At 34.2% G+C, this 57671-nt stretch carries 32 protein-coding genes, 14 pseudogenes and 1 riboswitch (1 of these 47 running past the window's edge); of the genes and pseudogenes, 12 read left to right on the top strand and 34 right to left on the bottom strand.

Going from position 1 to position 57671, the window contains the following annotated elements; all coding sequences use genetic code 11:
- The 3 pseudogenes from ACZZ95_RS08385 to mutY form a co-directional block, all read right to left on the bottom strand.
- Positions 1-785 (bottom strand): annotated as a pseudogene (locus ACZZ95_RS08385) (gliding motility-associated protein GldE) (it extends 512 nt beyond the left edge of the window).
- A 26-nt stretch (positions 786-811) separates the two neighbouring features.
- Positions 812-1256, bottom strand: a pseudogene (locus ACZZ95_RS08380) (single-stranded DNA-binding protein).
- Between the two features lie 36 nt (positions 1257-1292).
- Positions 1293-2340, bottom strand: a pseudogene (gene mutY, locus ACZZ95_RS08375) (A/G-specific adenine glycosylase).
- A 140-nt stretch (positions 2341-2480) separates the two neighbouring features.
- On the opposite strand from mutY, the gene ACZZ95_RS08370 reads away from it, so the two are divergent.
- On the top strand, positions 2481-2771 hold the full coding sequence (locus ACZZ95_RS08370; protein ID WP_007805026.1) for an HU family DNA-binding protein: 291 nt from the start codon (positions 2481-2483) through the stop codon (positions 2769-2771).
- Between the two features lie 394 nt (positions 2772-3165).
- Positions 3166-4710: pseudogene (locus tag ACZZ95_RS08365) on the top strand (Rne/Rng family ribonuclease).
- 262 nt (positions 4711-4972) lie between these two features.
- Here ACZZ95_RS08365 and pbpC read toward each other — a convergent pair.
- From pbpC to ACZZ95_RS08340, 5 genes and pseudogenes are all read right to left on the bottom strand, one after another.
- A pseudogene (pbpC, locus tag ACZZ95_RS08360) lies at positions 4973-7350 on the bottom strand (penicillin-binding protein 1C).
- Between the two features lie 144 nt (positions 7351-7494).
- Positions 7495-8085 (bottom strand): transposase, encoded by a 591-nt coding sequence (locus ACZZ95_RS08355; RefSeq protein ID WP_463468699.1) that lies wholly within the window; start codon positions 8083-8085, stop codon positions 7495-7497.
- Positions 8086-8212: 127 nt separating this feature from the next.
- A pseudogene (locus tag ACZZ95_RS08350) lies at positions 8213-13899 on the bottom strand (alpha-2-macroglobulin family protein).
- A gap of 289 nt (positions 13900-14188) precedes the next feature.
- Positions 14189-14821 (bottom strand): hypothetical protein, encoded by a 633-nt coding sequence (locus ACZZ95_RS08345; RefSeq protein WP_463468698.1) that lies wholly within the window; start codon positions 14819-14821, stop codon positions 14189-14191.
- A 24-nt stretch (positions 14822-14845) separates the two neighbouring features.
- Entirely contained in the window at positions 14846-15289 is a 444-nt protein-coding gene (locus ACZZ95_RS08340; protein ID WP_463468697.1) for a nucleoside deaminase, read from the bottom strand.
- Between the two features lie 61 nt (positions 15290-15350).
- Here ACZZ95_RS08340 and ACZZ95_RS08335 point away from each other — a divergent pair, with 61 nt between their 5' ends.
- From ACZZ95_RS08335 to ACZZ95_RS08315, 5 genes and pseudogenes are all read left to right on the top strand, one after another.
- Positions 15351-16211, top strand: coding sequence for a hypothetical protein (locus ACZZ95_RS08335; RefSeq protein WP_463468696.1), 861 nt, complete (start codon positions 15351-15353; stop codon positions 16209-16211).
- Positions 16212-16278: 67 nt separating this feature from the next.
- Complete coding sequence (locus ACZZ95_RS08330; protein WP_463468695.1) at positions 16279-16482, top strand: hypothetical protein; 204 nt, start codon at positions 16279-16281, stop codon at positions 16480-16482.
- A gap of 65 nt (positions 16483-16547) precedes the next feature.
- A complete protein-coding gene (locus tag ACZZ95_RS08325; protein ID WP_463468694.1) occupies positions 16548-16781 on the top strand; it encodes a hypothetical protein in 234 nt (77 codons plus the stop codon).
- Between the two features lie 107 nt (positions 16782-16888).
- A pseudogene (locus ACZZ95_RS08320) lies at positions 16889-18678 on the top strand (1-deoxy-D-xylulose-5-phosphate synthase).
- A gap of 30 nt (positions 18679-18708) precedes the next feature.
- A pseudogene (locus ACZZ95_RS08315) lies at positions 18709-19709 on the top strand (DUF3078 domain-containing protein).
- 74 nt (positions 19710-19783) lie between these two features.
- Here ACZZ95_RS08315 and ACZZ95_RS08310 read toward each other — a convergent pair.
- Both ACZZ95_RS08310 and ACZZ95_RS08305 read right to left on the bottom strand, forming a co-directional pair.
- A complete protein-coding gene (locus ACZZ95_RS08310; RefSeq protein ID WP_463468693.1) occupies positions 19784-21133 on the bottom strand; it encodes a deoxyguanosinetriphosphate triphosphohydrolase in 1350 nt (449 codons plus the stop codon).
- Between the two features lie 526 nt (positions 21134-21659).
- A complete protein-coding gene (locus ACZZ95_RS08305; protein WP_463468692.1) occupies positions 21660-22241 on the bottom strand; it encodes an outer membrane beta-barrel protein in 582 nt (193 codons plus the stop codon).
- 146 nt (positions 22242-22387) lie between these two features.
- Here ACZZ95_RS08305 and gldA point away from each other — a divergent pair, with 146 nt between their 5' ends.
- From gldA to ACZZ95_RS08285, 4 genes are all read left to right on the top strand, one after another.
- Positions 22388-23284, top strand: a complete 897-nt coding sequence (gldA, locus tag ACZZ95_RS08300; RefSeq protein ID WP_095952604.1) for a gliding motility-associated ABC transporter ATP-binding subunit GldA — start codon at positions 22388-22390, stop codon at positions 23282-23284.
- 369 nt (positions 23285-23653) lie between these two features.
- Positions 23654-24094 (top strand): TonB-dependent receptor plug domain-containing protein, encoded by a 441-nt coding sequence (locus ACZZ95_RS08295; RefSeq protein WP_463468691.1) that lies wholly within the window; start codon positions 23654-23656, stop codon positions 24092-24094.
- Entirely contained in the window at positions 24066-24659 is a 594-nt protein-coding gene (locus ACZZ95_RS08290) for a hypothetical protein (RefSeq protein WP_463468690.1), read from the top strand. The genes ACZZ95_RS08295 and ACZZ95_RS08290 overlap by 29 nt, the downstream gene beginning before the upstream one ends.
- On the top strand, positions 24649-25776 hold the full coding sequence (locus tag ACZZ95_RS08285; protein ID WP_463468689.1) for an outer membrane beta-barrel family protein: 1128 nt from the start codon (positions 24649-24651) through the stop codon (positions 25774-25776). The genes ACZZ95_RS08290 and ACZZ95_RS08285 overlap by 11 nt, the downstream gene beginning before the upstream one ends.
- Before the next feature lie 329 nt (positions 25777-26105).
- Here the strand turns inward: ACZZ95_RS08285 and ACZZ95_RS08280 are convergent, their stop codons facing one another.
- The 18 genes and pseudogenes from ACZZ95_RS08280 to ACZZ95_RS08195 form a co-directional block, all read right to left on the bottom strand.
- Positions 26106-26936 (bottom strand): PepSY-associated TM helix domain-containing protein, encoded by an 831-nt coding sequence (locus ACZZ95_RS08280; protein WP_463468688.1) that lies wholly within the window; start codon positions 26934-26936, stop codon positions 26106-26108.
- 35 nt (positions 26937-26971) lie between these two features.
- Complete coding sequence (locus ACZZ95_RS08275) at positions 26972-27268, bottom strand: PepSY domain-containing protein (protein WP_463468687.1); 297 nt, start codon at positions 27266-27268, stop codon at positions 26972-26974.
- A 104-nt stretch (positions 27269-27372) separates the two neighbouring features.
- Positions 27373-28488, bottom strand: a complete 1116-nt coding sequence (locus ACZZ95_RS08270) for a DUF4374 domain-containing protein (RefSeq protein ID WP_463468686.1) — start codon at positions 28486-28488, stop codon at positions 27373-27375.
- A gap of 139 nt (positions 28489-28627) precedes the next feature.
- On the bottom strand, positions 28628-30829 hold the full coding sequence (locus tag ACZZ95_RS08265) for a TonB-dependent receptor (protein ID WP_463468685.1): 2202 nt from the start codon (positions 30827-30829) through the stop codon (positions 28628-28630).
- Between the two features lie 529 nt (positions 30830-31358).
- Positions 31359-32582: a dicarboxylate/amino acid:cation symporter gene (locus ACZZ95_RS08260; RefSeq protein ID WP_463468684.1), complete on the bottom strand. Its 1224-nt coding sequence runs from the start codon at positions 32580-32582 to the stop codon at positions 31359-31361.
- A 137-nt stretch (positions 32583-32719) separates the two neighbouring features.
- Positions 32720-33373, bottom strand: a complete 654-nt coding sequence (locus tag ACZZ95_RS08255; RefSeq protein WP_463468683.1) for a class I SAM-dependent methyltransferase — start codon at positions 33371-33373, stop codon at positions 32720-32722.
- A gap of 94 nt (positions 33374-33467) precedes the next feature.
- Positions 33468-34424, bottom strand: coding sequence for a methylenetetrahydrofolate reductase [NAD(P)H] (gene metF, locus ACZZ95_RS08250; protein WP_095952598.1), 957 nt, complete (start codon positions 34422-34424; stop codon positions 33468-33470).
- Positions 34425-34504: 80 nt separating this feature from the next.
- Positions 34505-37585, bottom strand: a pseudogene (locus tag ACZZ95_RS08245) (vitamin B12 dependent-methionine synthase activation domain-containing protein).
- Positions 37586-38005: 420 nt separating this feature from the next.
- Positions 38006-38770 carry a hypothetical protein gene (locus tag ACZZ95_RS08240; RefSeq protein ID WP_463468682.1) on the bottom strand — a complete coding sequence of 255 codons (765 nt, stop codon included), beginning with the start codon at positions 38768-38770 and terminating at the stop codon, positions 38006-38008.
- Positions 38771-38828: 58 nt separating this feature from the next.
- Positions 38829-39833: a homocysteine S-methyltransferase family protein gene (locus tag ACZZ95_RS08235; RefSeq protein ID WP_463468681.1), complete on the bottom strand. Its 1005-nt coding sequence runs from the start codon at positions 39831-39833 to the stop codon at positions 38829-38831.
- A gap of 328 nt (positions 39834-40161) precedes the next feature.
- Positions 40162-40277: riboswitch (SAM riboswitch) on the bottom strand.
- A gap of 530 nt (positions 40278-40807) precedes the next feature.
- Complete coding sequence (locus ACZZ95_RS08230) at positions 40808-41860, bottom strand: NAD(P)/FAD-dependent oxidoreductase (protein WP_463471641.1); 1053 nt, start codon at positions 41858-41860, stop codon at positions 40808-40810.
- A 96-nt stretch (positions 41861-41956) separates the two neighbouring features.
- On the bottom strand, positions 41957-42538 hold the full coding sequence (locus ACZZ95_RS08225) for a precorrin-2 dehydrogenase/sirohydrochlorin ferrochelatase family protein (RefSeq protein ID WP_463468680.1): 582 nt from the start codon (positions 42536-42538) through the stop codon (positions 41957-41959).
- Between the two features lie 190 nt (positions 42539-42728).
- Positions 42729-43502: a uroporphyrinogen-III C-methyltransferase gene (gene cobA / locus ACZZ95_RS08220; RefSeq protein ID WP_463468679.1), complete on the bottom strand. Its 774-nt coding sequence runs from the start codon at positions 43500-43502 to the stop codon at positions 42729-42731.
- Positions 43495-45585 carry a nitrite reductase gene (locus ACZZ95_RS08215; protein ID WP_463468678.1) on the bottom strand — a complete coding sequence of 697 codons (2091 nt, stop codon included), beginning with the start codon at positions 45583-45585 and terminating at the stop codon, positions 43495-43497. The genes cobA and ACZZ95_RS08215 overlap by 8 nt, the downstream gene beginning before the upstream one ends.
- Positions 45586-45696: 111 nt before the next feature.
- A complete protein-coding gene (locus ACZZ95_RS08210) occupies positions 45697-46941 on the bottom strand; it encodes a sulfate adenylyltransferase subunit 1 (RefSeq protein WP_318802391.1) in 1245 nt (414 codons plus the stop codon).
- 157 nt (positions 46942-47098) lie between these two features.
- Positions 47099-47999, bottom strand: a pseudogene (gene cysD / locus ACZZ95_RS08205) (sulfate adenylyltransferase subunit CysD).
- Positions 48000-48145: 146 nt separating this feature from the next.
- Positions 48146-48855 (bottom strand): annotated as a pseudogene (locus ACZZ95_RS08200) (phosphoadenylyl-sulfate reductase).
- 25 nt (positions 48856-48880) lie between these two features.
- Complete coding sequence (locus ACZZ95_RS08195) at positions 48881-49768, bottom strand: sulfite exporter TauE/SafE family protein (RefSeq protein WP_463468677.1); 888 nt, start codon at positions 49766-49768, stop codon at positions 48881-48883.
- Positions 49769-50067: 299 nt separating this feature from the next.
- On the opposite strand from ACZZ95_RS08195, the gene ACZZ95_RS08190 reads away from it, so the two are divergent.
- Positions 50068-50850 (top strand): sulfite exporter TauE/SafE family protein, encoded by a 783-nt coding sequence (locus tag ACZZ95_RS08190; protein ID WP_463468676.1) that lies wholly within the window; start codon positions 50068-50070, stop codon positions 50848-50850.
- Between the two features lie 168 nt (positions 50851-51018).
- Here the strand turns inward: ACZZ95_RS08190 and ACZZ95_RS08185 are convergent.
- From ACZZ95_RS08185 to ACZZ95_RS08160, 6 genes and pseudogenes are all read right to left on the bottom strand, one after another.
- Positions 51019-51426 (bottom strand): annotated as a pseudogene (locus tag ACZZ95_RS08185) (RrF2 family transcriptional regulator); the annotation flags it as partial.
- Positions 51427-51571: 145 nt separating this feature from the next.
- The gene (locus ACZZ95_RS08180) at positions 51572-52078 is read right to left on the bottom strand and encodes an RDD family protein (protein WP_463468675.1); all 507 of its coding nucleotides are present in this window, start codon (positions 52076-52078) and stop codon (positions 51572-51574) included.
- Positions 52079-52251: 173 nt separating this feature from the next.
- Positions 52252-53427 (bottom strand): trans-sulfuration enzyme family protein, encoded by a 1176-nt coding sequence (locus ACZZ95_RS08175; protein ID WP_463468674.1) that lies wholly within the window; start codon positions 53425-53427, stop codon positions 52252-52254.
- Between the two features lie 133 nt (positions 53428-53560).
- Positions 53561-53986 carry an OsmC family protein gene (locus tag ACZZ95_RS08170; RefSeq protein WP_463468673.1) on the bottom strand — a complete coding sequence of 142 codons (426 nt, stop codon included), beginning with the start codon at positions 53984-53986 and terminating at the stop codon, positions 53561-53563.
- A gap of 207 nt (positions 53987-54193) precedes the next feature.
- Positions 54194-56609, bottom strand: a pseudogene (gene thrA / locus ACZZ95_RS08165) (bifunctional aspartate kinase/homoserine dehydrogenase I).
- 1 nt (position 56610) lies between these two features.
- Positions 56611-57596: pseudogene (locus tag ACZZ95_RS08160) on the bottom strand (alpha/beta fold hydrolase).
- Positions 57597-57671: the final 75 nt, after the last annotated feature.

The following is a 57671-nucleotide window of genomic DNA, read 5'->3' as shown; positions in this document are numbered from 1 at the left end:
CTTCAATTTGATCAATATTATCACTATAAATCGGGATTCTTGAAAATCCCTTTTCAATTATTTTAGGATAAATACACGCGAAAGATTCTGATATTTCCAATGCAAAAATATCAATTCTCGGACTCATTACCTGCTTTGTATCTGTATTTCCGAAAGAAACAATTCCTTCTAAAATTTTTTGTTCTTCTGTTGAAGTTCCCTCAGAATCTGTTAACTCTAAAGCCTGTGAAAGCTGATTAATCGAAAAGTTATTCTTTTGTTTTCCTAATTTATGCTCGCAAATATAGAGTAACGGCACGCATTGGCAAACTTATAGGAGAAAGTAGTTTGTCTAAGAAAGCCAGCGGATACGCAACACGCTTAGCAAAACGCACGCTATTTCTGCTTGCATAGACCTTAGGAAGCACTTCTCCAAATAGAAGAATGAAAAAAGTAACTAAAATTACTTCAAGTGTAAATTTAAAAACGGGAGAACTTACATCTGAAAAGATATTCTGCCCGATATAAGCAAATAAGATAACTACCCCTATATTAAAAAAATTATTCGCTACGAGTAATGTAGCCAATAGTTTTTTAGGTCTGTCTAATAAATTGGAGATGATTTTACCTTTGGCCTGATTATCGTTTAAAGTATCATCGATGTCTTGCTGTGATAACGAAAAGAGCGCTACTTCAGCACCTGAAACTATTGCTGAAAGAAATAACAAAATAAATATTCCGACAAAACCAATAATTATATTAGTGTCAGGATTTGTTATAAAGAGTAAACTGGGCTCCGGCTCCAAATTGCATCAAATTAGTTAAACATCTTTTAGAAAGGCAGATCGTTAATTGGAAGCCCTTCATTAGTAGCAAGCATCAAAGTTAGTGTTTTTTGTTGATTCTGTATCTTGATTTTGTTTAGTATGCGCAGTTTCTTTTTTGGTTGTCAGAAAAGTAAATTCTGTAACCTGAATTTCTGTAGTATATTTCGTTGTGCCGTCTTCTGCCTGCCATTGGCGAGATTTTATTCTTCCTTCAACATAAATCTTATCTCCTTTCGAAAGATATTTTTCGCAAATTTCGGTCGCTTTATTACGCACAACCAAGTTATGCCACTCCGTAGAAGTGATCTTTTCGTTGGTTGTTTTATTGATATAAACTTCATTTGTAGCCAGCTGAAAACGTCCGATGCAATTTCCGCCATCAAAATAATGCATCTTTACATCATCGCCCAAATGGCCAATAAGCATCACTTTATTTAATGTTCCGTTCATAGTTTTTGGTGGTATTTCTACCAAAGATACATTTTTTTAGCAAATTATTTCCTGCTTTTCTATAAATTTATAAATCACAATTGGGAAAGGAAAAGTTTTTAATTTTTCGGGATCAACTCCATTTTCTATTTTCTCTTTTACCTTAATTTTCCAAAACTGTATATGAAGATGCTGATGCGAAAGTTTATGTACCAGTGTTGATTCTGCACAATCCTCTATACCTATAATAGTATAAGAAGAAAATATTTCTTCTTTAGCCGCTTTGGAAACTACATCAAAACCAACAATAGACTGTGTTTCTAAAAGCGGAAATTCATAGAGATTATGCCAAATACCTTTATCAGTTCTTTTTTGAATTATTGTATTCCCTAAAACATCTTCTAAAATCAAATAGTTAAAATAACGATTGGATACTTTAACTTTTTTAGATTTAACAGGAAGCTGATTTACTTTTCCTTTTTGTAATGCTGCACAGCTTTCATTAAAATCACAGACAGAACAATCTGGACTTTTTGGAACACATTGCAGCGCACCAAACTCCATTATAGCCTGATTAAAAATTGCTGGATTGTCTTTGGGCATTAATTCGTGCGCAAGTGCGACAAATTCTTTTTTGGCGACCGGAAGCGCAATATCTGTTTCAATATCAAAGTAACGCGAAAGCACCCGGAATACATTTCCGTCTACAACTGGAACCGATTCGTTATATGAAAAAGAAGCAATTGCGGCGACGGTATATTCACCAACACCTTTAAGTTTTAAAAGTTCTTTATAAGAATCTGGAAAAACGCCGTTTAAGTCATTATTAATATATTGAGCTGTTTTATGAAGATTTCGAGCTCTTGAATAATACCCTAAACCCTGCCAAAGTTTTAAAACTTTTTCTTCAGAGGCATCTGCCAAATCTTTTACAGTAGGAAATTCCTTGGTAAAAGCAAAAAAATAAGGCATTCCTTGAGCAACTCGCGTCTGTTGCAAGCATAATTTCTGAGAGCCAAATTTGGTACGGATCGACCGTTTTTCGCCAAGGCAAATCACGCTTGTTTCGTAAATACCATTTTATCAATATGTTATGAAAATCCATTGCAAAATACTTAGAATACAAAAGTAAATGTTTATGTAATTAAAATTTAACGAATTAGCTTGATTAATTATTTTTTTAATTCCTATATTTGCAAACTCAAAAAAATAGTACACCATTTATAAAATAAAATAGGAAAGAAAATGACGAAAGCAGATATCGTAGCGAAGATTTCAGAGAAACTAGGTCTTGAAAAAGGAGATGTTCAAGCAACAGTGGAAACTTTTATGGAAGAAGTAAAAACTTCTTTAGAAACTGGAGACAATGTTTACCTAAGAGGTTTTGGTAGTTTTATCGTAAAAACTAGAGCTGAAAAGACTGGAAGAAACATTTCTAAAAACACAACAATTAAAATTCCAGCACACAACATTCCTGCGTTCAAACCTGCAAAAGTATTTGTAGAAGGAGTAAAAACAAACAACGAAGCAAAATAATATTAATTAACATAAAATCGACACGATATGCCAAGTGGTAAAAAAAGAAAGAGACATAAGGTAGCTACTCACAAACGTAAAAAAAGAGCGAGAGCTAACCGCCACAAAAAAGAAAAAGTAGTTTTAAACTACTTTTTTCTTTTTTAAACGTTCATTGAAATTGAAAAAAGATGAAAGAGTAAAGAAAATAGAAAATAGACGTAAAAATCTATTCTCTTTGTTCTATTCTCTACTAATCTTCTTTCCCCGGGTTCAATACCTGTTAAAAAATATTGTTTAATCCATCCTTACAATTAGGCCTTAAGCTATAAGCTTTAAGCTATAAGCAATTCAATTTGCCTACAGCCTACTGCCTACTGCCTATTGCTAGAAAGTTCGGATAAAAATTTACAGTGTGAATAAAGAATTAATCATTAGATCTAGTTCTGAAGCCGTAGATTTTGCCTTATTAAAAGATGGAAAACTAATTGAATTACACAAAGAAGAAGAGAAAAGCAACTTTCAGGTTGGTGATATTTTTATTGCCAAAATCCGAAAACCAGTTGCTGGACTAAATGCTCGCTTTTGTAAATGTAGGCTTCGAAAAAGATGCTTTTTTACATTATCATGACTTAGGTCCAAACTTAGCTTCCCAACTGAAATTCATAAAACTTGTAAGCGCAGGTAAAATAAAAGATTTCTCCCTAAAAACCTTTCAGTTTGAAAAAGAGATTGACAAAGATGGCATCATTACTGATATTTTAAGTGCCAATCAATCTGTTTTAGTTCAAGTAGTTAAAGAACCTATATCAACCAAAGGCCCAAGAATAAGTGCTGAGCTTTCATTGGCTGGAAGATTTATTGTTCTAGTTCCTTTCTCTGATCGTGTTTCTATTTCTCAAAAAATAGAAGACAAAAAAGAAAAGGATCGTCTAAAAAAACTTGTTCTATCGATCAAACCTAAAGGATTTGGTGTTATTGTTCGTACAGTAGCCGAAGGCAAAAACGTAGCCGAATTAGAAAAAGATTTGCAGAACCTGCTTGGCAGATGGTCTGCAATGTGTAAAAAATTACCAACTGCTCATCATCCATCAAAAGTATTAGGAGAGCTTAACAGAGCTTCTTCGATATTAAGAGATGTATTCAATGATACCTTCAGCGGTATTCAAATAGATGACGAAGAGTTGTACCATCAAACGAAGGAATATCTGCAAGAAATTGCACCTTCAAAACAATCGATTGTGAAGTTTTATCAATCAAATGATACTCCAATTTTCGAGAAATACAATATAGAGAGACAAATCAAAACTTCTTTTGGCAGAACCGTTTCTATGAGTAAAGGTGCTTACCTTATCATTGAACACACTGAAGCTCTTCACGTTATAGACGTAAACAGCGGAAATCGTTCAAACAAAGCAACCAACCAGGAAGACACCGCCATGGAAGTAAATATGATTGCGGCAGAGAAATCGCCAGACAACTTCGTCTGCGAGATATGGGCGGTATCATAGTAGTTGATTTTATCGATATGTCTAATCCTGAAAATAGGAAAGTCTTGTTCGACTTCTTGCGAGAAGAAATGAGCGACGATAAAGCAAAACATAAAATATTACCGCCGAGTAAATTTGGTTTAGTCCAGATTACAAGACAGCGCGTAAGACCAGAAGTTAATATAAAAACTAGAGAGGAAGATCCAAACAATGAACATGGCGAAATTGAAGCGCCAATATTAATCATTGATAAAATCACATCCGATTTAGATAGAATTTTAAAAACCCACAAAAACGTTGTGCTTAATGTCCATCCGTTTGTGGTCGCATACCTCAGCAAAGGTTTTCCATCATTACGTTCAAAATGGTTTTTTGAACATAAGAAATGGGTGAAAATCATACCTCGTGACGCTTACACGTACTTAGAATATCATTTCTATGATAAAAAAGGAAATGTTATTTCAGAATAAAAAACAAAAAACCGCCTTTCGTGAGATTGGCGGTTTTTTTGTGCTTTATTTTTAGCGACTAATTTCACGAATGTACACGAATTATTTATGAGAATTTGTATAATTCGTGGCGAATATTATTTATGAAAAGCTGTGTCACCCTGAGCGAAGTCGAAGAGCCTTTCTATGTAAAAGGCTTAGATTTCGCTCAGCCGGACAAATAATAAGTCAAAAAAATAAAATTGGAATTTGGAATTTCAAAATTGGAATTTCTTTTCAATAGCTATTCCCTCACGATCTCAATTCTTCTCCTTATTTCATTTCCTGAAGCATCTACAACCGTAATATAATGTATTCCAGTTGTTGGCGTAATTGGCAGTTCATGAAAGGTTTTTGTTGTGGCTTTATAAACATCATCAATATACCAAAATAATTCTTTATCCCTTTCAGAATAAGCCACTTTTAAAATTACAGGCTGTACTTTGCTATTAAAATCCTTAGTCAAATAAATTTTGCTGTTTGCTTTTGGATAAATAAAATCCATTGTAGTGGTTTGCGTTCCCTCACAGCCATCTTTAAATGGTGGTAGAGGCAGGTATTCAATGTGCTGGCTTTTATAATACCAAGCCATTACAGGAGGAAGAACAAACCAATTTTTAGTCACAATATTTTCGACACTCTCGCGTATTGCTGTTTACCTGAAATTGTTCTGTTTTATCTACATGAATCGTTTTATGATATGGACAAACCTTTGTCGATTTTCCTTTTTTAGAAACCCATTGTTTTATTTTTGGACAGTTTTCTTTTGCCAGATATCCGCTTAAGCGTGCAAACCTCGACTTCTTCTAAATCCTTATAAGGCGTATCAAACCATCGTTGTCTAGGCATTAAATTAAAAACATCAAACAAAATTGGCGCCGCACTTGTTACGCCGGTAAGCGTTGGCCTTCCTTCTCCAGTTGCATTTCCAACCCAAATTCCGACTACATATCTTGAATTAGTGCCAATTGCCCATGCATCACGATTCCCGAAACTTGTTCCTGTTTTCCATGCAATTTTTAAGGAACTGTCATAAAACTTCCAAGCTTCATCTCCTTCCGGCCTGTTTACTTCTTCCATTGCATTATAAGTCAGCCAAATCGAGCCCGCACCCAAAATATTTTTCTGATTGGTTTCTGAACCGAAATCTGGTTTAAAATCATTTTTATAATTTAATTCGGTAAACTCTCGCGTTCTGTATTTAGCTTGATTTTTAGTATAATAATTTAATGTTGAAGATAGATTTGCATAGGTTCTGCATAAATCCCACAAATTACTTTCGGCACCGCCCAAAATAAGTGACAAACCGTAGTGATCTGGTGTTTTATTAATGTTTTTTAATTTAAAATTTTGAAGCTCTTCATAAAACTTATTTACTCCAAAATCCTGAAGCATTAAGACTGCAGGAATATTCAAAGAACGCGACAAAGCTCGATGTGCCGGCACTGCGCCATCAAAAGTTAGATTAAAGTTTTGTGGTGTATATCCTGAAATCTGCGTTGGAATATCGGCAATTAAAGTGTTTGGCAATATTTCTCCATCATCCAGCATTGCGCCGTATAAAAGCGGTTTCAAAATACTTCCCGTACTTCTTGGAGCATCAATAATATCAACGTCTTTTTGATGATCTTTGTCTGTTGGTGCATTGCCAACATAACTTATTACGTTTCTATTCTGCACATCAATCACCAAAATAGCTAAGTTATGAACTTCATTCTGCTTGTATTGATTGTAATAATACCTCGCAATTTGATTTACTCTATTCTGCAAAGCAAAATCTAATGTTGTTTTTACTCGGGTCCCTTCTTCATTTTTGGCAACTCTCTGCAGTAAATGCGGCGCAATTTGTGGTAGATCATAAGGCTTTTGCGGTAAAGGTTCTTCTATTGAAAGCTCATAAGTCTGCTTATCAATAATTCCTTCCTGATGCAATTTTAATAAAAGTCTGTTTCGTTTATTTAATAATTTAATCTGATTTTTGCCGGGATAAATTAAACTTGGCGCATTGGGTAAAACTGCTAAAACTGCATTTTCAGCCCAAGATAACTGATTGGACTGTACGCCAAAATAACGCCATGAAGCCATTTCCAGCCCGACGACATTTCCTCCAAAAGGCGCATGAGCGGCATACATTTCGAGAATTTCGTCTTTAGAATATCCCAATTCTAATCGGGTTGAAAGGATGATTTCAATCAGCTTTTCAAAATAAGTTCTCTTCTTTCCTTTTCTGGATAATCGAATAACTTGCTGTGTTAGAGTACTTCCTCCTCTCACAACTTTCCCTGCTTTTCTATTTTGCTTGAAGGCATTTATCATCGCTCCTGGATTAAATCCAGGATGTTTATAGAAGTATTCGTCTTCAAAATAAACAATGCACTTTTTGAATTTATCTGGAACACTGTCCTGTGCTGGAAAACGCCATTGTCCGTCGCGGGCAATTTTAGCGCCAAGCAGTTCTCCTTCTTTGCTTTCAATAACGGTTGAATAGGGTTCTTTAAATAAAGTTCGGGGTATCGAAAAATAGTAAATCAGCAAGAGCACAAATGCAATTGCTGATTTTATTTTGTTTCTTTTTATCCAGTTTAGAATGCGTTGGAAAAACGCTTTTAATTTATTTTTCAAAATTATTTTTAGTGTTTCGTATCCTAACAGGTTTTTAAAACCTGTTAGGTATCTATTTAGATTCCTAAAAGAAAATTAAAATATCTTCTTATCAAAAATACCTAACAGGTTTTTAAAACCTGTTAGGATAATCAAATATAATCCCTACTGATCAAGTAAATTTACATCATTAAGAACTCCTTCGTAAATCAATCTTCTTTCGTCGTGGCAAAATATGAAATTTTCCAAATCTTTAAATAATTCCACAATAAATTCCCGATCGATGCTACTTTGTTTATCTGATAAATAAGATCGATAAGACGAATGTTTATAAGAGTGAAATTCTTTAGAAAACTTATGCTTTACAGGATTTAAATGAACATAGATAATTAACTGCTTCAAATAATCTTCGTTTTCGATTCTATTTCTTTGTAAATGTTCCTGAAACAGACTTCCCGTTCTATCGTAAGCTTTGTTTATACTTTTAGAATAAGAATTAAATAAATTAGAAAATGGCAGATGCATTTTTTGTTTAAACTTTTCTGGCAGATCAATTTTATCTTTTATTCTTAGAACAATATGAAAATGATTTTTAAGCAGACAATAGGCATAAACATCTGCAATAGGCAAAATATACTTTTTAACCTTTTCTAGAAAATAGTTGTAATTCTTCTCTTCAATAAAAATATTCTCACTATTATTTCCTCGATTATAAACATGATAATACTGTCCCGCTTCAAAAACATCCTTATCCAAACTATCAATCTTTTTATTATCCTAACAGGTTTTTCAAACCTGTTAGGTATTTTATTTTATTATATATATTTCTTTTAAAACTCCATTTGATACCTAACAGGTTTTTAAAACCTGTTAGGATACGTGGTTATTTCACCACCTCAACCCAGAATCCTTTTGTTCTGGCTAAGAATGTATTATCATACATTGCTTCGCATTGCAAACCAGGTAAATAATAATTTCCTAAATATGACGCATTTAACAGAATTCTAAAGACTTTGGTTTCTCTTGCTTTCATTCCAAAATAGAAATTGGTTCTATCGTCGCGAATATCAATATAATCGGCAATATTATTTACTGCGTCTCCGTAATCTGTAAAACGCGTATTTACAATTTCAAATCCTGAAGGCAGAATTTGCGATAAAGCTACATTCTGAACACTTTCTCCTCTTTGATTTTTGATCGTAACTTCGGCCACAAACTCAGTTCCTTGAGTAATTTTAGAAACATTGATAACACTTCCTTTTCTGTTTTTGAAAACAATGTTGGCCGAAACATCATTTTGAACAGCATTTTCCTCCCCGATCGGCAATATACCTGTGTTCAGTACACGGACATAAATCGTGTTATTTTTATTGTTTTTTAATGTAACAATGTTTGTTCCAGATGTGACCGGCAAACTGCGATCAGCAACTGTTTTTTGAGTATTTATAGTTTCTCCCTTGCCATTTTTACTAAACTGAAGATTGATTCCTTTTGGACCATTACTAATAGCAAATTTCGACATAGAATATAAGCAATAAGCAGTTGTCTGTGTACTCATCCACTGATTAGCCGACATTTCTTTGGCTAATTTTGAAGCCATTGCAAATGCTTTTTGTTTTTGTCCTAAAAGCGAGCATGGTTTCCAAAGCCATTGCTCTATTTCTTTCGCTTGAACCGTAATAGTAGTAGCTATATCCATCTGAACTGCCATCAATATTGGTTTTCAAAAACAAACTTTGTCCTGCCGATTTTTGTCCAGCTAGAACATAAGTCACTGCCAAACGAAGCATACTTTCGTTCGAAATGCCTTTTGTTTCTCGCAATCTGTTCATTGATGATAAATCAGCATTTCCAGCTAAAGCTAAAGTATATAACCTATAAGCCTGAGCCAAATCATTACCATATTTAGGTTCAAAACGCCATTGTTTGGCTTCTTTTTGCTGATAGGACAACCATTTTGATTTGAAATTAATTGGCAGTACATAACCTTTTTTCTCTGCTTCGATCAAGAAATGTCCAGCGTATGAACTTCCCCAATCATCAGCAATTGCATTCCCCTGCCAGTATGGTAATCCACCGTTTGATAATTGGAAGTTTCCTAATCTTGCGATTCCAGCAACAATATTCTTTTGAATAATATCTTTACGTTTCGCATCAATATCAGCAACATCACTTAAGAACAATTGCGGGAAAACTGACGATGTAGTCTGCTCCACACAACCATGCGGATATTGGATTAAAAATTGCAGTCTTCCGTTTAAATTCATTGACGGCATTGACGAAACTTCCAATCTTGCTTTATTGCTTCCAGCAACACCAAACGTTTTCCACGAAAGTGTTTTAGAACTGTTTGGCGCCAGAACAACATCTGTATAGGTACTCGTAACTGGATTTGGGTTCGTCATATCAATTTCAACATCATAAACTGATTTCTCACTTCCAGAAGTTGCAATGACCTGTACTTTTGCTATTCCCGTTGCCGCACCTACAACCAAATTAAAATACGCCATTTTTTCGTCTGGCTGAGAGAAGTTCAATCTTTGAACGGCACTTCCCATTACTTTCAATCCGTTGCTGGTTTTTATCTGAATTGAAACATTTTTAATTTTGCTTTCAGTAGCAAAAACCGTTACCGGAAGCGTTACTTTTTCTGATGGCGAAATTTTTCTCGGCAATGAAGCCAAAACCATTAACGGGCTCTTAACCTGTGTTGCTTTTTCTACACTTCCATAGGCACTTGTTGTCGCGTCTCCCGCAACTACCATTGTTCTAACAGAACCGATATATTTTGGAAGTTTTAATTCGTGCGATTTCGTCTGTCCTTTTTCTAATTTGAACGGACCATAATACAACACAACTGGTTTGAATCGATTTGCCTTTTTAGCTTTTCCGCCACCTAAATCCTGATCACCACCAATGCTGAAAATCTGATTTATTTTTCCGCCATAAGCACCTATTACATCATCATAAATATCCCAAGTTTTTACTCCTAAAGCTTCGCGAACATAGAAACTATCCCAAGCATTTGGTGTTTTAAAACGTGTTAAATCCAAAAGTCCTTCATCGACAACGGCAATGGTATACGTCATTTCTTTACCAGATTTCTCGCCCACTTTTACCGTAAAAGGCTGTTCTGGTCTTAAAACATCGGGCATATTAATTGTTGGTGCCAAAATGGTGTTTTTATCGACAACTTCAATCGGAACAATTCCGTACATACGAATAGGCGAATCGTTTTTAGTGGAAGCATGAGGCTGTAATAATGTAATATTAAAATAGACATTTGGTGCCATCGCTCCCGTAATCGGAACTTCGACTTTTGTTTCACCATTTTTAGTTTCTGCCCAAATGGTCTGAATTACTCGAGATCCGTTTTCAACCGAAATCAAAGCACGTCCGCCCTCACTTGAAGGAAAAGAAATCTGCGCTTTTTCTCCCACAGCATAATTTTTTTTATCTGTAGAAAAAACTAACATGTTGGCTGTAGAAGCATCTCTATTTCTAGTTTTTCCTGACCAGACCGGCCAATCGATATTTACAGTCAATGCTGTTGCATGTCCTTCATCGGTATCTTCAACACGAATTAAATAACGTCCCCATTCCTCATCACTCAAAGAAAATTCAAAACTTCCTCTTCCGCTTGAATCGGTGCTGATCGTTTTGGTTTTATAAGAAGTTGTTGCATTCGAAGAATTATAATTCGACAAATTATCGCTTGAAGAATCCCACCACCAGCGCCAGTCTACTTTGTAAATTCTCACTTCCAGATTTCGAACCGCTTTTGGTCTTCCGTTTTCATCAACCGTAACGACATCAAAACGATTTGATGCTCTGGTTTCAAGCATATTGTATTTGTTGAGCTCTGGCGATTTTATACCTACATACGTTTTATAAGGAGAATAAGTCGTCGACATAACATCGGTACTAAAATCCCCGCCTTCTTCATACACTTTTGTAATAAATGAAGCGCGTAACATTCCCGGAGCCTGACCTTGCAGTCTTGGCTGAATATTTACTGATGCTTTTCCGCTTTCATTTAATTTCCCAGAGAAAATATTAATTTCTTCTGTACTAAACTGACGTACTAAATCATCAAAAGTAAATTTTTCATAACCTTTAAAAGTGGTAGTTTCTTCACGAGAATTTAGCCTGCATTTCTACATTTAAATTCTTAGCAATCGCACCATGAAGCCAAGTTACTTCAAGATTGTCTGTATTAGGATACGAAGACGAAAGTGTCTTTCTTGTAAACGTATTTTTGATTTTTAAACGATTCGGTTTGATCGTTTCTATTTTAATGCTTTTATAAAATTTAGCACCTCCCACGCTTACCATTGCTTCCCAATTTCCTGTTGGTGCTTCTGTACTTGTTGGAACTATAAAAGCGTAATGATTTAAATCGTTCGTTTTTTGAACCGTCTGGTAAACTGTTTTTCCGTTCGGATCATTCAATCTAAATTTAATTGGATGTGATTTCGGAAGTTTATTTGCCGCATCATTTAAAATGAAAGACAAATACAAATTATCGCCCGGGCGCCACACGCCTCTTTCTCCATAAATAAATCCTTTTAACCCTTTTTGTAAAGTCTCCCCAGCAACATCAAAATTACTCACAGACAGCGAAAGTCCGTCATCCAGTTTCACATAAGTTGATTGATCCCCCAAAGTAACGATAGCAAAATAAGCAAACTTATCCAGCTGAAAAGATGCAATTCCCTCGCCGCTTGTCGCCTCAGTTGCGATTTTTTGCTGTTGGAAATTGTACAAATCGACTCTTGCATTAGAAATAGGTTCTGTTGTAACAATATTATTTACCGCAAATAAATAGGATTTGTTTTCTCCTCTTTTGGCAATAACACCCAAATCTGTAGCTAAAATATTGGTCGCAATTCTAGCATTATAGTAATACGATCCACTGCAAGGATCTTGGCTTTCTCTCCAGTCATAATCATCATAGTACGAGTAATCATCGTACGAATCTCCACTGTAGTTTACGTCATTTTCATCTGCCTCCTCTTCCTCAACTTCCTCTTGTTCGCCATCAGATGTTTCGCATTTATACAAAGAGTATTTCTTTTTATATACAAATTCAACTCTGTAAATTGCACCTGGTTCTGGTTTTATAATTTTAGATAAATCCAAGGCATACGTATTCCATTTGGCAAGATTTACGAGTGTGCTTTCTTTTAAATTCAGTGTTGTTTTGGCAATTGGCTGTGCAACTTTTTTGAGATTTTGCCCGCCGTTTAATTCATTATATTGTAAAAACTGCAGAATATTATTTTTGTAAATCTTATACACTTTTACATCAACAGCACTTAAGTTTACCGCTTCAAAGTTTAATTTTAAATTATTTGAACTTGGCAGAATTGTTCCGTTTTTAATAAAGCGAACGTTTGGTTTTATCTGGTCAAATGAAATCTTTTCACTATAATTGGCTTCCATTTTTTTGCCGTATTGGCTTTCAATTCCTTGAAAAACTTCCAAAAGCAATTCGCCCGTAACAACTTGCTCCGGTTCTTCCTCTGGAACAACTTCAACAATATCTTCAGTTTGAACCGTATCAACAGCTACCGAAGCAGAGTCTACCGCAACTGCGGCAGAATCGACCGTTGCATAGGCAGGTTCTTCTTGTACTACTACGGGAGTTACTGGCTCTTTTTTAGCTGTGGCTTCATTCTTAAAATATACTTTCAGTAAATTTCCTTGAGTAGAAAATTTCAAGTTATTAGTGTTTTGAATCGAAACTAAACCTGCAAAATCCTGACCTTTTTCAAGAGGCTCAGAAAAGTTAATTAAAACCGATTGATTATTGCCATCTGGAACCTCAACTTTTACAATTTTAAATTCGTTGACACTTGTAATCGGAAAATCGATTTGTCCTTTCTGTTCAATATCAAAATCACTTCCGTCATATATAATCTCTAGATTTGATGCATCTGCAAGACGTTGAATACTATCAATTATAAAACGAAATTCTTTAGCTGGCCCCGCTACTTTCTCAAATTTAATTTTAAGATTATTTCCTTTTTGTTTGGCTTCTACCAACTTTTGAGCCGTTTCAAGATCAATATTATCTGCCGTTTTTAATACACAGTTTAAATATTGATATTCTTTACTATACGACTGGATGTCTCCTGTATTTATCGTAAAATCCTGTTTAACCGTTTTAACCGTGAAGTTGAATTTAGAAAGTTCTTTTTCCTTCTCTTTCGGAATTGCAGTCAGTTTATCTAGGTTTAAAGTAACCTGATATTCTGTTCCCATTTTTAGTTTTTTCTCCGGAATAAAAGCAATTGTATTGCTCGAAAGCGCGACAACTTTTCCGCTCACACTTGGCGAAATATCAAACAAATCACTATCTAATTCCTGATTGGGTTTCCACTCATTTTTATCAAAAGCCAAAACCACACGAATATCAGAATCCGAAGAAACGATACCGCCCGTAAAACTGGTTATATAATCTTTAAATAGTGAAAAATCGGAATTGAAATCTGCGACCGATTTTCTGCCGCAGGATTGAAAAATAAAAAACACAAAAAATACGAGACTTAATCCTTTTACTTTCACTTTTTATTGAGTGTTAATGGTTAACAATGACAGTGTAAATACGTTTTTACTACTAAAAGCCTTAACAGTAAAATACGAATTTAATTGTTATAAAAGTAAATTATTTTTTGTTTTATTTAAGAAGAAAATTCCCTAGTAATAATTATTTAACTTTTGTTGAAGTTATTAGAAACATTTTATAATTATTTGAAGCTGATCCAGCTGTCCGCTATATCTTTTCCCTGCTAAAGGAGCAGGAAAAAGGATATCGCTCCCATCTGGGCTAGGGCATTCATTTTCATGAGATTATCTAAAACTCCGCCCCCAGTTTTGAAAGGACATTATCTAATTGAATAAAATGTTCTTTCGTATTGGAAGCATAAGACAATTGATTTCCAGATGCAATTATAATTACATCGTCTGGATTATTTCCATAAAATTGTACTCCCTCAAGCCATCTTGCAAAGGAAACATTTTTATTATAGAAGTTTTTGGTTATAAAATTAACTTCCTGTTCGTCTAGTTCATAAAATGTATTACATGGAAAATCTAACGCAAATCCCGCCTGAAGAAAAGCCATAGCATTGAAGAAATCTTTTAAAGTTTCGGTTTCTACGGTCCAATCTTTTTGATCATAACTCATATAAACTGGCGGATTATCAAGAGCCAAATCGTCTTTATGAATTCCCCAAACACAAGCGTGCTGATTTTCAGTATAAAAAATCAAATAAGTATCATGATTATAATATTGAAACCTTTCGGGAACTATTAATGAATCTTGTGTTTGATTCAAACTGTGAATTTTACCCAACTCCGTATAATAATCAATAAATACTTTTGGAAGAGTTCCAAAAATGTTTTGGATCGTTTCAATTTCATCAGAACCAAATCCATTCGACTCTGTAATATGAAATAGTTCTTTTATCGTAGAAAAATCAGTCATCAATTCTAAATATTTACCTGAATATTATTTACGTCTCTCAACAAAAAAACGCTTCATTAAATCGGTCGCTTCGTTTGCCATAACGCCAGAAACTACTGTAGTTTTTGGATGCAGTTTTGTTCCCATATTTAGAAAGTCATGGCGCTCATCGCGTGCGCCAAAAACAATTTTCGAAATCTGGCTCCAATACAATGCGCCGGCACACATTTGGCAAGGTTCAAGCGTAACGTACAGCGTGCAGTCTTTCAAATATTTTCCTCCAAGGAAATTTGCGGCAGCAGTTATCGACTGCATCTCGGCATGCGCTGTAACGTCATTTAGTAATTCGGTTAAATTATGACTTCTTGCAATTACTTTATCGGCCACAACAATTACGGCACCAACAGGAATTTCGCCCTTTTCAAAAGCCATTTCAGCTTCCTGCAAAGCTTTCTTCATAAAATATTCGTCGGTGAAAGGATTTATCATAGTTGCAAAAATACTATTTTACTCTTTATTTTTTATTACATTTAAATCGTGATATTCAATTATGGAAAGAAAATATAAAATCAGCATTCCTGAACCTTGTCATGAAGACTGGAACAAAATGACGCCAAACAAAGACGGTCGTTTCTGCATGAACTGTTCTAAAACAGTTGTTGATTTTACTTCAATGCTTCCTGATGAAGTTCAGCATTTTTTTGTTCAAAATCAAAATGTTTGCGGCAGATTTAAGCAGTCGCAATTAGATTCTGTAAGTATTCAAATTCCAAGTCGAATTTTGTATGTGCAAACACAATATCGTAAAATGTTTTCACTAGCTTTATTTATTGCAATGGGAACAACTTTATTTAGCTGTGCCGACAAAAATGGCAATAAGAAAAAAATAGACAAAGTAGAAGTGGTTACAGACAATCTCGCCACTGAGCATACTATGGTTGGGACTCCCGCAATTGATGACACCAATACAAAGCAAGCAGTTGTACCGCCTCCGCCTCCGCCAAAAGTCGATCACGTTAAATTTGAAAAACCAGTTACTATAAGTTGTGGTGAAACTATTAAAGATAAAAAGCAATCTTCAAATACAGTTAAGGAAGAGGATTCACAATTTGTTACGGGAGCAGTAATGCAGACAAACGCAGAATTCCCAGGCGGTATTGATCAATTTTATACTTTTTTTGGTAAAGAATTTAAAAAACCAGACGATATCTATATCAAAAATCTCAAGATTAAAATCTCGTTTGCAGTAGAAAAAAATGGATCGATGACTTACATGCAGTCGGATCCTGCTATTGACAAAACTTTAGAGAACGAAATAATGAGAGTTCTCAGCATCTGTCCTAAATGGCGACCTGGAGAATCAAATGGTAAAAAAATAAAAATGCAGTATTCTTTGCCAATCGCATTTTAATCTAAATAAAAAAAGGTAAGAATATACTTCATTATAGTTATTTGCGTTTTTATTGTAAATTTTATTTATGAAACCTATATTCAAAATTACAATTCCAGAACCTCGCGGTGAAAATTGGGATGAAATGGCTCCTGATGAAACTGGAAGGTTCTGTATGTTTTGTAATAAATCTGTTATTGATTTTACAGGAATGTCGTCAGCTAAGATTCAACAATTTTTACGAAAAAATCACGAAAAAAAATTTGTGGAAGATTTGAAAATTCACAATTAGATTCTGTTCGCATTCAAATTCCAAGTCAGGTTTTATTCTCTCAAACGCAATATCAGAAAATATTTTTGTTAGCTTTATTTGTTGTTATGGGAACTTCTTTGTTCAGCTGTGCAACAGTTAATGGCAGTAAACAGAAAATCGATAAGATAGAAGTTATTGAGGAACAAAACTCTTCATTTGCAAATTCTGCAAGAATAAAAGAGAGGAAATATTTTGAACAAATAATGATGGAGAATATTCATAAACAAAATATTATTGAAGAAGATTCTATTAAAAAAATAAATCCTTACAAGGTATAAGTATTGGTAGTGGTCAAACTACAATGGGACCAATGCCTATACAGATCAATTATAATTTGCAAAAGAAAAATTAAATTTAAAACCGTAAATTTGTTTTTTACCTTACAATGAAAAGCAATTTACTTTCAAAAATATACAATCCCGCCGATTTACGTCTTTTAAAAGAAGAAGCGACTTACCGAGGTTGCTAAAGAACTGCGTCAATTTATTATTGATGTAGTTTCAGTGAAAGAAGGTCATTTGGGAGCCAGTCTGGGCGTAATTGAATTGACGATTGCCTTACATTATGTTTTTAATACTCCCAAAGATTTACTAGTTTGGGATGTTGGCCACCAAGCTTACGGTCATAAAATCCTAACCGAAAGAAGAGAAAATTTTCATACGAATAGACAAATAGACGGAATTTCTGGTTTCCCTAAAAGAAGCGAAAGTGTTTATGATACTTTTGGCGTAGGTCACTCTTCGACTTCTATTTCTGCGGCACTTGGAATGGCAATTGCATCTAAAATTAAAGGTGATTTCGACAAACAGCATATTGCAGTTATAGGCGACGCTTCTATCGCAAGCGGAATGGCTTTTGAAGGCTTGAATCATTCTGGAGTTACTGATGCCAATATTTTGGTAATTTTAAACGACAATGCTATTGGAATTGATCCCAGCGTTGGCGCTCTAAAACAATATTTAACCGCTGTTAAAAACGGAAAAAACCCGAGACAGAATAACATGATCAAATCTTTGAATTTTGATTATTCTGGTCCAATCGACGGACATGATTTTCCAACTTTAATCAAAGAATTAAATCGTTTAAAAAAGATAAAAGGCCCTAAATTTCTTCACATTGTTACGACAAAAGGAAAAGGTTTACAACAGGCTGAAGAAAATCAGGTAAAATATCATGCCCCAGGAAAATTTGATGCTTCGACGGGAGAAATTCATTTAAAACAGGAAGAAAACCTGCTCGCCTAAATATCAGGATGTTTTTGGTTTAACTATTTTAGATTTAGCCAAAAAGAACGAAAAAATAATCGGCATTACGCCTGCAATGCCATCAGGAAGTTCATTAAAATTTATGATGGACGAATTGCCGGATCGTGCATTTGATGTTGGAATTGCAGAACAGCACGCCGTAACTCTTGCAGCTGGAATGGCGACACAAGGCATGGTTGTATATTGCAATATTTATTCGACATTTTTACAACGCGCATACGATCAAGTGATTCACGATGTCGCGCCGCAGAATCTGCCTGTAATTTTTTGCTTGGACCGAGCTGGGTTAGTGGGCGAAGACGGCGCAACACATCACGGCGTTTTCGATATTACTTATTTACGTTCGATTCCGAATATGATTATTTATGCACCGCTTAACGAAATTGAACTTCAAAACATTTTATACACTGCTCAATTAGGAATAAATCATCCTATCGCGATTCGATATCCGAGAGGAAGAGGCGTTATTTCAAATTGGGAAGTAGAAAATTTCGGACATTACGAAAAAATAAAAATCGGACAGGCGAAATGCCTAAAAGATGGTACGAAAGTTGCGGTTCTTTCGGCCGGAACAATTGGAAATAATGTTATAGAAGCGCTACAGGAATGTCCCAACTCTGACGCTATTGCCCATTATAATTTTAGTTTCATTAAACCACTAGACATCAATATATTAAATTCCATTTTTTCAACTTTCGACGATATTATTACAATAGAGGACGGGGTTAAAAAAGGCGGTTTTGGAAGCGCAGTTTTAGAGTTTGCGGCATCGAATAATTTCAAAAATAACATCCGAATTTTGGGTGTACCAGATGAATTTATTGAGCATGGAACAGTAGTTCAACTGCAACAATTGTGTAAAATTGACGTTAAAAGTTTAATAAATCTTTTTTCTAACGGTTCAAAATAATTATTTTGCAACACCAAAAAAATTACCAAAATGAAATTATTGCGTTCTACCCTTTTGCTATTATTGCTTTTGAGTACTTCTCATAACTTTGCCCAGATTATTCAAACTACTTTAAGTCCGAATCAAGCTCCTAAAGCGCTTCGAACTGGACTCAAAAAAATCAACTTGGATTTGATATTTCCGAAATTGCTTTTGTCAACTGGAGCGCCGGGGGAACAAGTTCTATCTCAGGTTTATTTAAAGGTGAATTTGGAAGAACGTATGCTAAAAAAAATCATAAATGGGTAAACGAACTTATCGTAAAGTATGGTTTAAATAAACAAGACGGAACGGAATTAAGAAAAACTGATGACGCTCTTCAATTTAACTCTACATACGGTTTTAGAAAAGATACTGCTTCTAACTGGTATTACTCTTCTAAATTAAACTTCAATACCCAATTTACAAACGGTTATAATTATCCAAACAGAGATATTGCAATCTCTAAGCCTTTTGCACCAGCTTATATCTTTTTGGGAGCTGGAGCTGAGAATTCAAACAAGGAAAAAAACAGAGTTTTCTACTTCTCTCCTATTACGTTAAAAACTACTTTAGTATTAGATCAATATCTTGCAAACCAAGGTTCTTTCGGGGTTAAGAAAGCGGTTTATGCAACAGATCCGCTAGATCCAGAAAGTCAAATACTAATTGAAGAAGGTCAAAAAGTAAAAGCAGAATTTGGTATACTGCTTACTGCATACATGAAAAATGAAATTTACAAAAACGTTTTTTATGAAAACCGATTAAGTTTATACACCGATTATTTAAATAAATTTGGCAACGTCGATATAGATTACGACACTCGTTTAGATCTTGTGGTTAATGCTTATGTAAAAGCAAATATCGGTGTGCATTTGATATATGATGACGATATTAAAACCAAAAAAGACGTTGTTGATCCAACTACAGGAACAAAAAGTCAAGTAAATGAAGGCCCTAAAATGCAGTTAAGACAAGTTCTTGGTGTAGGTCTTGTTTATGCTTTTAAATAAATTCAAATTAAAGCAAAAAAAATATCCTCTAAAAATCATTTTAGAGGATATTTTTTTTGCTTTAAAACTAAGGTTTAATTCTTTTTTCTTCCGTTAATATTTTCAAATAATTCTAACGCGTTTCCATCTGTCAATAAAGAAACATAATGACAAATATGAAGTAACCTTTCATACAAATTACCTTTTTCTAAATCATGCTTTTCTGGAAGCATTTTCAAAATCAATTTATCGTAGTTTGAAGCTGTTCCATCAAATTTATTATTAAATGCGGTAATAAATTTATCCAATAAAGTCTGGATGATTTGATACCCCACAATTTCTTTTTCAATCACTTCACGGCTCTGATAGATTTTATCTACGCTAAGTTTGATAATATCATTCATCTGCGCTTTGTATTTGCTTTTATCTGTTAAAGCGTAAGGAAATTTTCCCTGTAAAATAGCTTCTTCATTTTCGATAAAAACATTTACAGCATCATTGATTAGAGTATTAATCGCTAAAGCTCTTAAATAACTGATTCGATCTTCTTTGGTCGACAAATTTTGATATTTCTCTTTCCAGTAACGATTATCTTTTAGCAGATTAATCAAATATTCTAACGCAAAATCTTCAGAAACTAAACCAAGATTTATTCCGTCTTCAAAGTCAATAATAGTATAACAGATATCATCTGCCGCTTCTACTAAATAAGCTAGCGGATGTCTTTCAAAACCAATATCTTCTCCAGATTTATTGGCAATCATTCCCATATCTTTAGCTACTTCTTCAAAAAATAATTTATCGGTTTGAAAAAAGCCGTATTTTTTATCTGCAATATCGTTGGTTGGCCTTTTCGGAAGGCTTTCTTTTGGATATTTCATGAAAGCACCCAAAGTTGCATACGAAATACGAAGTCCGCCTTCAATTCCGGGACGGCTTGCTGTTAATACAGAAAAGCCGTTTGCATTTCCTTCAAAATCGATTAAATCCTGCCACTGTTTATCTGTAAGCTGATTTCTGAATTTCTGCCCGTTTCCGATAGAAAAATATTCTCCAATTGCTTTTTCACCTGAATGTCCAAAAGGAGGATTTCCAATGTCATGTGCCAGTGAAGTCGCCGCCACAATTGCACCAAAATCATTCATATGGTAACCGTGAACTTCTTTCAGATAAGGATATTTTTCAATGATTTTCTTCCCAACCAAACGTCCAAGCGAACGCCCCACAACCGAAACCTCTAAACTGTGTGTTAAACGCGTATGTACGAAATCTGTTTTAGAAAGCGGAATAACTTGTGTTTTATCTTGTAAACTTCTAAAAGCGGCAGAAAATATAATTCGGTCATAATCTACCTCAAAACCTAAACGGGTATCATCTTGTTCTACACGTAATCTTTTGCTTGTATCTCCTTGACGTTTTAATGATAAAAGTTGTTCCCAGTTCATTTTTATTTTTTAGATTTCTGATATTAAATTTTAGATCAAGGATCTAAACGTCAAAAATACGTTTTATTTTAGGATAATATTGAATAAAAAGAAGCCGCAGATTAATTTGATTTAAAAGATTAATATTTTTTACTCACCACGAATTTCACGAATTTATACAAATCATTGTACTTAAATTAATTCGTGAAAATTCGTGAAATTCGTGCCAAAAAATCAAAACTCTAAAGCAGTTTTTTAAGAGCAGACATCTTGAATTTCAAAATACCTCTATTCCCGCTATCCGCTAATATCTTTTCCTGGCTAAAGAAGCCAGAAAAAGGATGTCGCTTCTATCGGGGCTAAGTGAGAAATTTTTTATTTTTACAAGAACTCAGCAAAAAAAAGCGCTCAAACCAAAGCGCTTTTTCATTTTAATGAAAACTAAAAGTTTTTATAAATCACGATCAGGCGAAGAAATTGTTACTACAAAAAAAGCATCCGTCACGGCTGAATGCTTTTCTGAAATTGAATATATAAAAAACTTAGATTAGAAGTTTTTAGAAATCCCGATACTGAATGTTTTTCCAAAGTTGAAGTAGAAATTACTGTAATCTTCTCCATTGTCATCAAAACTTAATGTTTCGTATCCTAAACCTCCAATACTGAAGTTAAGACCAAACCCTTTTTTCATGTTGATAAAAAGTGCTGGAGTTACATCTACATAAGCACCATCTCCTTTATATCTAACATAATTATTATTAGTAGTGTAGATTTTGTTCTTTTCAGTTTGGAAACCTGCACCCATGTCAGCAAAAACAGAAAAAGTCTGGCTTAATGATTTTGTGTAACGTACAAAACCTCCAGTTCTAAATTTATTGTCTTTACGTTTTAAATCTGCATTATCAATATCAGATGTACTTAATGAAAGTTCTCCTCCCACTGTCCAGTTTTCGTGAAATTGGTAACCTACTTTAGGAGAAAAATTAAATGTACTTGTTTTGTCTTCACTGAATCTGAATTCTGATTTTTCAGAAGTGTATCCAATGTTACCACCTACTAAGATTGTTCCTTTTTGAGCACTTGTAAAAGTGCAGATAGCTAGGGTCGCTATCACTAAAAATTTTTTCATGATTTGGGTTAAATTTATTTTAGCATTCCTTTAACAATAACGATGCCGTGAATAAAGGGCTTTTTACTTTTTTTATAATTACTTTAAAAGGTAAAATGTAGCAATCGAAACTATTTCTGTTTACTTTTGCAACAAATAAAAAGTCTATGTCGATAGAAGTAAACAGCATATCAAAAAGTTACGGAGAGCAAAAAGCTTTAAATGAAATTTCTTTTAAAATTGAGAAAGGAGAAATCGTAGGATTTCTTGGACCCAACGGAGCTGGAAAATCTACCTTAATGAAAATTTTGACCACGTATTTACTTGCCGATAGTGGCTCAGCCCTTGTAAATGGTCATGATGTCATGTCAGGTACAAAAGACGTGCAACGCTCCATAGGATACTTACCTGAGCATAATCCGTTGTATTTGGATTTGTATGTTCGTGAGTATTTGGCTTTTAATGCCGACGTTTACAATATGCCAAAATCAAGAATTGAAGAGGTAATTGAACTGACAGGACTGACACCAGAAAGTCATAAAAAAATCGGTCAGCTTTCTAAAGGATATCGTCAGCGTGTTGGATTAGCGAATGCTTTACTGCATAATCCCGACGTTCTAATTTTGGATGAACCAACTACCGGATTGGATCCTAACCAGTTAATGGAAATTAGAAACGTGATTAAAAATGCAGGAAAAGATAAAACTGTTTTTTTATCGACACACATCATGCAGGAAGTCGAAGCTATTTGCGATCGTGTCATAATTATTGACAAAGGACAAATTGTAGCCGATAAAAAATTAGATAAGTTAATCGCCGCAGATTCACAACAAGTTATTGAAGTTGAATTTGATTACAAAGTAGAAGAACAGCTTTTGGCAAAATTAGAAAATATCTCTTCTTATATTAATACACATGATATGACGTGGGAACTAACTTTTGTTACGGACAAAGATATGCGACCTGCAATTTTTGATTTTGCTAATGAAAATGGCTTAAAAACGTTACAACTGAATCAGAAAAATAAAAATTTAGAAGCTGTTTTTAGAGAGATTACGAAATAAGTTTTCAGTCTCTGTCACAGTTTTCAGAGAAAAGCGGTTTGTTTTTAGTTTAAAACAAACCGCTTTTTTAATGTACTTATTTCTTAGAATCAATCAATTACATTTAAAGAGCAAAATTAATTCTATTTTTATTTAGACTTATTATAAATAGTTATATCTTTGGCAAATCAAATTCTAAATGCCACAGGTATGTTATTTACACTTCACACCCTCAAAAAAACTATTTCTACTGTTTCAATTTTTGCATTCAATCTACAAAAAAGGTTTTCAGACAAATTAGAACATATTGTACTGCAATAAATTCTAATCTAAAAAAATTAAAAGATTGCTTTCTAAATCAAGGTTTAGAGAGTGCCAAATTCAAACAAAATGAAAAATTTTATAACATCTATTATGCTTGCTTTTTCGGTATATGGATTTTCTCAAGAGAAAGAAAAAGAAAATGACAGCATTATTGAAACTTCCATAACAGCTTTGGAGGAAATTGTGCTAACAAAAAAGAAAGTTTTATATACGCAAAAGTCAGATCGTCTTGTTTTTAATGTAGAAAACAGCATCATTTCTGAAGGCGGTACGGCACTTGATGTTTTATCGCGTGCGCCAGGCGTTGTGGTTTCGCAAGACGGAGATTTATCTATCCGCGGACAGCAAGGAGTTGCTGTAATGATAAACGGTAAATTGACACAGCTTTCTCAGAAAGAATTGGCTAATTATTTAAAAGCTACAACCTCATCAAATATTAAACAAATAGAAGTAATTACAAATCCTTCTTCAAAATACGATGCGACTCGGAAAAGCTGGAATTATTAATATTATTCTAAAAAAACCAAATGCATCAGGTTTAAAAGGAACCGCTTTTGCCAGTTATGGAAAAGGAAGAAAAAACAGAACCAATTCTGGATTTAACTTAAACTATAATAAAGATAAATGGGGTGTTTTTGGGAACTACAGTTATACTTTCCGTGGTGAAGAAGAACATAAAGAATTTAATCAAATTCAATTTACCGATCAGACACGTCAGGAAATTGCCAGTAAAAATCACCAAACCTCTATTACAGACGAACCTTTAACTTCTAATAATTTTAAAATTGGAACCCAATATGAAGTTTCTCCTAAAACGAATTTAGAAGTTTATGTTGATGCGAAAATCGGGCGTTATGAAAATATTGCTAATGGAACAAACACCGTTTTAAACACGGCCAATCAGCCTATTTTTGATGCTTTGACTTATAATGACAGCAAAGAAAAATGGTTTGATTATACGTATGCTTTTTCTGGAGTTCATAAATTTAATACTGAAGGAAAAAATATGTCTTTTGACTTTGAATATGAAACATCTAAATTTAGATCGAATCAATTTCAAAGTGCTCGCTAACACCGCCAATTCTACGGTTGTAAATGACCGTCGCGGTTATATTCCGTCTCAATTAAAGGTTTTTACAGGAAAAGTTGACTTTGTAAATCCTTTTGCAGAAAAACAATCTATAGAATGGGGTTTTAAAGGAAGCATTAAAAATAATGATAATCCTTCTGTTTATGAATATCAAGATAATAACCAATGGTTAATTGATTTTAATTCGACAAACCATTTTGAATACAATGAACAGATTTATGCCGCTTACGCGAATTATAAATATCAGCTGGAAAAACTGAATATTCAAGCTGGTGTAAGAACGGAGTATACAGCGATAAATATTGATCAGAAAACTTTAAATGAAGAGCACAAGGACGATTATTTAAAATGGTTTCCAAGCCTTTCTTTAAAATACGAATTTACCAGCAATCATTCTGCTCATGCTTCTTACAGTAAGAGAATCAACAGACCAAGTCAGTTTGATCTGAATCCGTTCCGTTTTTATGATGACTCTTTTAATTATTCGCAGGGAAATCCGAACTTAATTCCAGAGATTACGCACGCAATGGAAATTGGTTACGCTTGGAAAAGTAATTTTATGGCTTCTGTTTACTTTAACAGCACCAAAGATGTTTTCACAGAAGTGTATAACTATAACCCAGATACCAACACCACTATAACAACTCAGATTAATGTGGACAAATCATACAATTACGGAATCAACATTACCAATACGGCAGAATTTTACAAATGGTGGTCTGTAAATACTTTATTAAATGTTTTTGAAAATAAGTTTATGGGGAATGTATTAAACAGTTCTACAATCGACCCTATAATGACTTTGAATGTAAGTGTTCAAAATTCATTTACTATAACAGATACTTGGAAAGCGGAAGGAAATGCACAGTATCAATCTAAATCGAATCTTGGAGTTTATGAAAGAGACGGCTTCTTTGATTTCAGCATTGGAATTTCAAAACAAGTTTTAGCTAAAAAAGGAAGCATCAAATTGAATTTTACCGATGTTTTCAACACTAATAATTTCTACATCAAATCTGTAATTGCGCAGACTAGTATTGACAAAAGATATGATCTTGACAATCGCATTGCGACAATTGCATTTACATACCGAATTTAAAAGTTTCGTTCTTTAAATACCTTGTTTTTTGTTTTTTTTTGTGTTAGTTAAGAGCCTGTTTCCTTCAAGACAGGCTCTTCTTGTTTTTAGATTGTAGATTGTAGATTGCTGATTTTAGATTGTAGATTGTAGATTGTAGATTGTAGATTGTAGATTGTAGATTGTAGATTGCTGATTTTAGATTTTAGATTTTACTTCTGATTTGGAATTTGGAATTTAGGTTTTGGAATTTAGGTTTTGGAATTTGAAATGGAATTTTGAGCATAAAAAAAGTCTTTTTAAAGCTTATTCACTTTAAAAAGACTTTTAAAAATACATGAAGAACTGTTTTAGTTTTTCTTCGCTTTTTTCTTTCTTCCCCACCAAATATAAAAACCGGTAAGCGGAAGACTGGCACAAATTAAACTTGCAATGAAATAAATAATTTTAGTTGTTAATCCGCCGATTGCGCCCACATGCAGACTGTAATTGGAACGGCTCATCCAGTCATGGAATTTTTCGTCTCCAATATATTTTCTTGAATTTGGAAGCAATTCTAATCTTTTCTGATCAAAATATAAATCTCTCCAATTTCCGTTATGCATATCGGTACAGGCATAAAAATTATCTTTTGGCTCGTCTGGAAAATGTATAATCACAGCTTCTTTGTTTTGTATGGCAATTTCTTTTCGAACTTTATTAAATATAATATCTGATGCAGTCAGCATGTCATATTTAGGTTTGGAAAGTGTATCTGGCTTAACTTCTGCTACAACTTCCTTTTTTACTTTTTCATTCGCAAAACCTCCCGTAATCCAGTATGTACTTTCTCGTACCCAATGAAAACTCATTATCAATCCAGTCAACGCAATTAAAAAAGCCAGAATGAGTGTATAAAAACCTAAAACATTGTGTAAATCATAATTAACACGTTTAAATTTAGCTTTCCATTTAATTTTAAAACTACTGTTTACGGTTGTTTTATTCCATTTTTTTGGAAACCATAAAATAATCCCGCTGATTAAAAGAAAAAAGAAAATCAAAGTTGCCCAAGAAGTTATGGTTGTTCCTATTTCTTTTCCGAGCCATAAATAGCGGTGACCTTCATCCATTTCATGAAAAAAATCTTCATGATCTACCATTCCGGTTATTTGTCCGTTATAAGGATTTACATAAATCAAAGAATCTGATTCAATATCAACTTTTATTGTTTTATCTAAACCATTATACCATAAACCGTGAATATCTTTTTGGGAAAAGCTTTCTTGACCAAAGGATAAATTTTAGAAGGCGGTAAAATCTTATCGGCACTTTGGGCTTCTACATTTAACCAAGGCGAGGTCATTGCTTTTATTTCGTGTTCAAAAACCAAAATACAGCCTGTAACTCCCATTATAAGCACAACAATTCCAGAAGCTAGTCCGAGCCATAAATGCGACCAGGCGTTTACTTTACTAAAACGGGATTTTCCTTTAGTTTTTGATTTAGAAGATTGTTTTTTGAAAACATTCATTATTTATTTTTTTAGTTCTGCTAATGAAATCGATATTATAAAAAAACCATATAATCACTACCAAAGCAATGATTATATGGTTTAAAAAAATTAAGTTTTTTTTACTATTGTTTCTTTGTCAATCTTGTAATTGCTGGCAAATCTACACCACCAGTGATTAATGCCCCGGCTTTTGCTTCACCAGTTGCAATATCAATTTGGTATACACGCCCTTCAGTATTCGTTACGAAACTTTTGTAAAGTTTACCGCTTTCAATTAATGCACTTCCAAAACCAAAATAGTTGTCTCCAGAGTGATCAGGTAGTCCTGTAACTTGTGTAATTGTTTTTGCACCAAGATCGATTATTGCACATTTTAAATTAAATGATTTATAATTTAAGAATCCCCAGTTTGGCTGTGTCGCATCAATATCTGCAGGAATATAGTTAACCAAAACTTTTTCTCCACCTGCTGGGTAAGCAGACAAAACTTTTCCTTTAAGAACACTTGTTTCGATATCAAAGAAATAAGAAGAATCAAATTCTGATTGTCCTTTTTTAATTCTAAGAATTCCTGAGTGAGAAGCTGTAGGTGTGTAACCACATAAAACTGAATTAGATGAGAATGTATAAATATCTCCTGACTCTGTTTGAACCATACCTGTATTAGTATAATATTGACCAATAGCTGTTGTACGAGAATCTTCGATAGTTTTAAGATATTTTAAAGATGGATATTCGTAAACTTTTACAACTGCTTTTTCTTGATAAAGTTTCCAATCTTTATCACGCTCAAATGTAGATACGAATAGTTTATCTCCAGAAACGTTTACACTAGTAGGCCATAAAAAGTGTCCGTTTGGAATAGCAAAATCATCATAAACACGTTTTGAAATAGTAACTGTAGCTGGATCATAAATTAATAATTCATTTTGAGTTGAACTAGCATCCCATGGAGAGTTGATCATAACTAATTTATTATCATCAGTAGTTCCGTATGCATAGCTGTCTCCTGTAAATAAGTTACTAGTTTTACTTAAATTTCCTTCAGTATTAAGATAATATCCAAGAGATCCTTCTGCATTACCTGTTAAGGCAAAAAATGAATTAGCTACTGGTACAAGTGCACCCGCCTGCTCAATTCCTTTTCCAACCATATTTATTGATCCAGTCATTAGTTCGTCTACAGACTCAAACTGCCAAACATATGTATCGTAATCTGTTGTTTGATAGGAAAGCACATAAGTTTCATCAGCAGGATTTCTTACCTCTGAATTATCATTATCACTCGTCGCATGAAAAAAACATAGCTGGCAATACTGCTAAAGCTAAAAGGTTTTTAATTCTTTTTATCATCGTATTCAATTTAAAATTATATAATTAGTTTAAAAAATATCTAAGTTTAACGGCAAAAGATCTTCCTGGTTTTTGCACTTTAAAATAGTCGTACACTTTTGTATCTGCAACGTTATTACACTCCAATCCAATGTTATACTTCCCATTCTGAAAAGCATAAGATGCACCAATATTTTGTGTCAACTGTTCTGGAATTACATTTCTACTGCTTGGAGCTCCGTTTCTTGTTGATACTAAATAATACTCATCTACATAGTTTGTAAATAAGTTAATCATCAGATTATCGTCTGTCGTTCTTATTTTTCTGAAATTAAAACTAACACTTGCATTTGCATAAAAAATAGGGACATTTGCCAGTTGAGAACCATTGTCATAATTTGGAACATTAGATCCTGGAGGATCAAATTTATTTGTGTCAATTGTTTTCTGATGTGTAGCGTTAACTTCAACTGTCAGCCAGTTTTTATACCCATAATGTAAAGAAGCATCAAAACCCGTAACCCTCACATTGTACTCATTTTCATAAACAGCTTGTACACCAGTTGCATCTATTCTAATAAAATCTTTTGCATCTCTATAAATGAAATTTCCCTGAACACCAAAAGAATGATTTTCTAAACCTTTTTTATAAACAAAACCAGCATTAAAATTATCACTTGATTCTGGTTTCAAAGTTGGTGCAGGTTTTAGATTTAAACCATCCCCCAACATTTCATCCCCTGTTGGTAAACGATACGCATGCTCAAAAGATGTTTTTAACTGTATATCGCTGGTAACAAAATAAGCTAATGCGGTTCCATAACCAACATCATCAAAAGAGCTTTTTTGTTCTCTATACATATTTTGATTATTAACATATTCTAAAATATTCATACTGGTATTCAAAAAATACTTTTTCCCAAATGCAATTACAGATAACTTTCTGTCAAATGTCATGAGGTTATAAGAAAGTCCTAAAATGTTTTTATTGACTATAGGTGAACCTGGTTTAGTAATAGTTCTAACTTCGTCATCTTCCTTTCTTTTCAAAGTATTAACCGAATAATTGAAAGCAAAATACTGTCTATCATTCAAATCATATTTAAAATTAGTATTGGCTTGAAAAGAGTTATCGTCATATACATAAATAGTTTTTTCGTCATTTAATTCTCCTCCGCTATTACTTACTACACTTGGGGTACGACTACCATCCCATTGATATCTATATGAGGAAGTATCTACAGAACGGCTTTGCACAATATTATAAGAAGCAATTAAGTTTACGGATAAATTTTTAGTAAAAAGACTGTCTTTTTTAAATTTCAAAGAAGGGACGAAAGCTTTACTATCATTAAACGCCTGCCCAACTACTCTCTGCATAGTCGATCCTGTTTGTATTTGTTTATTATTTGCTGAGGCCATCATACCTAGTAACAAATAATCTGCATATTTCTTTCCTTTTACACCAACCTCGGCCATGATAGCTCCCGATTTGTATCCGTCATGAAAGTGTTTATATTCGCGTTCTGGATTAAATGTACCATTGGGATTTGAAGTAGTAGCGCTAATTTTATAGCTATTATCAGTATAATTACCGAAAGCATTAATGTTAGTAACAAAACCACTTTTACTGGTAAATCTAGTATTTACTGCGACCCTATGTGTATTAAATGATCCGAAACTATATGACGCATCTATATATCTTTTTACTGACTGGTTGGTAATAATATTCACTGCACCTCCTAAGGCATCACTTCCTAATTCAACTGGCACCACTCCTTTGTAAACTTCTATGCGTTCTGCCATATTTACCGGAATATTGTTTAATGTAAATGAAGACCCATAACTATCAATTGGAATTCCATCCATAAAAAACTTAACCTGATTCCCTGAAAATCCATTTAATGAGAATTTGAAATCAGAACCCATTCCACCTGTTTCACGAACACGAACTCCAGTAGTAGTTCCTAATACTTGATTTAAGTCTGCAGACGAGTTGTATGTTTTCTTTAAATCAATTGCGGCAATATTAAAAGGCTGTTCTTTAACTCGTTCGATTTTAGACTTTCCAGTTACCTGAACCTCTTCTAAAGCCGCCATGTCTTCCTCAATCGTGATTTTTGGCGCAGTTTGGTTCGATTGCAGATTGATTTTTGTCTGCTTAGATTTGTAACCTACAAAACTTACAACTAAAGTATAATTACCAGGCTCTGCAGTAATTTCATATTCACCATTTTCATTTGTCAATGCAAGCGTAGTTGGTTCCCTTTAAGGCAACAGAAACACCTTCTGCCGGCTGTCCATTATCTGCTCGCAATAACTCCACTTAAAACTACTTTGCTATTTTGTGAAAAACCTTGAGCCGAAAAAAGGATGATCAACATCAAGATTATAATTCTTTTAATTTGCATTTTTATAAAACGAGTTTTGAATTTAATTTGGCCCAAAATTAAATTCAAAAATGCTTTTACGCAAGTTGTTTTTAACTATTCTAAATAAGAATTATAATTAACGATATAATTGAAGTATTATCAAAAAAGGAAAGATTTCTTAAGATTAAATTAAAATAACATTAAATTCTACTTAAATTTTAATTGTAAAGATTCTAAATAACAAAAATAACTTTACTAAAAAACCTACAAAAAAATCATAAAAAAGTCTCTGAGACTAAGCAGAGACTACGATTGTAAAAGGAACTTCAAATATTATGATTTGACTCCCAAATAGGCATAAGCAAAATTTAAAGTTTGAAATTTCGAATTTAAAATTTTAAACTCTACCATTTTGTCTTTTCGGAGAACCTAGAAACCATCATCGAAGAAATCACATCGCCATTTGCATTCAATAAAGTTGCAATTGGATCAACCAGCGTTCCTAAAATCATCGCAACTGGTAAAGCTTGTTCCATTGGAAAACCGTAGACGGTAATCGCTAAGACTTCCCCAATATATCCTCCATTTGGAATACCACCTTCGACAATTGAAACAATAACTGTAATTCCTAATGCTAAAAGAATAGTTGACGGATCTGTAAAATCTTTTCCAAACATGGCAAACAAAAATGTTATTTTTAAGATGGAAGACATACTCGAACCGTCTTTATGCAAAGGTGCACCAAGCGGAATTACCAAATTGCGAACATGAGCTGGAATGCCCATTTTTTCTGCGACCTCCAGATTTGCCGGGATTGTTGCAATACTGCCGCAAGTTCCAACAGCGGTTAACGATGGCGTTAAATTGTTACTCCAAAAAACTTTAAAAGCTCTTTTTCCCCCCGCAGCAAGTGCATACAAACTAAAAAACACAAAGAAATAAAAGATGCAGGCTGTATAATATACTGCCATAGGTTTTGCATAAACACCAAACAACTGCGGGCCAAAAATACCAACCTGATATGCAAAATAAGCTCCCAAACCAATTGGAGCAAATTTCATAATAATGTTTAATAATTGTTTCATGACTTCGTTTCCGGAATCAAGAAAACTCTTAAAGGTGTTTCCTTTTTCACCAGACTGCAATGTTGCAAAACCTATTAAAAAAGAAAAAATAATAAGCGCCAGCATACTTTTTCGAGACAATAATTCGAAAAAATCATTTGCAGTAAGGAGTTTAGCTATTTGATCTCCAGCAGATCCAGATTGAACATTTTCAAACGGAACTTTAGTAATCGCTATATCCTGATGAATGGGAAAAAGATAAACGGCAAAAATCATAACAATCGCCGAAATAAGAATCGTAGCCAGAAAAACCAAAATCATTACGAAAAACAGTTTTCCTAATTTTTCTGTTCTTTCCAAATTAGCAATTGAAGAACCGATTGTAAAAAAGATAAGCGGAATAATAGCTGTAAAAAGTAAATTCAGGAAAATATCCCCGAGAGGTTTTATGACCAAAACTTTTTCTCCAAAAACCAATCCGAAAACACTCCCTATTATTATACCACCAAGAAGCAAAAGTATACTGCTGTAATTCTGTAAAAAATTGATTTTTTTAACTTCCATAATGACACAACAATTTAGAATTAATTCAGCAACCTTTATTTTTAACACATAGAAACATAGTTTTCTTTGTCCAGAAAGGCGCTTCACTTATTAAACAAATAAAAAAATCTATTTTTCTATTTGTTTAAAAATTTCAATTATTTCTCCAAAACAATTGTTGTAAAAGCCCTGTCGACCAATTCGCCGGTTTTGCTTTTTACTTTTTCGGTCTGCGTTTCTGTATACACCATTTTAAAAGGCGTTTTCTTTATTAATTCCTGCGCTTTTTCGGTGCTGTACAATTCAAATTCGAATTGTGTAAAAGGCAGTTTCTTCATGAAATCTTCTTCTGCAAATGTTAGGCAGAAATTTCCATTTGTTTTTAAAACTCTATAAATTTCTAGTAGTAATTTTTCTGGTTCCTGCCAAAAATAAACTGTATTTACAGTGAATATTTTATCGAAAAACTCGTCTTCAAAAGGAATATTATTTCCGTCATAAAGTGAAAAGAAAGCCTGTTTTTGAGAAACAAAATTTCTGTTAATCTGACGTGCTTCCTGAAACATTACTTCAGACATTTCAAGTCCGTAATATTTTAGTTTTTCTGCTTGTTCAAATAGAAATTCCATATGTCCTGCATTTCCATGACCCAATTCCAGAATTCTGTTTTCTCCAGCTATATTTAGATTTTGAATCGAATGGCGTGTCATATTGATGTTCGTTTCGTTCATCATATTCCCCATTTCGATTCCTTTTTCTCCCGTCGGATTTTTTAATTGAGAGGCTATGGCTTGTAGTTCTTCTTGTTTCATAATACAAAAATTAAATTTCAATTAAAAAATTCCAATTCCAACTCAAGTTTGTCATTTCTCCCTTCGGTCGAAATGACAAACTTTGAACTTAAAATTAAAAAACCTGACTCGCGATCTGGCGGATATTTTCAGATTTTCCCATCGAGTAATAATGTAAAAACGGAACTCCAGCCGCTTTTAATTCTAATGACTGCTGAATCGCCCATTCGATTCCAACTTGTTTAATTTCAGCGTTATTTTTGCATTTATCTACAGCATCAATTAAATCTTCTGGAAGATCGATTCTGAAAATCTGAGGTAAAACTTGTAAATGTCTTTGAACAGCAATTGGTTTAATTCCAGGAATAATAGGAATTGTGATTCCCATTTCTCTTGCTTTAGCTACAAAGCTAAAATATTTAGAATTGTCAAAAAACATCTGTGTTACCACATAATCTGCTCCGGCATCAACTTTTTCTTTTAATCTTTTTAAATCTGATTGTAAAGATGGTGACTCTAAATGTTTTTCTGGATAACCTGCAACACCAATACAGAAATCAGCTTTGTTGTCGATATCCATAACTTCATGAAGATATTTCCCGCAATTTAAGTCATTGATTTGTCGTACCAAATCGATTGCATAATGGTTTCCGCCAACCTTTGGAACAAAAGACTGTTCGTCTTTCATAGCATCACCGCGAAGTGCCATTACATTGTTGATTCCTAAATACTGACAATCTACCAGCATATATTCGGTTTCCTCCTGCGTAAATCCGCCACAAAGTAAATGCGGAACAGTATCTACATTGTATTTATGTTTTATAGAAGCGCAAATTCCAAGCGTTCCCGGACGCATACGAGTCAATTTTTTATCCAAAAGTCCGTTACCGCGATCAATGTAAATATACTCTTCGCGAGAAGTGGTTACATCAATAAACGGCGGTTTAAACTCCATCAACGGATCGATATTATCGTACAATTCCTGAATGCTTTTCCCCTTTTGAGGCGGAATAATTTCAAATGAAAATAATGTTTTTCCCTTGGCGTTTTCTATATGTTCTGTTACTTTCATTTTAAGTCTTAAAGTTTGAATGTCGAAAGTCGAAAGTCCCGTCCTTTGAGACTTTATGACTTTTGACTTTATGACTATATTTAGTCTGCTATATTAGGATTTAACCACTTCATTGCATAATCTGTTGGCACGTTACGACGTTTGGCGTAATCTACCACCTGATCTTCTTTTATTTTTCCGAGTCCGAAATACCTGCTTTTTGGGTTTCCGAAGTAATATCCCGAAACAGAAGAAGCCGGCCACATCGCCATACTTTCTGTCAAGGTCACTCCAATTTCCTCAGCTACATTTAAAAGTTTCCAAATCGTTGGTTTTTCCAAGTGATCAGGACAAGCTGGATATCCTGGTGCCGGACGAATTCCTTTATAATTTTCTTTAATCAATTCTTCGTTGGTTAAAGATTCTTCAGTATCATAACCCCAGAAATCTTTACGTACTTTTTCGTGAAGATATTCGGCGAAAGCCTCTGCAAAACGATCCGCAAGCGCTTTTACCATAATCGAATTATAATCATCCAGATCCTTCTCAAATTCTGCTTGCCCATTCATCTACACCAAAACCTGTGGTTACGCAAAAAGCCCCCATATAATCCTCAATGCCACTTTCTTTTGGCAGAATAAAATCAGACAATGCGATATTCGGCGCGCCTTTAGTTTTTTGTGACTGCTGACGAAGCGTTAAGAATTTCTCCAGAACTTTTCCGTTTTCATCACGCAATTCGATATCATCATCATCAACCTGATTCGCAGGAAAAATGCCGTAAATACCTTTTGCTTGTAGTTTTTTCTCCGCCAAAATTACCTTAAGCATCGCCTGAGCATCTGCAAAAAGAGAAGTGGCTTCTTTCCCCACAACCTCATCCGTTAAAATCGCAGGGTATTTTCCGTGCAATTCCCAGGTTTGAAAAAATGGCGTCCAGTCGATATACGGAACCAAGACATCCAAATCAACCTCAACGGCTTGTTTGCCAATGAATTTTGGTTTCGTTGGCGTGTATTCGTTCCAGTCTAACTGCATTTTGTTTTTACGCGCATCTTCGATACTTAAGAAATTTTTATCTCTCGAACGATTTAAAAACGTTTCTCTAAACGAATCATATTCTGCGCGAATATCGCTTGCATATATTTTACGGTTATGATCCAACAGATTTCCTGCAACCGTAACAGCGCGCGAAGCATCGTTTACGTGAATTACAGTTTCTCTATATTGAGGTGCAATTTTCACGGCCGTATGCGCACGCGAAGTTGTTGCCCCGCCAATCATAATCGGGATTTTAATATCTTGTTTGTCCAGTTCTTTAGCCAGATACACCATTTCGTCAAGCGAAGGTGTGATTAGTCCGCTTAAACCAATTATGTCTACATTGTGCTCAATTGCTGCAGACAATAATTTTTTCCGGAGGCACCATAACACCAAGATCTACAATCTCGTAATTGTTACAGGCCAAAACCACCGAAACGATGTTTTTACCAATATCATGAACGTCACCTTTTACGGTTGCTATTAGGATCTTACCAGCCCCCGCCCCCGAAGGGGGAGCCTCCAATGCATCTTTAATTGTAGCTAAAACTTTCTCTAATCCTGTTAAAACCTCTGTGTTTGTAAATCTTAATACTTGAAATCCTTGTTCATTTAACCATTTAGTTCTTTCTAAATCGCTTACTAAATTTTCCGGTAGTTGATGAATTAAACCATCGACTTCAATTATAATACGTTCTTTTAAACAAACAAAATCAGCAATATAATCACCTATAATATGTTGTCTTCTAAATTTATATCCTCCTAATTGTTTTCCGCTTAATTGTTCCCATAAAATCTTTTCAGTTTCAGTAGGTCTATTTCTCATATCCAAAGAAAATTGCTTCAACAATCCATAATTAATTGGATTTGCAGTTTCCCAATGTTGTGAGGTTTTAACTCCCCCTTCGGGGGCTGGGGGGCGCTTTTGTGCATCTATAAAAGGTAACAAATACGCCACAGCTTTTTTCATTACACGTGCCGATTTTACTACCTGAGGCAGGAACATTTTCCCACTTCCAAATAAATCTCCTACGACATTCATTCCCGTCATCAAATTGATTTCGATAACTTCAATTGGTTTTGTAGCCGCTAATCTTGCTTCTTCAACATCTTCTTCAATAAAAGCATCAACTCCTTTTACCAATGAATGCGTAATTCTTTCCTGAACCGTTCCTAAACGCCATTCCTGAATCGCTTTTTTCATCACTTTTTACTTCGCCTTTTACGTTCTCGGCAAAGTCTAAAAGTCGTTCTGTAGCGTCATCGCGTCTGTCCAGAATTACGTCTTCAACGTGTTCTAGTAAGTCTTTCGGAATATCATCGTAAATCGTAAGCATTTCAGGATTTACGATTCCCATTGTCATTCCGTTTTTGATCGCGTGGTATAAAAACACCGAGTGCATCGCTTCTCGAACCGTATCGTTTCCTCTAAAAGAAAACGAAACGTTACTCACACCACCGCTGATATGTGCATGAGGCAAGTTTTCACGAACCCATTTTGTTCCTCTAAAAAAGTCCAAAGCGTTTAAACGATGTTCTTCCATTCCCGTTGCAACTGGGAAAATATTTAAATCGAAAATAATATCCTGAGGAGGAAAATTAACTTTGTTAACCAAAATATCATACGAACGCTGGCAGATTTCGACTCTTCGGTCAAAATTATCGGCCTGACCCACTTCGTCAAAAGCCATGATAATTGCCGCGACTCCGTAACGTTTGATTAATTTTGCGTGGTGAATAAAGGCTTCTTCACCTTCTTTCAACGAAATCGAGTTTACAACGCTTTTTCCTTGTACTACTTTTAGACCCGCTTCAATGATTTCCCATTTCGAGCTGTCGATCATAATCGGCACTCTCGAAATGTCTGGCTCTGCAGCAATTAAATTTAGAAATTTTGTCATTGCATTAACGCCATCCAGCATTCCCTCATCCATATTAATATCGATGATCTGTGCTCCTCCTTCTACCTGTTGTCTTGCAATATCAAGCGCCTCGTCATATTTCTCTTCCTTGATTAAACGAAGGAATTTTCTAGAACCTGTTACATTCGTACGCTCTCCAATGTTTACAAAAACACTTTCGGGCGTAATAATCAACGGTTCTAATCCTGCTAATACAAGGTCTCTTCTTTTTTCTGCCATTTTTTTTTAAGTTACTAAGGTCCTATCCCGAAGTCTCGGGACTAAGGTTCTGAGTTTTTTTATTCTTTGTTTTCCTGCAAGGTTTCCAAAACCTTGTAGGTATATATTTATCTTAAATTATTAATCTTATTTTGGGCGTGTCCCAAGGGCCGGGCTATCCGTTACAAGTCCTCGCACTTCCTTCGTCAGGCTGTGGGCTTTCCACTTCTATCCCTCACGCGGTATTGGTTTCAAAAGACGATTTATTTTTCACGATTTCAATTGTCGTTTTTGAAATAAATTCTTAAATATTTGAACCCATTGTATATTTCGTTCCTACGGAACTCTTGTTTTGATCCTTCATCATTTTCAACGGAATAAATTCCGTTGCTACCAACATTTCGTTCCTCTGGAACTTTTTATTCTTTAAACCCAAATATTTTACCACCCTTCATTAAAACCCTCTTCAGAAATATCTTCTATTATTTTACTATCAATTTTATATTTCCTAGAAATTTCCTTTTCATATTTTTTAGTTATCTCATCCAATTTATTGGCATATTTACTAGAGTTAAAATTTTCATCGTATGGATAAATTTTATCTGCTTTAGCTCTGGCTTTTTCATCCACTTTTGATAGTTCTTGATAAATTTTTTTTCTTAATTTATCACTTAATCCTGAATTAGTACTGTTTTCGGATTTGCTTATTAATTGATCTTGAAAATTATCAGCTATTATAAAATTTGCTATATATGATTCTTTATTATTACTTAATGCTATTTCATTAGTTACTTCCCCTTTTTTAGGACTATAAGTCGCCATAGCCACATTATAAGATCCACTAATTAAATCCTTATCACTATACAACCAAATTGTTAAATCATCAATATCATAATCTTCAGAAATAATCTTTTCAATTAATTTAGTTAACAAAGGTTCTATCTGCTCTCTAGTAATTTTATTAGAAACTAAATACTTAAATATTAACCTTTTATTTATTGAAGCATTAGCATCCATTGATGTTTTTATACTAATATCTTCTTTTTTAATTAGAGAATATTCAGGTAATTCAACATCCTTTTCATATCTTTTTACTTCAATTTTTTTTGGCGTTTTTTGCAAAATTTCATCTTTTACAGGTTTATCTTCCGCTTTTTTACAGGATAAAATAGAAATTAAAACGCTAAAAAAAATTATTCTTTTCATAATAAGGAACTGAATATTTTCCTACAAGGTTTTGAAAACCTTGCAGGAAACGTACACATTACTCAAAAACCGGCGCCACTCTTGGCTTGTAATCTTTCGCAACCTCAGCAATCAATCGAATATGATCCGGAGTTGTACCGCGACAACCGCCGATAATGTTGATTAAATTATCGTCTAAATATTCTTTGATTAAGGCCTGAGTTTGTTCCGGAGTTTCATCATACTGTCCGAACGCGTTTGGTAAACCTGCATTTGGGTGTGCTGAAACATTGAACTGTGTATGCTGAGATAATGTTTTTAAATAGGGTTTCAATAAATCGGCTCCAAGAGCGCAATTGAAACCAACACTCAATAACGGAATATGTGATACTGAAATCAAAAATGCCTCCACCGTTTGTCCAGAAAGTGTTCTTCCTGAAGCATCTGTAATCGTTCCTGAAACCATTATTGGAATATCAAGATTACGTTCGTCTTTTACTTCTTCAATTGCGAAAAGTGTCGCTTTTGCGTTTAACGTATCAAAGATTGTTTCTACCAAAAGTAAATCACATCCACCATCCATTAAAGCTTCTACTTGTTGTTTGTACGCAATACGCAAATCATCAAAAGTTACGGCTCTGTAACCCGGATCGTTTACGTCTGGAGACATGCTTGCAGTTCTGTTTGTCGGTCCGATGGATCCAGCAACGAAACGTGGTTTATTTGGATTTTTAGCCGTGAATTCATCTGCTACTTGTCTGGCAATTTTAGCCGATTCGTAGTTTAACTCATAAACCAGATCTTCCAGAAAATAATCGGCCATACCGATTGTCGTTCCTGAAAAAGTATTGGTTTCTACAATGTCTGCGCCAGCTTCGTAATAAGCGGCGTGAACATCGCGGATCGCTTGTGGTTGTGTTAGGGATAGTAAATCGTTGTTCCCTTTTAATGGATGCGGGAAATCTTTGAAACGCTCTCCTCTGAAATCTTCCTCTGAGAAGTTATAGCGCCGCAACATTGTTCCCATTGCTCCGTCAAGGATTAGGATATTTTTTTTTATTGCTTCTTGTATCGTAATTGTCATATTCTTTTGCCGCTAAGGCACTAAGGCGCAAAGCTTTTTTAATTATAATTTTTGAAGGCTCAATTTAAACCCGACAGGTTTTGAAAACCTGTCGGGTTTAACCTTCGATATTTTTCACATTAATTCCAAAAGTGCACTATTGCTGGCTCATTAGCCCCGATTGAAGTGGAAATCCTTTGCTTTTTTTCTTTAAAAAAGGAAAAGATTGCAACGAAAAGCGGGAACTATTGACTGCAAAAATGCGCCAATTATTAGCTCCTTACTAAACTGTTTTAGTAAATATTGTATGTTGTCTGGAAAAGTTTTGAGAAATACGTGTAATGTATTTGTGTTATCTATCTTTAATACCTAGAAATGTGTATAAAGTAGAATTTAGCACCTTCTTTATGATAAAGGGTTGCTAAGGTTTCATTGGGTCTATCCCTCCGCCTTTCGTGATAACTGACAATAATTTTAAGAACAGTGCAAAGGTATGAAATAGGGTTTCGATTTGCAAATGTTTTTTTTCTAAGGTTCTGAGGAGCTAATCCCGAAGCTTCGGGACTAAGATTCTAAGTTTTAAAATTGACTCCTGTTTTTCAAATATAGCCCGCGGTTTCAACCGTGGGAGACGTATTGTAATAATTTGCTTTTCATCGTGTTCATACGTTGTGTTCCAGTGGTTGAAACCACTGGCTATTTTTTTAATTGTGTTTCCTAAAAGTTTTCTGTCAGTTTTATGATAATACTTTCCGTATAACTGAGCTCCAGAGGAGCATAATGTTTATAGAAACAATTATACGGTTAACCAAAGCTCCAGCGGAGCGATATAATCTTTATAAATAATTATATGTCGCCCCGCTGGGGCTTTTCCAATAGATCTTGCATAATTCTATAAATATTACATCCCTACGGGATTAAAAAAAAGCTCAAACTATTTAGTTTGAGCTTTCCTAATATAAAATCTTAGTCTCTCAGTACCTTAGCACCTCAGATTAAACTATCGCTTTGACAACTGCTTTTGGTGCTTCTTTACGAGTTCCGTCGAAACCGTCTACACCAGAAACTGTTGTATATTTCAATACATATTTTTTACCTGGATTGATGATTCCGTATGCGACTTGACACATTAAAGTTGCTTCGTGGAATCCGCACAGGATTAATTTTAATTTTCCTGGGTATGTATTGATATCTCCAATCGCGAAGATTCCAGGAATATTGGTTTGGTAATCTAATGCATTGTTTACTTTAATCGCATTTTTCTCGATTTCTAATCCCCAGTCTCCAATTGGACCTAATTTGGGAGTCAATCCGAAAAGTGGGATGAAATAGTCACATTCGATTTTACGGTGTGCACCATTTTCTTCGATATCTAAAGATTCAACGTGTTCAGCACCGTTGATTCCGATAACTTCTGCCGGTGTAACTAATTTAATTTTTCCAGCTGTTTTTAATTCCTGTACTTTTTCTACAGAATCTAAAGCTCCTCTAAATTCATTTCTTCTGTGAATTAAAGTTACTTCTGAAGCTACATTTGCCAAGAAAATACTCCAGTCTAAAGCTGAATCTCCTCCTCCTGCAATTACAACTCTTTTATCTCTGAATTTTTCAGGATTTTTGATAAAGTATTTCACTCCTTTATCTTCATAAAACTCGATATCTTCAATAAGTGGTTTACGAGGCTCAAAACTTCCTAAACCTCCAGCGATAGCAATAACTGGCGCGTGAAATTTAGTTCCTTTATTTGATGTTACAATAAAACTCCCGTCTTCTTGCTTGTCGATTGTTTCAGCACGTTCTCCTAAAGTAAATCCTGGTTCAAACTGTTTAATTTGCTCCATTAATCCATCAACTAAATCTCCAGCTAAAACTTCTGGAAATCCTGGGATATCATAAATAGGCTTTTTTGGATATAATTCTGAAAGCTGTCCTCCTGGTTGAGGCAGAGCATCTAATATATGGCATTTTAATTTTAATAATCCTGCCTCGAAAACGGCAAATAAACCTGTTGGGCCTGCTCCAATTATAAGTATATCTGTTTTAATCATTATGTTGTTGTTTATAATCATTCTTAATAACGCAAAGAAACGAATAAATCCTTGTAATTTCAATGATTTTTATCATTAATTTCTCTCCGAAACTTTTTACTCTTTATTTTTTAATGAATTGGTTATTTCATTCATTCTTTTAACCTTTTCTTCAAAATCACCTTTTAAGGTCTTTCTATATTCATTAAGGTTTTCCACCATTTGATTGATATCTTCTGGAATTACTTCTTCGAAAAATTCCCGAAGCCTTTTAGCCGTTGTCGGCGATTTTCCGTTGGTTGAAATAGCGATTTTTACATTTCCTTTCGTTACGATTCCGCCTAAATAATAATCACATAACTCTGGCGTATCGGCAATATTGCAAATCAAATAGCGCTTTCTGGACAAATCGTAAACCCTTTTATTCACTTCCAAATTGTCTGTACAGGCAATTACCATGTGCCGTTTTTTGAGCATTCTTTTTTTGAACTTTGCCTCCGTCAATTTAATTGATGGATGTTTTTCTGCCAAAACCTTTATTTCTAAATGAAAGTCGGGCGCTACGACCTCAACATTTGCATTTGGACTTGACTTAAGCAAAAAAGACAGTTTTTCCAGTCCAACATTTCCTCCGCCCACAATTAGTACATTTAAATTGTGAAGTTTTAGAAATATTGGGTATAATTCGTTTTGTTCCATGTTAATCTTTTCTAACCAAAATTAGATGATTTTATTGAATTGGATAACCAATCAGATGTTCCTGACGGAAACATATTCTAATGAATAGTTTCTTTTGATAGAAATTCTTCGTAAAATCCTTTTAGTTTACTGCTTTCTCTTCCCCGGGTTGAAACCCGGCGCTACAATATAAATCGTTCCTTTGGAACTTTTATCGAACGATTTCTTTTGATAGAAATTCTTCGTAAAAGCCTTTTAATTTATTACTTTCTCTGACAACTTCTCCTAAAACAATAATCGCTGGTGAGCCTAATTCTTTTTCTTTTACAATATTTAAAATCGAATCGACTGTTCCTACGCCTACTTTTTCATTAGCCGTTGTTCCGTTTTGAATGATCGCAACTGGCAAATTTCCTTTATTTTCTTTTTGAAACAAATCGATAATTTGAGGTAGTTTGTGCATTCCCATCAAAATTACAACCGTTGCAGATGATTGTGCGGCTAAAGCAATATCTGACGATAATTTTCGATCAGATGTTGTACCTGTGATCGCCCAAAAGCTTTCTGAAACTCCCCTTTTTGTAATTGAGATTCCCTGACTTGCAGGAACGGCAACTACAGATGAAATTCCTGGAACTACAATCGTTTCAATTCCGAAACTTTCTGCAAAATCGACTTCTTCACTTCCTCTTCCAAAAATAAATGGATCGTCGCCTTTTAATCTTACTACATTTCCGTAAGTCAGTGCATTGTCAACAATCAATTGATTGATTTGATCCTGCGTGTAAGCGTGATTTCCAATTCTTTTTCCAACAAAAATTCTAATTGCATTTTTTGGCGCATAATCTAGAATTTCTTCATTGGCTAAAGCATCGTATAAAACCACATTTGCTTCAGCCAATGCTTTTACAGCTTTGAGCGTAAGTAAATCTGGATCACCCGGACCTGCTCCAACTAAAGTTATTTTGGGTTTTGTATTAAGCATTTTCTAATTCCTGTGCTCTATATTTTTCTATTATTGCAAAAAATGCAATTCCTTCTTCAATATATTGTTTTGCAAACGCTTCATTCGGTTCATTTTGATTGATTTGATATACCAATTCTCTGAATGTTGTTGGCAAGCCAATTTTATTAGTTGCTATGAAAACGTTATCAAACAAATCAACAATTCCTGCATGATTGTTTGTTTTTTCATTTTCTGAAAGTAATAATGCTTTTGCACCATTTACAAATCCAGCATAAGCATGATAAATAGCATCTGACCATTTTCCTTCGTCGAAAGATTCTTGTGCGAAAGTCAATTTGTCTTTGGCTTCTAACAATAAAGTCGCCACTAAATCAATCACGACACCAGCACATTCTCCAACTCCAACTGCTTTTACGTAATTATCTGCATTACCCCAATCCACGAAATCTGCTTCTGTTAAATTGGTCACGTCTGCGAAAGGTTTTAAAATTTCATAGAAATATTTCTCCCCTTTTGCATCATAATAATTAAGGAATTTTTCTCCGTTTGCATTGGCATCAAAATCATTTAAGATCGTACGTAATGCATCTGGTCCTCTACGGCTTGGAATTTTGATCACTTTATCTGCAAAACGTCCTGCTCCGTTTCCTAATCTTCCTCCGCCTAATAAAACCTGTAAAGCTGGAGCCACTAATTTTCCTGAGTTGATGGACATTCCCTGAAAACCAATTGCTGACATATTATGCTGTCCGCAGGCATTCATACAGCCTGAGATTTTAATTTCGATTTCGCGGTTGTTTAAATACTGAGGATATTCGGCATTTAAAACTCTTTCTAATTCCTCTGCAATCCCGGTACTACTTGCAATCCCCAAATTACAAGTATCTGTACCCGGACATGCGGTAATATCTCCAACTGAATTATATCCTAACTGAACAAAGTCAAGCTTGGCTAATTCTTGATAAAAGAAGGGTAAATTTTCTTCTTTTACGTGACGTATTACAATATTTTGACGCAATGAAAAACGTAATTCATTTGCGGCGTAATTTTTAATTAAATCAGCTAATAATCTGGCTTTATCAGTATAAAAATCACCTAATAAAACTTTTATTCCGATAGCATAATAACCGTCTTGTTTCTGCTTGATTACGTTCGATTTTTTCCACGCTTCATAAGCTTCAGTATCTTCGATTGTAACTTGTGGCACTTCTAATAATGGTTCAGCAATTGGTCCGTCAAAAGCTGTCGTATCTATTTCGTATGTTTCAAAAGCGATTGCTTTTTTCTCTTTTTCAACCAAATCAAGAAAAACATCTCTTCCCATTTCTTTGATTAAGAATTTCATACGAGCTTTCATTCTTTTTGCACGCTCGCCATATCTATCAAAAATACGGATGATTCCTTCTGCAGTTGGAATGATTTCATTTACTGGAACAAACTCCGAAAGCAATTCGGCATGTGCTGGCTGAGATCCTAAACCTCCTCCAAACATGATTTTAAACCCACGTTGTCCGTCTTTAATTTTCGGAATAAATCCTAAATCGTGCAAATAACTTAGCGCCGTATCTTCGTCTGAAGATGAGAACGAAATTTTAAATTTACGTCCCATTTCCTGACAAATTGGATTTCTTAATAAATATTGAAAAAGTCCGTGCGCATAAGGAGAAACATCAAAAGGTTCGTTTACGTCTACACCTGCTAATTCACTTCCTGTAATGTTTCTTACTGTGTTTCCACAAGCTTCACGAAGCGTGATATCGTCTTTAGCCAAATCTGCCCAAAGTTCTGGTGTTCTGTCTAAGCTAACATAGTGAATCTGGATATCCTGACGTGTTGTAATGTGTAAACGACCTGTAGAATATTCGTCAGAAACTTGGGTGATACGCACTAACTGTTCGCTGGTAACTTTACCGTAAGGCAATTTGATACGAATCATCTGCACACCTTCTTGACAGCGCCCGTAAATACCGCGCGCTAAACGAAGACTACGAAAACGCTCATCATCAATTTTTCCTCCACGGAATAAGTGAATCTTTTTTTCTAATTCGATAATCTCTCTTTGAACTACCGGATTTTCTATTTCTGTTCTAAAACTTTCCATTTGTTTTTTAATGCTTTAGGCTTTAAGCAATAAGCTGTAGGCTTTCTTGCGTCGCTTGTTATACATTTTTGCAAAAAGCTTAAAGCCTATAGCTTAAAGCTTACAGCAGGTTTACCTAATAAATCCTACTCCTGCTGTTGTGTTCGTTGCGGTATCAATTAAGATGAAGGCTCCGTTTGATTTATTTTCGTTATAGGCATCAAAATACAAAGGCTTGCTTAATTTGATGGTTACTTCTCCAATTTCGTTGATCGCTAGTTGCGACGCTTCTTTTGTTCCAGAATAATCTGTTGAGATTGTATTTTTGATACTTTCTACTTTCGCTAAAACTGAATTGGTGTTGTGTTGTACGATATATTTTGTACCCGCAACCAATTTCTTGCTGTCCATCCAACAGACAGTTGTGGTAATTTCTTTTTCAATTTTTGGAAGTTCTGATGATTTTACAATCATATCGCCTCTTGTCACATTGATATCATTTTCTAATTCGATTGTGATAGATGAACCTGCAACGGCTTCGTCAAATGTTTTATCGAAGAAATGAATTTTTGAAACTTTAGATTCTGTTAAAGAAGGAAGAACAGTTACAGCATCTCCAACTTTAATTGAGTTTCCGTATAATTTTCCAGCGTATCCTCTAAAGTCATGGTATTCTTCTGTTTTTGGACGAATAACGGTTTGAACAGGGAAACGTGCTTTTCCTGCTTCAAAAACATCAGAAGAATGTAATCCTTCTAAATGCTCTAATACCGTTTGACCATCGTACCAAGTCATATTCTCCGATTTATCCACTACGTTTCCGCCGTTGATTGCACTTAACGGAATGTAACTTACGTTTTGCTCTTTGAATGTGCTTTTTGCATTTAATGCCTGAAAATCGGCTTTGATTTTATTGAAAACTTCTTCTGAATAATCAACCAAATCCATTTTATTAATCGCAACAATTACCTCTTTTACCCTCAATAAATTATTGATAAAAAAGTGACGATAAGTCTGCTCAATTACTCCTTTTCTGGCATCAATTAAAATAATAGAAACCTGAGAAGTCGATGCTCCTGTAACCATGTTTCTAGTGTATTCTACGTGACCTGGAGTATCGGCAATAATGTAACTTTTCTTTGCAGTCGAAAAATAAATATGCGCAACGTCAATTGTAATTCCTTGTTCTCTTTCTGCTACTAAACCATCAGTTGCCAATGAAAAATCAAGATAATCGTATCCTTTTTGTTTACTGCTTTTTTCGATTGCCTCGATTTTATCTGTGGTCAATGATTTTGTATCATACAATAATCTCCCGATTAAAGTACTTTTTCCGTCATCTACACTTCCTGCTGTTGCTATTTTTAAAACTTCCATTCTAATATTTTTGTTTCAGGTTTAATTTTTTTGTTTCAAGTTTCAGGTTTCAAGTCTGCTGAAACTTTATCTAAAATTTAAATCTGTATGTTTTTTTGTTTTTCTGATTTTCACTTCTGAATTGCATTCACAATTCATAATTAATAATTCACAATTATTAAAAGTACCCTTGTTGTTTTCTCTTTTCCATTGCGACTTCAGAACGTTTGTCATCGATTCTGGCTCCTCTTTCAGAAATTGTCGATGATCTGATTTCACCAACTACTTCTTCGATTGTTGCTGCGTAAGATTCAACTGTCTGCGGTACAACTCATATCTCCAACGGTTCTAAAACGAACAATTCGCTCTTCGATTTGTTCGTCTTCTTCCTGATACACAAAAGGAGAATGCGACCAGATTAAACCGTCTCTCAAAAAAACTTTTCTTTTATGTGAAAAATAGATGGATGGAATCTCGATTTGTTCTTTTTCGATATAACTCCAAACGTCTAATTCTGTCCAGTTTGAAATTGGGAAAACACGAACGTTTTGTCCATTTTCTATTTTTCCGTTTAAAATATCAAATAACTCAGGTCTTTGATTTTTTTCGTCCCATTGTCCGAAATCATCTCTAACAGAAAAAATACGTTCTTTGGCTCTTGCTTTTTCTTCATCACGACGTGCACCACCAATACAAGCATCAAACTTAAATTCTTCAATTGCATCTAAAAGTGTAGTAGTTTGTAAACTGTTTCTACTAGAGTATTTTCCAGTTTCTTCAACCACTTTTCCTTCGTCGATAGCATCCTGAACATTACGAACGATTAATTCTAATCCTAATTCTTCTACCAATTTGTCTCTAAAAGCAATGGTTTCAGGAAAATTATGTCCCGTATCAACGTGCAAAAGAGGAAACGGAATCTTTGCAGGAAAAAATGCTTTTTGTGCCAAACGCACTAATGTTATAGAATCTTTTCCTCCTGAAAAAAGTAAAACAGGTTTGTCAAACTGTGAAATTACTTCTCTGAAAATGTATATTGCTTCACTCTCTAAAGCGTTTGTTTTTAATACTGAACTCATTGTTTTTTTGTTTGATATTTTTGTTGTGAAAATTTTGTTTCAGGTTTAAAGTTCCAAGTTTTTAACCTGATCTAAAATCTCCACTCTTTATTCTATAATCTATTTTCTATTTTCTAAAAAGTCTTGCCTCTTGCTTCTTGTCTCTTCTACTCTTTCTTAGCACTGTGCAAACCACATTCTTTATGACTCGATTCCCACCACCATCTTCCGGCTCTGATATCTTCTCCCGGGAAAATTGCTCTTGTACATGGCGCGCATCCAATACTTACAAAACCTTGTTTGTGTAAAGCATTTTGAGGAACATTGTTTTCTTGCAGATACGTTTCAACTTCTTCCAAAGACCATTTTAATAATGGATTGAATTTGATGATTTCAAAACCTCCATCGTATTCAAACAAATTTAAATCTTGTCTGTTTTCTGACTGCTCTGCTCTTAAACCTGTAATCCAAACTGAATTTCCTGCCAAAGCTTTTCGTAACGGAATTACTTTTCGAATAAAACAGCATTCTTTTCTGTTTTCTACTGAATCGTAAAAGCTGTTTGGGCCTTTTGCTTTCAGTAAATTTTCTACCGCCATGCTTCTGGAAAATAAACCTCGATTGGTCTTTTATACTTTTTCAAGGTTTTGTGAAAAACGTCGTAAGTTTCCTGAAACAATCTTCCGGTGTCTAAAGTAAAAACCGTAATATCAGTATTGCTTTTGGCAATGAAATCTGTAATTACTTGATCTTCCTGACCAAAAGAAGTAGAAAAAATTACTTTTCCCGGAAATTTTTCTGCTAAGAAAACCAAGGTTTCATCCAGCGAAAAATCTTTAGTTTTCTCTAATAATTCTTGTACAATAATCGCACTCATAATCTCTTTCTCCCTATCTAAAGAATTATAATAATTTAGATAATGTTTTTAAACTCAATAATATAATTAGAACTCCAACGGCAACCATCATTGGTTTTCTTTTGATTTTATTTACCAAATAAGTCGCTAACGGTGCCGAAATAACTCCTCCTAAAATCAACCCGATAATTACCTGCCAGCCGTGAATACCGCCAAAAAGCATAAATGTTATACCACTTGCAAATGAAATGGCAAACTCAGTCGCATTAACTGAACCAATAGTATATCTCGGATTTCTTCCTCTTCCTAATAATGTTGAAGTTACAATTGGCCCCCAGCCTCCGCCTCCAACTGAATCCATAAAACCTCCAAAAATGGCTAAAACACCTAATTTTTTAGTTTTTCTTTTTACAATATTCTTTTTTAAAGCTTTTCTAATAATGATTATCGCCAAAATAATCATGTAAACAGCAATAAATGGCTTAATAATATCTCCATCAATTACATCTGATAATAAATAAGCTCCTGTTATCGAACCTAAAACCCCTGGAATCAATAAATGTTTTACCAGTTTTTTATTAATATTTCCAAATCTATGATGTGAAAGTGCCGACGCTCCTGTTGTAAACATCTCAGAAACATGTACTGCTGTACTGCTCACCACTGGCGGAATTCCGTATGCCAATAAAAACGACGTCGAAGTTGCTCCATAACCCATTCCTAAAGTTCCATCAACCAATTGAGCAAAAACACCAATGGCAAAAAACACTAAAAATTCCTGATTGAATCCTGCTACAAATCCGTCCCAGGAAAATTCAGCGTGGTGATTGTATATTAACACTGATAATAAACCTACCAATAAAACAATAGGAATTCCAATCCACAGCTTTTCTTTCAAAGAATCAGCAGTATTTATTTTCAGTTCTTTTTCCATATTAAAACGATTGGCTTTATTTTAAAACCCATTACCCTATCGGGCTAATAGATTACTTTGCAAAAATACTACTTATTTCTAAATTACAAAGTAATATTAATATTTTTTTAAGCCTTGAATTAGTCATTTATGAGATTCTAAGAGAGGTCTTTAAACTAATTTCACAAATAATGACACTTTACAGCATATTTAAACAATATAATTGCAAAATAGGTTTGCATATTAAATACCTTTTTTAATCTCTACAATATCTATAGAATAATTATAAAAATGTCGTATTTTAGCGCCAAATTTTTTTTATGGATTTTCAGATTGGTCTTGTGATTGCTGGGTTAGCGGTTGGTTTTATTGTTGGATTAACAGGTGTTGGCGGAGGTTCTTTAATGACTCCGATTTTATTATATTTTGGCATATCGCCTACAACGGCAGTAGGAACCGATTTGCTTTATCTCGCTTTTACCAAGATGGGCGGTGTTTTTGTACATCATAAAAAAGGTAATATAAACTGGAAAATTACGGGCTGGTTAACATTAGGCAGTGTTCCCGCAGCTTTGGTAACACTATGGATATTACATAGCATAAAGACTGATATCGAAACTATAAATCGCGTAATTAAGTACAGTTTAGGGTGGGCATTACTGTTTACTTCTGTTGCGATTATATTCAAAAATAAAATTTTAAAGTTTTCTCAAAAACATGCGGGAGATAAATTTCACAGCGAAAGCCGTACCCAAAATATGCTGACTATAGCAATTGGAGTTTTATTGGGCGCAACTGTAACCTTAACTTCTATTGGAGCTGGAGCATTGGGAACTGTAACTTTGTTTTTTCTTTATCCTTTACTTCCAACTCCTCGTTTAGTAGGAACTGAAATTGCGCACGCTGTTCCGTTAACTTTAGTTGCCGGAATTGGGCATGCTTCTATGGGAAATTTAGATTTAGCACTGTTGGGACAATTATTATTAGGATCTCTTCCCGGAATTTATATTGGCGTAGACTTAAGTGGAAAAGTTCCTGATTTGTTCCTTAGAAATGCCATCGCTGTTATGCTTTTCCTAGCAGGATATAAATTAATTTTTTAGAATAAATATTTCTTCGTCCTTCAAGGTTTTCAAAACCTTGAAAGTGTGATTTTAATAAAGACCTACAAGGTTTCGAAAACCTTGCAGGACAGTAGATAGTACATAAAAAAAAAGACCATTTTCACTAATATGAAATGGTCTTTTTTTATTTTTAAAAGCAACTTCTAAAAATGCAATATCTGCCAATGAATTACTTTCTAATATTTTAAGGGTATTATCTCTAACCTCAGTCATTAAACGTCTTGTCGCACAAGTAGTTTCATCATCGCAGTCGTCGCATCTTTCGTAAAAGTTATGACTCGCACAAGGCAGTAATGCAATTGGACCTTCTAGAATACGATAGACTTTCGCCATACTAATGTCTTTAGGATCTTTTATCAGGTAATAACCACCGCCTTTTCCTTTTTTTGCTCCAAGAAAACCAGAGTTTCTCAAAAGCGACAAAATACTTTCTAAAAATTTAATCGAAATATGTTCACTTTTCGCAATTTCGGCAATTTGTACAGGTTCGTTATTGTCTCTCCTGGCTAAATATGTAAGGGCTTTAATTCCGTATTTTGTTTTCTTTGAAAGCATTTTTATATTTTAGATTGTAATTGTAAATTATAGTCAAAATGGACTAAAAAAACAATAAACATATTTTCTTGCAACAAAAATAATCTTTTTAAATGAGAATATAACAGATCTAAACCTATATTCTACTAAATTAGTATAGTTTAAGTTAGTTTGCATCATTTACTCCTATTAAATTTAAACTATAAAACATTTCCATATCATTTTCTAGGTCCTTTTTCTCTACAACGAATGTTTTAGAAATTGAATCGTGCCATATTCTTTCTGACTTACCTAAAAATGAAAGCGCATCAAAAGGAATTAGACGACATAATGTTCTTATACAAATAGCTTTAAAATTCGGTCTCAAACCATTTTCATTTACGACAATACTACCTGTAATAATCTTTCCTATTGTTCTGCCAAAAAATCCTTCTAGCACTAAATAATAAAACATTGCAAAAGAAAGATAAGTCCCAAACATTCCAAGTTTTATCATTATTTCCACCAAAATCTCGTATATAGCCCACTGCAAAATATTCCCAGTAATTACGACCAATAAAGTAAAAATAAATATCGTGACGAGAATAAATACAAAATCAATAAGACAATTAAAAAAACGATCTCGATCAGAAGTTAAAATTTTCTTTTCCACCACATATATAGAAGTACCCAATTGTATATTGAATTTGAATTATTACTCTTTTTTAATTTCAACCTCAGCAAAAATATATTTTTTAGTGAAACAATCTTGAAAAAAGAATGACGATTTTAATAGTAAATAATTTACAGTTAAAATCGTCATTAATAAAGTGAGCGAATCTAATATCTAAAATCAGAAATCTAAAATTAATTATCCAATGCCTGCTTTAAATCGGCAATTACGTCTGCGACGGTTTCTAAACCAACAGAAACACGAACCAAACCTTGCGTAATTCCAACTGCCAATTGATCTTCTTCAGATAATTTGCTGTGCGTTGTAGAAGCTGGATGTGTTACAATAGTTTTAACATCGCCAATATTTGCAGAAAGTGAACATAGTTTAATTTTGTTCAAAAATTTTCTTCCTGCTTCAAGACCGCCTTTAATTTCGATAGCAATAATGTTACCTCCTAAAAGCATTTGTTTTTTTGCAATCTCATATTTTGGATGTGATTTCAAAAACGGATATTTCACACTGTTAACATTTGGATGACTTTCTAAGAACTCAGCTACTTTTAAGGCATTTTCGCAATGTCTGTCCACGCGAACTGCCAAAGTTTCCAAACTCTTTGATAGAACCCAAGCATTAAATGGTGACATTGCCGGCCCTGTATTTCTTGAAAATAAATATATCTTACGAATTAACTCTGCATCTCCAACTGCGACACCTCCAAGAACACGTCCTTGTCCATCCATTAATTTTGTTGCCGAATGAACTACAATATGTGCACCATATTTTATAGGCTGTTGAATGTAAGGTGTTGCAAAGCAATTATCTATTATTAAAATTAAATTATGCTTTTTTGCAATTTGCCCTAACAATTCTAAATCAATTACATCTACACCCGGATTTGTTGGTGTTTCAGCGTAAAGGATTTTAGTATTTGGCTTTATGAAACTTTCAATCGTTTCCGGCTTATTGATATCAAAATAAGTGGTTTCAATATTCCATTTTGGAAAATACGTCATAAATAGTGCATGAGTCGACCCAAAAACACTTCCTGCAGAAACAATGTGATCTCCTGAATCTAACAATGCGACAAAAGTAGAATAGATTGCGACCATTCCAGTTGCAAAGGCATAACCTGATGCCGCACCTTCCATTGCACATACTTTATCTACAAATTCTGTAGTATTTGGGTTGCTAAAACGAGAGTAAATATTTCGTACTTTTTCTTCTGTAAAAGAGGCCCTCATATCTTCTGCATCTTCAAATACAAAACTTGATGACAAATACAGAGGACTGGAATGTTCCTGAAATTGAGTTTTTTCTAAATGTGTACGTATTGCTTGGGTTTCAAAACCAAATTCTTCTTTATTCATTGTGTTGTTATTTTGTTTTTTTGTTTCAAGTTTCAGGTTTCAAGTTTCTAAACTAAAATCCAAACTAAAACAAGTCAATTATTTATACTCATTCAGAGCATTTTCTAATTATTTAATTGACTAATTATCTAATTTATAAAGCTTCGTTGTTTAAGACAACTTTGTATTTAATTGTTGCTGTTGGCTCAACCGTTTTGGCTACTGAACAGTATTTTTCGAAAGAAAGCTGTGCGGCGCGCTGTGCTTTCTCCGGATTGATATCGCCTTCTAAATAAAAAACCACATCGATTTCTTTAAAAGGTTTTGCTTCGTCGATTTGTACGCGTGTACCTTCAACCTCAGCATTAAAAGAAGTGATTTCCTGACGCTGTTTTTTCAGAATGGAAATCATATCAATTGCACTGCATCCTGCAACACCCATTAAAACTAATTCCATTGGACTAGCACCTAAATCACTTCCTCCAAATTCAGCTCTGCTGTCAACGTCAACTATATGACCTCTTTCATTTTTTACTTTAAAATGAAACGCGTCGTTTACTCTGTTTAAGGTTACTTTCATTGTGTTGTTATTTTTTTGTTTTTGTTTTATCAGTGTAATTTCCACAATCTTGCCATCTCGACGTAAGGAGAAATCACACCAGTTGATCTATAACAATTGTCGAGTTTCTTTGACGAGTTTCGCGTGTGATTTCTCCTTCGTCGAAATGACAAACTGGAACCGATTTAGAAAATCTAAAATCTGAACTCTAAAATCTAAAATAGGATATTACCCTTTATCCGATAATCTCAAAATATCTCCAAAAACTCCTCTCGCCGTTACTGCAGAACCTGCACCAGCTCCCTGAATTACGATTGGACGATCTCCGTAAGATTCTGTATATATTTCGAAGAAAGAATCAGAACCTTTTAATCCGCCTAAAGCTGTATCTGAAGGTACTGAAACTAATTTCACTTCTAAATTTCCTTTGTCATTCTGCAAATCTCCAGACAATTCTCCAATGTATCTTAATACGTGATTTGGCTGTTGCTCTGCTTTTATTTTAGCATAAATTGGATCAAATTCTTTTAGTTTTGTCAAGAAATCAGAAGCGCTTCCTTCACGTAAATGCTCTGGAATAAGATTCTGAATCGAGATTTCTTCAAACTCATTTTGCAAATCTAATTCTCTCGCTAGAATCAATAATTTTCTTCCGACATCATTACCGCATAAATCTTCACGCGGATCTGGTTCTGTATATCCGTTATCAATTGCTTCTTGCAAGATTTCGCTGAAAGGCGCATCTTTAGCAGAAAAATTATTAAATAAATAACTTAATGTTCCAGAGAAAACTCCCTTAATTTTAGTGATATTTTCTCCCGAAAGATGCAATAATTTAATCGTATCAATTAATGGCAATCCCGCACCAACATTGGTTTCATACAAATAATTCTTTTGGTTTTCGGTCAAAGCTTTTCTCAATTCTTTATAAAAACCATAGCTTAATGTATTGGCTACTTTATTCGAAGAAATTAAATCAAAACTGCTTTCTACAAGCGGAATATAGTTTTCTACAAAAGTGGCACTTGCTGTATTATCTATCGCAATTAAGTTTTCTAAATGATGATCATTTGCATAAGCGATAATATCTTTAATCGTGTAAGCTTCACCTTTCGTTTCAATTTCATTTTTCCAGTTTGCAGGAACCCCGTATTTATTTAAAAGCAGTTTTTTTGAGTTTGCAATAGCAAAAACATTCAGCTTAATATCTTTACGTTTTTCAATAGTCGCGACCGATTCTAAGATTTGATTGATTAAAGTGCCGCCAACTAATCCGTGACCGAAAATAGCGATGTTTATCTTTTTTAGAAACACCAAAAATCTCTCCGTGAATTACGTTTAAGGCTTTGTTTAATTCTTCTTTTTTAACAACCAAACTCACGTTTTTACCCGTAACGGTGTTGTTAAATAAAATAGGAACAATTTTATTTTTGATTAAAGCTGTATACGGTTTGTGGAATGTACTTAAATCCTGTCCGATAATCGAAATTACCGATACATTATCTGTAACCGTAATTTGATTCACATCTTTAGAATAAAAGTCATTTTCGAACTCTTTTTCTAGTTCAACCATTGCAAGTGTAGCTTTTTCAGTCGCTACAACAAGTCCAATTCCTCTTTCTGAAGAACCTTGCGAAATAATACTTACACTGATATTGTGATCGCCCATTACTTTAAAAATACGGGCATCAACTCCAGCTTTTCCAAGTAATCCGCGTCCTTCCAAATTTACAAGAGAAACGTTTTCTAAAACAGAAAGCGTTTTAATTCCTTCTTTATCAGAATCTGAAGTAATTAGTGTACCGCGGTTTTCATGATTGAATGTATTTAAAATACGAAGCGGAATATTTTTTTCTAATAACGGAATAATCGTTTTGGCGTGCAGAATTGTTGCGCCAAAATTAGCCAGCTCGTTTGCTTCATTAAAAGACAAATATTCGATTTTTTTAGCATCGGCAACTAAATCTGGATTTGCAGTATAGATTCCGTCAACGTGTGTAAAGTTTTGAAGTTCTTCTGCATTTAAATAATTAGCAATTAACGAAGCGGTATAGTTACTGCCATTTCTACCTAAAGTAGTTGTGTCGTTGTTGTTGTTAGAGCCAATGAAGCCTGTAACTATATTAACCGTTTCGCCGTTATGTTCTTTAAAATAATTTACTACGTTTTTCTTTGAAAGCTGTTCCAAAGGCTGTGCATCACCAAATTTAGAATCGGTTTTAAGCAATTCTCTTGAATCTACAAAATTGGCTGGAATTCCTTTTTCTATTAAAATAGCGGTTAATAATTTAGCCGAAAGCAATTCACCTTTTGATAAAATCTGATCTTTGATTTTTTTGCTGTAATCGCCAATCAAACTTACTCCTTCAAAAAGTTTATCTAAAACATTAAATTCTTCCGAAAAATCTACATGCGGATAATCTGATATTTGATATTTTTTAAAATTCTCTAATAATTCTTTATAACTGCCGTTTTTTGCGGCAATGGTTAAGATAAATTCCAATTCATCTGTTGCGTTGCCACGCGCAGAAACTACAACAGCAATTTTTTCACCTTGATTTACTTTATCTGAAATGATTGAAACAACTTTATTAAGTCCTTCTCCATTTGCTAATGATTTACCTCCAAATTTTAATACTTTCATTTTATTTTTTTATTGTTTCTGCCTTAAAAATGTCGGCAAGTAAATGATCTAATTGTTTGTACTCGATTAAAAAAGCGTCATGTCCGTGAACCGAATCAATTTCGCTGTAGAAAACATTGTCTTTAAACTTTTTCAATTCTTCGTAAGTTTCTACGTTTTCTTTTGCTGTAAAAAACAAATCTGAATTAATTCCTACGATATGAATTGAGGCTGATGTCTGCGACAATAAGTTTTCAAAACTTTCACTATTTCTAGTGATATCAATTGTTTTAAGCGACTGATTCATTAATTTATAAGAAGCTAGCTGAAATCTTTCTTCGCAGTTTTTTTCCGTGATGTGCGAGCCAGCTTTCGATATTAAAAATCAAAAGATCTTGATTAACGGTACGCTGAAATTTTTTCTTTAAATGATTCTGGCGATCGATAGCACAACATGGCGTGTATTCTCGCATCTTCGATAGGTTTTGAAGAATTATTTAAAATTTGCTCCTGAAGGAAACAATTGGCAATAAGCCAGTCTGTCGATTTCCAATCGCTTGCAATCGGTATAAGGTGTTCTGTGATATTTGGTTCTAATGCTAAGATTTCCCAGGCAATTCCGCCTCCAACTGAACCTCCAATAATAGCAAAAAGCTTTTCTATATTTAAAGTTTTTATGCCTTCAATAAAAATTCGGGCAACATCTCTGGCAGTAAAATCGAGATAGTTTTCAATTAAAAAGGAATTACTTCCGTTCCCGGGAATATCAAAAGCTAAAATAGTGTAAAGAGAAGTATCGATGGTTTTACCTTCGCCAATTAAGTCATTCCACCAGCCGTTTTCGCCGGTAACTTGTGCGTTTCCTGTTAAGGCATGATTTACCAAAACAATAGGCGCGCTGTACAATGGCTGACCAGCGGTAGTAAAACTTAACGGTAGTGTATGATAAAGCACACCATTTTCTGTGGTGAAATTTTGTATGCTAATAGGGTTTGGTATATTTTCCAATTTTCAAATCTGTTGTATTATCTGATTTGTATCTGGAAATATTAGAAAGAAAAAACTAGTGTAAACTAGAAAAAT

This window comes from Flavobacterium sp. AC267, assembly GCF_979258715.1.
Note: the sequence above shows the minus strand (reverse complement) of the source record. Positions and strands in the feature narration are given on the sequence as shown.

Excerpts from the sequence above, each read along its gene's own strand:
- ACZZ95_RS08370 (WP_007805026.1), top strand. The coding sequence starts at position 2,481 with ATGACGAAAGCAGATATCGTAGCGAAGATTTCAGAGAAACTAGGTCTT.
- ACZZ95_RS08345 (WP_463468698.1), bottom strand. The coding sequence starts at position 14,821 with ATGACTGATTTTTCTACGATAAAAGAACTATTTCATATTACAGAGTCG.
- ACZZ95_RS08340 (WP_463468697.1), bottom strand. The coding sequence starts at position 15,289 with ATGATAAATCCTTTCACCGACGAATATTTTATGAAGAAAGCTTTGCAG.
- ACZZ95_RS08335 (WP_463468696.1), top strand. The coding sequence starts at position 15,351 with ATGGAAAGAAAATATAAAATCAGCATTCCTGAACCTTGTCATGAAGAC.
- ACZZ95_RS08330 (WP_463468695.1), top strand. The coding sequence starts at position 16,279 with ATGAAACCTATATTCAAAATTACAATTCCAGAACCTCGCGGTGAAAAT.
- ACZZ95_RS08310 (WP_463468693.1), bottom strand. The coding sequence starts at position 21,133 with ATGAACTGGGAACAACTTTTATCATTAAAACGTCAAGGAGATACAAGC.
- ACZZ95_RS08305 (WP_463468692.1), bottom strand. The coding sequence starts at position 22,241 with ATGAAAAAATTTTTAGTGATAGCGACCCTAGCTATCTGCACTTTTACA.
- gldA (WP_095952604.1), top strand. The coding sequence starts at position 22,388 with ATGTCGATAGAAGTAAACAGCATATCAAAAAGTTACGGAGAGCAAAAA.
- ACZZ95_RS08295 (WP_463468691.1), top strand. The coding sequence starts at position 23,654 with ATGAAAAATTTTATAACATCTATTATGCTTGCTTTTTCGGTATATGGA.
- ACZZ95_RS08290 (WP_463468690.1), top strand. The coding sequence starts at position 24,066 with ATGCGACTCGGAAAAGCTGGAATTATTAATATTATTCTAAAAAAACCA.
- ACZZ95_RS08275 (WP_463468687.1), bottom strand. The coding sequence starts at position 27,268 with ATGAATGTTTTCAAAAAACAATCTTCTAAATCAAAAACTAAAGGAAAA.
- ACZZ95_RS08260 (WP_463468684.1), bottom strand. The coding sequence starts at position 32,582 with ATGGAAGTTAAAAAAATCAATTTTTTACAGAATTACAGCAGTATACTT.
- ACZZ95_RS08255 (WP_463468683.1), bottom strand. The coding sequence starts at position 33,373 with ATGAAACAAGAAGAACTACAAGCCATAGCCTCTCAATTAAAAAATCCG.
- metF (WP_095952598.1), bottom strand. The coding sequence starts at position 34,424 with ATGAAAGTAACAGAACATATAGAAAACGCCAAGGGAAAAACATTATTT.
- ACZZ95_RS08240 (WP_463468682.1), bottom strand. The coding sequence starts at position 38,770 with ATGAAAAGAATAATTTTTTTTAGCGTTTTAATTTCTATTTTATCCTGT.
- ACZZ95_RS08235 (WP_463468681.1), bottom strand. The coding sequence starts at position 39,833 with ATGACAATTACGATACAAGAAGCAATAAAAAAAAATATCCTAATCCTT.
- ACZZ95_RS08230 (WP_463471641.1), bottom strand. The coding sequence starts at position 41,860 with ATGATTAAAACAGATATACTTATAATTGGAGCAGGCCCAACAGGTTTA.
- ACZZ95_RS08225 (WP_463468680.1), bottom strand. The coding sequence starts at position 42,538 with ATGGAACAAAACGAATTATACCCAATATTTCTAAAACTTCACAATTTA.
- cobA (WP_463468679.1), bottom strand. The coding sequence starts at position 43,502 with ATGCTTAATACAAAACCCAAAATAACTTTAGTTGGAGCAGGTCCGGGT.
- ACZZ95_RS08215 (WP_463468678.1), bottom strand. The coding sequence starts at position 45,585 with ATGGAAAGTTTTAGAACAGAAATAGAAAATCCGGTAGTTCAAAGAGAG.
- ACZZ95_RS08210 (WP_318802391.1), bottom strand. The coding sequence starts at position 46,941 with ATGGAAGTTTTAAAAATAGCAACAGCAGGAAGTGTAGATGACGGAAAA.
- ACZZ95_RS08195 (WP_463468677.1), bottom strand. The coding sequence starts at position 49,768 with ATGGAAAAAGAACTGAAAATAAATACTGCTGATTCTTTGAAAGAAAAG.
- ACZZ95_RS08190 (WP_463468676.1), top strand. The coding sequence starts at position 50,068 with ATGGATTTTCAGATTGGTCTTGTGATTGCTGGGTTAGCGGTTGGTTTT.
- ACZZ95_RS08175 (WP_463468674.1), bottom strand. The coding sequence starts at position 53,427 with ATGAATAAAGAAGAATTTGGTTTTGAAACCCAAGCAATACGTACACAT.
- ACZZ95_RS08170 (WP_463468673.1), bottom strand. The coding sequence starts at position 53,986 with ATGAAAGTAACCTTAAACAGAGTAAACGACGCGTTTCATTTTAAAGTA.